Annotated in this window: 44 protein-coding genes, 1 tRNA gene and 1 riboswitch (1 of these 46 running past the window's edge); of the genes, 20 read left to right on the top strand and 25 right to left on the bottom strand. The window is 53.1% G+C overall.

Annotated elements, in window-relative coordinates:
* Together G494_RS23230 and G494_RS0112220 are read right to left on the bottom strand one after the other, a co-directional pair.
* Nucleotides 1-435, bottom strand: the beginning of a protein-coding gene (locus G494_RS23230) for a phosphate/phosphite/phosphonate ABC transporter substrate-binding protein (protein WP_051305649.1). Its footprint begins 474 nt before the window's first position; only the first 435 of its 909 coding nucleotides appear in the window; it begins with the start codon at nucleotides 433-435; its stop codon lies beyond the left edge, outside the window.
* Between the two features lie 332 nt (nucleotides 436-767).
* Complete coding sequence (locus tag G494_RS0112220) at nucleotides 768-2,519, bottom strand: SLC13 family permease (protein ID WP_084456761.1); 1,752 nt, start codon at nucleotides 2,517-2,519, stop codon at nucleotides 768-770.
* Nucleotides 2,520-3,391: 872 nt separating this feature from the next.
* On the opposite strand from G494_RS0112220, the gene G494_RS26185 reads away from it, so the two are divergent.
* From G494_RS26185 to mce, 3 genes are all read left to right on the top strand, one after another.
* Nucleotides 3,392-3,838, top strand: a complete 447-nt coding sequence (locus tag G494_RS26185) for a Fur family transcriptional regulator (RefSeq protein ID WP_084456759.1) — start codon at nucleotides 3,392-3,394, stop codon at nucleotides 3,836-3,838.
* A gap of 384 nt (nucleotides 3,839-4,222) precedes the next feature.
* A complete protein-coding gene (gene katG / locus G494_RS0112205) occupies nucleotides 4,223-6,397 on the top strand; it encodes a catalase/peroxidase HPI (protein ID WP_028584768.1) in 2,175 nt (724 codons plus the stop codon).
* A gap of 143 nt (nucleotides 6,398-6,540) precedes the next feature.
* The gene (gene mce / locus G494_RS0112200; protein WP_028584767.1) at nucleotides 6,541-6,945 is read left to right on the top strand and encodes a methylmalonyl-CoA epimerase; all 405 of its coding nucleotides are present in this window, start codon (nucleotides 6,541-6,543) and stop codon (nucleotides 6,943-6,945) included.
* A gap of 182 nt (nucleotides 6,946-7,127) precedes the next feature.
* On the opposite strand, the gene G494_RS0112190 is transcribed toward mce, so the two are convergent.
* Complete coding sequence (locus G494_RS0112190) at nucleotides 7,128-8,357, bottom strand: FprA family A-type flavoprotein (RefSeq protein ID WP_028584766.1); 1,230 nt, start codon at nucleotides 8,355-8,357, stop codon at nucleotides 7,128-7,130.
* A gap of 1,144 nt (nucleotides 8,358-9,501) precedes the next feature.
* Between G494_RS0112190 and G494_RS0112170 the strand changes: the two genes are divergently transcribed.
* Nucleotides 9,502-9,576 (top strand) — tRNA-Gly (locus G494_RS0112170).
* 75 nt (nucleotides 9,577-9,651) lie between these two features.
* Here G494_RS0112170 and G494_RS0112165 read toward each other — a convergent pair.
* On the bottom strand, nucleotides 9,652-11,583 hold the full coding sequence (locus tag G494_RS0112165) for a sensor domain-containing diguanylate cyclase (protein WP_161629984.1): 1,932 nt from the start codon (nucleotides 11,581-11,583) through the stop codon (nucleotides 9,652-9,654).
* Nucleotides 11,584-12,288: 705 nt separating this feature from the next.
* Between G494_RS0112165 and G494_RS0112160 the strand changes: the two genes are divergently transcribed.
* From G494_RS0112160 to dctP (G494_RS0112130), 7 genes are all read left to right on the top strand, one after another.
* Entirely contained in the window at nucleotides 12,289-13,410 is a 1,122-nt protein-coding gene (locus G494_RS0112160; protein ID WP_161629983.1) for an NAD(P)/FAD-dependent oxidoreductase, read from the top strand.
* Nucleotides 13,403-13,702 (top strand): 2Fe-2S iron-sulfur cluster-binding protein, encoded by a 300-nt coding sequence (locus G494_RS0112155; RefSeq protein WP_028584763.1) that lies wholly within the window; start codon nucleotides 13,403-13,405, stop codon nucleotides 13,700-13,702. The genes G494_RS0112160 and G494_RS0112155 overlap by 8 nt, the downstream gene beginning before the upstream one ends.
* Nucleotides 13,695-15,122, top strand: coding sequence for an FAD-dependent oxidoreductase (locus G494_RS0112150; RefSeq protein ID WP_028584762.1), 1,428 nt, complete (start codon nucleotides 13,695-13,697; stop codon nucleotides 15,120-15,122). The genes G494_RS0112155 and G494_RS0112150 overlap by 8 nt, the downstream gene beginning before the upstream one ends.
* Nucleotides 15,123-15,140: 18 nt before the next feature.
* On the top strand, nucleotides 15,141-15,494 hold the full coding sequence (locus tag G494_RS0112145) for a RidA family protein (protein WP_028584761.1): 354 nt from the start codon (nucleotides 15,141-15,143) through the stop codon (nucleotides 15,492-15,494).
* Between the two features lie 87 nt (nucleotides 15,495-15,581).
* Entirely contained in the window at nucleotides 15,582-16,064 is a 483-nt protein-coding gene (locus G494_RS0112140; protein ID WP_028584760.1) for a TRAP transporter small permease, read from the top strand.
* An 8-nt stretch (nucleotides 16,065-16,072) separates the two neighbouring features.
* Nucleotides 16,073-17,371, top strand: coding sequence for a TRAP transporter large permease (locus tag G494_RS0112135; protein ID WP_028584759.1), 1,299 nt, complete (start codon nucleotides 16,073-16,075; stop codon nucleotides 17,369-17,371).
* Nucleotides 17,372-17,397: 26 nt separating this feature from the next.
* The gene (gene dctP / locus G494_RS0112130; protein WP_028584758.1) at nucleotides 17,398-18,396 is read left to right on the top strand and encodes a TRAP transporter substrate-binding protein DctP; all 999 of its coding nucleotides are present in this window, start codon (nucleotides 17,398-17,400) and stop codon (nucleotides 18,394-18,396) included.
* Between the two features lie 73 nt (nucleotides 18,397-18,469).
* On the opposite strand, the gene G494_RS0112125 is transcribed toward dctP (G494_RS0112130), so the two are convergent.
* The 14 genes from G494_RS0112125 to G494_RS0112060 all read right to left on the bottom strand — a co-directional run bounded on the left by G494_RS0112125 (nucleotide 18,470) and on the right by G494_RS0112060 (nucleotide 37,882).
* Entirely contained in the window at nucleotides 18,470-20,377 is a 1,908-nt protein-coding gene (locus G494_RS0112125; RefSeq protein WP_051305648.1) for a sigma-54-dependent Fis family transcriptional regulator, read from the bottom strand.
* Nucleotides 20,378-20,708: 331 nt separating this feature from the next.
* Entirely contained in the window at nucleotides 20,709-21,758 is a 1,050-nt protein-coding gene (locus tag G494_RS0112120) for a hypothetical protein (protein ID WP_028584756.1), read from the bottom strand.
* Nucleotides 21,759-22,227: 469 nt separating this feature from the next.
* The gene (locus tag G494_RS0112115; protein ID WP_035246368.1) at nucleotides 22,228-24,285 is read right to left on the bottom strand and encodes a CHASE4 domain-containing protein; all 2,058 of its coding nucleotides are present in this window, start codon (nucleotides 24,283-24,285) and stop codon (nucleotides 22,228-22,230) included.
* Between the two features lie 767 nt (nucleotides 24,286-25,052).
* Nucleotides 25,053-25,745 carry a PEP-CTERM sorting domain-containing protein gene (locus G494_RS0112110; protein ID WP_028584754.1) on the bottom strand — a complete coding sequence of 231 codons (693 nt, stop codon included), beginning with the start codon at nucleotides 25,743-25,745 and terminating at the stop codon, nucleotides 25,053-25,055.
* Nucleotides 25,746-26,152: 407 nt separating this feature from the next.
* Nucleotides 26,153-27,772 carry a sigma 54-interacting transcriptional regulator gene (locus G494_RS23225; RefSeq protein WP_051305647.1) on the bottom strand — a complete coding sequence of 540 codons (1,620 nt, stop codon included), beginning with the start codon at nucleotides 27,770-27,772 and terminating at the stop codon, nucleotides 26,153-26,155.
* Nucleotides 27,773-28,036: 264 nt separating this feature from the next.
* The gene (locus tag G494_RS0112100; protein WP_028584753.1) at nucleotides 28,037-29,287 is read right to left on the bottom strand and encodes an ABC transporter substrate-binding protein; all 1,251 of its coding nucleotides are present in this window, start codon (nucleotides 29,285-29,287) and stop codon (nucleotides 28,037-28,039) included.
* A 258-nt stretch (nucleotides 29,288-29,545) separates the two neighbouring features.
* Entirely contained in the window at nucleotides 29,546-30,847 is a 1,302-nt protein-coding gene (locus G494_RS0112095) for a TRAP transporter large permease (RefSeq protein ID WP_028584752.1), read from the bottom strand.
* 10 nt (nucleotides 30,848-30,857) lie between these two features.
* Nucleotides 30,858-31,322, bottom strand: a complete 465-nt coding sequence (locus tag G494_RS0112090; RefSeq protein ID WP_028584751.1) for a TRAP transporter small permease — start codon at nucleotides 31,320-31,322, stop codon at nucleotides 30,858-30,860.
* A 194-nt stretch (nucleotides 31,323-31,516) separates the two neighbouring features.
* Nucleotides 31,517-32,545, bottom strand: coding sequence for a TRAP transporter substrate-binding protein DctP (gene dctP / locus G494_RS0112085; protein WP_028584750.1), 1,029 nt, complete (start codon nucleotides 32,543-32,545; stop codon nucleotides 31,517-31,519).
* Between the two features lie 94 nt (nucleotides 32,546-32,639).
* Nucleotides 32,640-33,755 (bottom strand): alanine dehydrogenase, encoded by a 1,116-nt coding sequence (gene ald / locus G494_RS0112080; protein ID WP_028584749.1) that lies wholly within the window; start codon nucleotides 33,753-33,755, stop codon nucleotides 32,640-32,642.
* A 554-nt stretch (nucleotides 33,756-34,309) separates the two neighbouring features.
* A complete protein-coding gene (locus G494_RS0112075) occupies nucleotides 34,310-34,795 on the bottom strand; it encodes a hypothetical protein (RefSeq protein WP_208597672.1) in 486 nt (161 codons plus the stop codon).
* Between the two features lie 516 nt (nucleotides 34,796-35,311).
* Nucleotides 35,312-35,692, bottom strand: a complete 381-nt coding sequence (locus G494_RS0112070) for a response regulator (protein ID WP_028584747.1) — start codon at nucleotides 35,690-35,692, stop codon at nucleotides 35,312-35,314.
* Between the two features lie 440 nt (nucleotides 35,693-36,132).
* Nucleotides 36,133-36,834 (bottom strand): PEP-CTERM sorting domain-containing protein, encoded by a 702-nt coding sequence (locus tag G494_RS0112065; protein ID WP_028584746.1) that lies wholly within the window; start codon nucleotides 36,832-36,834, stop codon nucleotides 36,133-36,135.
* 448 nt (nucleotides 36,835-37,282) lie between these two features.
* Nucleotides 37,283-37,882, bottom strand: a complete 600-nt coding sequence (locus G494_RS0112060) for a PEP-CTERM sorting domain-containing protein (RefSeq protein ID WP_028584745.1) — start codon at nucleotides 37,880-37,882, stop codon at nucleotides 37,283-37,285.
* Between the two features lie 636 nt (nucleotides 37,883-38,518).
* On the opposite strand from G494_RS0112060, the gene G494_RS26835 reads away from it, so the two are divergent.
* The 3 genes from G494_RS26835 to G494_RS0112040 all read left to right on the top strand — a co-directional run bounded on the left by G494_RS26835 (nucleotide 38,519) and on the right by G494_RS0112040 (nucleotide 41,343).
* Nucleotides 38,519-38,665: a hypothetical protein gene (locus G494_RS26835; RefSeq protein ID WP_153305864.1), complete on the top strand. Its 147-nt coding sequence runs from the start codon at nucleotides 38,519-38,521 to the stop codon at nucleotides 38,663-38,665.
* 89 nt (nucleotides 38,666-38,754) lie between these two features.
* The gene (locus tag G494_RS25515) at nucleotides 38,755-39,324 is read left to right on the top strand and encodes an HD domain-containing protein (protein WP_051305646.1); all 570 of its coding nucleotides are present in this window, start codon (nucleotides 38,755-38,757) and stop codon (nucleotides 39,322-39,324) included.
* A 795-nt stretch (nucleotides 39,325-40,119) separates the two neighbouring features.
* Entirely contained in the window at nucleotides 40,120-41,343 is a 1,224-nt protein-coding gene (locus tag G494_RS0112040; protein ID WP_028584743.1) for an MFS transporter, read from the top strand.
* Between the two features lie 42 nt (nucleotides 41,344-41,385).
* On the opposite strand, the gene G494_RS0112035 is transcribed toward G494_RS0112040, so the two are convergent.
* Together G494_RS0112035 and G494_RS25510 are read right to left on the bottom strand one after the other, a co-directional pair.
* The gene (locus tag G494_RS0112035; protein WP_028584742.1) at nucleotides 41,386-42,492 is read right to left on the bottom strand and encodes a transporter substrate-binding domain-containing protein; all 1,107 of its coding nucleotides are present in this window, start codon (nucleotides 42,490-42,492) and stop codon (nucleotides 41,386-41,388) included.
* Nucleotides 42,493-43,274: 782 nt separating this feature from the next.
* Nucleotides 43,275-45,872: a PAS domain-containing hybrid sensor histidine kinase/response regulator gene (locus tag G494_RS25510; RefSeq protein ID WP_051305645.1), complete on the bottom strand. Its 2,598-nt coding sequence runs from the start codon at nucleotides 45,870-45,872 to the stop codon at nucleotides 43,275-43,277.
* 409 nt (nucleotides 45,873-46,281) lie between these two features.
* On the opposite strand from G494_RS25510, the gene G494_RS27925 reads away from it, so the two are divergent.
* Both G494_RS27925 and G494_RS0112015 read left to right on the top strand, forming a co-directional pair.
* A complete protein-coding gene (locus tag G494_RS27925) occupies nucleotides 46,282-46,404 on the top strand; it encodes a hypothetical protein (protein WP_269746580.1) in 123 nt (40 codons plus the stop codon).
* Nucleotides 46,405-47,091: 687 nt separating this feature from the next.
* Nucleotides 47,092-47,277, top strand: a riboswitch (cobalamin riboswitch).
* A 173-nt stretch (nucleotides 47,278-47,450) separates the two neighbouring features.
* Nucleotides 47,451-48,701: an OprD family outer membrane porin gene (locus G494_RS0112015; RefSeq protein ID WP_028584739.1), complete on the top strand. Its 1,251-nt coding sequence runs from the start codon at nucleotides 47,451-47,453 to the stop codon at nucleotides 48,699-48,701.
* A gap of 178 nt (nucleotides 48,702-48,879) precedes the next feature.
* Here the strand turns inward: G494_RS0112015 and G494_RS26180 are convergent, their stop codons facing one another.
* Nucleotides 48,880-49,581, bottom strand: a complete 702-nt coding sequence (locus tag G494_RS26180; RefSeq protein ID WP_084456747.1) for a transposase — start codon at nucleotides 49,579-49,581, stop codon at nucleotides 48,880-48,882.
* Nucleotides 49,582-49,833: 252 nt separating this feature from the next.
* Nucleotides 49,834-51,267, bottom strand: coding sequence for a sodium:proton antiporter NhaD (nhaD, locus tag G494_RS0112010; RefSeq protein WP_208597671.1), 1,434 nt, complete (start codon nucleotides 51,265-51,267; stop codon nucleotides 49,834-49,836).
* A gap of 554 nt (nucleotides 51,268-51,821) precedes the next feature.
* On the opposite strand from nhaD, the gene nhaR reads away from it, so the two are divergent.
* Nucleotides 51,822-52,730, top strand: coding sequence for a transcriptional activator NhaR (gene nhaR, locus G494_RS0112005; protein ID WP_028584737.1), 909 nt, complete (start codon nucleotides 51,822-51,824; stop codon nucleotides 52,728-52,730).
* 810 nt (nucleotides 52,731-53,540) lie between these two features.
* Here the strand turns inward: nhaR and G494_RS23210 are convergent.
* The 3 genes from G494_RS23210 to G494_RS0111985 all read right to left on the bottom strand — a co-directional run bounded on the left by G494_RS23210 (nucleotide 53,541) and on the right by G494_RS0111985 (nucleotide 55,141).
* Nucleotides 53,541-53,954 carry a DUF7557 family protein gene (locus G494_RS23210; RefSeq protein WP_051305644.1) on the bottom strand — a complete coding sequence of 138 codons (414 nt, stop codon included), beginning with the start codon at nucleotides 53,952-53,954 and terminating at the stop codon, nucleotides 53,541-53,543.
* A gap of 300 nt (nucleotides 53,955-54,254) precedes the next feature.
* Entirely contained in the window at nucleotides 54,255-54,635 is a 381-nt protein-coding gene (locus G494_RS26175; protein WP_084456743.1) for a 3'-5' exonuclease, read from the bottom strand.
* On the bottom strand, nucleotides 54,578-55,141 hold the full coding sequence (locus G494_RS0111985; RefSeq protein ID WP_028584736.1) for a recombinase family protein: 564 nt from the start codon (nucleotides 55,139-55,141) through the stop codon (nucleotides 54,578-54,580). The genes G494_RS26175 and G494_RS0111985 overlap by 58 nt, the downstream gene beginning before the upstream one ends.
* Nucleotides 55,142-55,587: 446 nt before the next feature.
* Between G494_RS0111985 and G494_RS0111980 the strand changes: the two genes are divergently transcribed.
* The 3 genes from G494_RS0111980 (at nucleotide 55,588) to G494_RS0111970 (ending at nucleotide 57,411) form a co-directional block, all read left to right on the top strand.
* Nucleotides 55,588-56,253 carry a hypothetical protein gene (locus G494_RS0111980; RefSeq protein ID WP_028584735.1) on the top strand — a complete coding sequence of 222 codons (666 nt, stop codon included), beginning with the start codon at nucleotides 55,588-55,590 and terminating at the stop codon, nucleotides 56,251-56,253.
* 17 nt (nucleotides 56,254-56,270) lie between these two features.
* Complete coding sequence (locus G494_RS0111975) at nucleotides 56,271-56,819, top strand: hypothetical protein (protein WP_028584734.1); 549 nt, start codon at nucleotides 56,271-56,273, stop codon at nucleotides 56,817-56,819.
* Between the two features lie 295 nt (nucleotides 56,820-57,114).
* A complete protein-coding gene (locus tag G494_RS0111970) occupies nucleotides 57,115-57,411 on the top strand; it encodes a hypothetical protein (RefSeq protein WP_028584733.1) in 297 nt (98 codons plus the stop codon).
* The last annotated feature ends 260 nt before the right edge of the window (nucleotides 57,412-57,671 follow it).

Raw genomic sequence — 57,671 nt, 5'->3', positions numbered from 1 at the left:
CAGGTCTGCCGGTTCCTGGATCAGACTCTCTTTGTGGACAAAGATGATAGAGTGATAGCTGGGCACCCCTCTGCGCCAGCCCCTGGCAACAGGAATGGCCTTGGCCCGTTCCTGAAAATAAACTGCAGAAAAGGGCGTTTCCGTGACCAGATCCACCCTGCCCTGACGCAGCCAGGAAACCATGGTCTGATTATCCGGGGCCACCATGACATCGCCCCGGACAATGCCCTGATCCGTAAGCCGAGAGGCCAGGTAGACGGCCAGGGGCTTGAGCCTGGGGTAGACCTTTTTGGGATTATCCCCCACCTTGGCAAGAATGAAGGTCTTCTGCCGCCCAGGATCTCCTTCAAGGCCGGCACCAGCCCAGGAGGCAGCGACAAGGAGGATAACCATAAGGGTGACTACCTGGAAAGCCGCCTGGAATCCATTGAACATACCCCTCCCTCCTGTTGCTGTTATTACTGCAGGCTCAAGTTGTCCGAGCTCTTTTCAGGGTGACCTTCAAGCCAGCTGACACCCATCTCAGCAAAAGATCGACATCCTCCGCCCCCTGGCAGCTGTTTACCCCAGGGGATCAAGCTCTTCTGCCATGATAGCACCGCACTTCATGGGATTCAAGAAATTGCCCTGGCCTTAGCTTGCGCCATCTTGCTCCCCGCCAAACTGGGGCGGAAAACAAAAAAGCCTGCACAGCTCCGGGAAAGAGGAGTGCAGGCGATGAGAACTGCTGCCGAGTTGAACCGAGAGCTCCCTGATAGAGAATGCCCTCAGTTCACCCCGACTAGGGCCCACTGGGGAATCACATCGATCTGGATACCAAAGGCCGGCATCAGGACCAGATAGGTGAGAACAACGGTGACCACAACCCCCATTAGATTAAGGCCAAAACCGCTGCGGACCATCTGGGGGATGGTCACATATCCCGAGCCAAAGACAATAGCGTTGGGGGGGGTGGCCACCGGCAACATGAAGGCGCAGGAGGCGGCAATGGCGGCCGGCACGATCAAGAGCAACGGACTCTGGCCCAGACCCAGGGCAACGGCCGAGAGGATGGGCATCACCATGGCCGAGGTGGCGGTGTTGGAGGTCAGTTCGGTCAGAAAGATGATCAGGGTGGCAACGGCAATGATGAGGACCAGAATGGGTGCCGCCTCGAGCAGGCCGACCTGACGCCCTATCCAGCTGGCCAGGTTGGTTACCTTGAAACCGCCTGCCATGGAGAGCCCGCCGCCAAAGAGAATCAGGACCCCCCAGGGCATCTTGGAGGCCCAGTTCCAGTTCATCACAAACTCATTCTTCTTCCAGTTGATGGGGATGACAAAGAGCAGCAGGGCACCGATCATGGCGATGGTGGCATCGGTGACCAGTTTGGGATCCATAAAGAGAGAGCCGCCCAGGGGCTTGCGGAAGATCCAGCCCAGGGCCGTCAGCAGGAAGACCAGGGCGGTCCAGCGCTCACCGCTGCCCATGGGACCCATTTTTTTCAGCTCTGCGTCGATCAGCGCCCGTCCTCCGGGCACCCTCTTCAAGGCCATGGGATTGGCGACCCGGGTCAGCCACAGCCAGCAGAGCGGCAGCATCACCGCTACCAGGGGCACCCCGACCATCATCCACTTGGCAAAGGTGATCTCATATGCGTAGGTCTTGTTAAGGTAGCCGGCCAGGACCGTATTGGGGGGCGTCCCGATCAGGGTGGCAATCCCGCCGATGGAGGCGGCATAGGCAATACCGAGCATCAGGTTGAGGCCAAAGGCAAACCGTTCCTTACTGAAATCAATGGTCTTATCCAGGCCCTCCTTCTTGCCTTCGGCGATCACATGCTGGATAATGGCCAGCCCTATGGGCATCATCATCACCGTGGTTGCGGTGTTGGAGACAAAGGCGGAGAGTACGGCAGTGGCGATCATGAAGCCGAAGATCAAGCGGCCGGGCGAAAAGCCGACGATCCGGACGATGTTCATGGCGATCCGGCGATGCAGGTTCCAGCGCTGCATGGCCAGGGCGATGATAAAGCCGCCCATGAACAGGAAGATCAGGTGACTGGCATAGGGGGCTGCCGCCTGCTTGGTCCCCATGATCCCGAGCAGGGGAAAGAGGGCGACGGGCAGCAGGCTGGTGGCAGGGATCGGAATCCCCTCGGTCATCCACCAGGTCGCCATGAGCAGGGCCACGGCAGCCATCCTCTGGGCCGCAGCTTCCATCCCTGCCGGCGGCGGCGCCACCAACATCAGCACAAAGAGCAGGGGCCCCAGAAAGAGGCCGATCTTCTGGCGGGTGGTATACTCACGGGGCTCTCCCTCCTCAACGCCGCCTGGTCCGCCGCGGAGACGTTTGCCATGCTCGGCAGGGGCCGCCTCGATCTTCTCGGCAAGATCCACCTCCCTTTCCGGAGTGCTTGCCTTGTTGAATACAACGAATTCTTGTGCACAGCGTCGCGCTGCAGATTTTGGCCTGAACACGAACAGCATCTTGGTTTCATCGTGCATCTGCCACAGTCGTTGCAAAACAGTTGTCGTCATAACAAACCTCTCTTCTCTGTATCCCTCGTTCCAACACCGTCAACCCCCCAGAGTAATGAGCGTCGCCCCCCAAAGAACAGCTGAGGACAGCGCTGTTGGCCGAAGTCGACGACTCACCCGGGAGCGCCTCCCTGCCCGGATACTCTGGTCGGTAAGGAACTGCCAAGCAAGCCCTTCAGGCCTGCTGCAGGACGGGACAACGGGCTGTCAATTAATCAATTTTATTAGTATAATTATTTTGAAAAAATTATGAAACAGGCATTTTCAATACCTCCTGAGAGGAGGGGCCACTCCCTACGACCATCTTGCCTTCAAGCCCAGCTGCCCATGGGATAAATTGAGCCGGCCAGCAGGGCTGGCAGGGGAAATATATGTGAGATTTCAGCTGACCTTCCGGCTCGTACAGCAATGGCCAGAACCTCCCAAAAAAAAGTTGCTCTGTCCGGATCTCCCAAGGCATGGGCAGCCATGACATTCCTGCGCAGGCGGCAATACGATCCGGGAGGAACCATGAAGCATCCTTGCCTCTGGATCTTGACGGGCAGAGGCAACAGCAGGCAGCCCACCGGTGTGCGTTGCAAGCTCCACAACCAGCGACCTGCTCAGCCGTGTCTGGGAACAGTACAACAATCATCCAAGACCCGTTATCCGGACCATTGGGGTACAGACCTGGATGCCCGCCTGCGCGGGCATGACGGCAAGAGAATGAATCGATATATCCACCCTGGATTTTGATACCCTCTCCCGGTCGCAGCTCTTCCAGAGATGCCTGACTCAGGGTATTTCCGTATTAATTCGTTGCCCCCCTTGCTCTCTCAGGGATAATAATTATTATCAAATAACTGCTTTCCATATTCCAGCCACGCATTCCTATGAACGATAATAAATCCTCTGAAAACCGGCTTAAACAGATGGTAGAACGCCTCAAGGAGAGTGAGCATCGCATTACTCCGCAAAGGTATGCTGTCCTCAGGGTTCTTTGCCGCAGCAGAGAGCATCCATCTGCAGAAACTATCTTTAATCTACTCGCGCCTGAATACCCGACCATGAGCTTGGCCACTGTTTACAAGACCTTAAACTTACTAAAAAAAAGAGGAGAAGTTCTTGAGTTGGAATTCAGTGAACTGGGTAATCGATACGATGGGAACAAGCCTTACCCTCATCCCCATGTTATCTGTACGGGATGCGGAACGATCATTGACCCATCCATGCTTGATCTGGAAGAGATAACGAGTAAAATGATGGCAGAGACTGGTTTCAGGATTACAAGTCATCGCCTTGATTTCTACGGGATTTGTCCTGCTTGCCAGGAGAAGTAGTTTTTTTAACGCCTTTATGAAGAACAGTTGTCCACAAACACAAGGTGTCATTTTAGGGTGTCTTGAATAATGAGATTTTTCGATCAAGATCAAGGCATGCGAGAAAAATTACCACAGGCATATAATCGATATTCCGAGGATATTTTTTAGTGCATAACGCAGAGATTGGAAGAAAAAGCCATTATTCAAGGTAGCCTTTATAGAGACGAAGAGGCAAAAGCCAGCTGTTAGACGAATTCAGGAGGGTAAAAAGGAACCTGTCGACCGCATACAGAGTGATGGGTATGGAGCAGTTACCATCACAGATGGCATTATCCGGTATACCAGATGTTACATTCATGGCTGTACAATGAATAATTTCAGACAACAACAGGGGGTAACATTATGAGTGGTGAAAGCAAGTGTCCGGTAACGGGCAGAACAGCTAAATCGGTAGCAGGCAACAGATCTCATCGGGATTGGTGGCCGAATCAGTTACGGCTTGATATTCTGCGCCAGCATTCTTCCAAGTCCAATCCGATGGGAAAGGATTTCGACTACGCTCAAGAGTTTCAGAGTCTGGACCTTGATGCAGTGAAGAAGGACCTCCACGGGTTGATGACAGATTCACAAGAGTGGTGGCCGGCCGATTACGGTCACTACGGGGGGCTCTTCATCCGGATGGCGTGGCATAGCGCCGGCACCTATCGCACCGCAGACGGCCGTGGCGGGGGAGGGACAGGCAACCAACGCTTTGCCCCTGTCAACAGTTGGCCCGACAACGTTAACCTGGACAAGGCACGACGGCTGCTTTGGCCGATCAAGCAGAAGTACGGCCAAAAAATTTCCTGGGCCGACCTGATGATTCTCGCCGGCAACGTCGCGCTGGAATCGATGGGATTCAAGACCTTCGGCTTTGGCGGGGGGCGTGAGGACATCTGGGAGCCGGAGAAAGACATCTACTGGGGAGCTGAGGAGACCTGGCTGGGTGACGAACGCTATTCGGGCGACCGGGAGTTGGAGAATCCGCTTGCCGCCGTTCAGATGGGTCTGATCTACGTGAACCCGGAAGGCCCCAACGGCAACCCGGATCCCGTCGCCTCCGGCCTTGATGTTCGCGAGACCTTCGCACGCATGGCCATGAACGACGAAGAGACCGTCGCCCTCGTCGCAGGCGGGCACACCTTCGGCAAGTGCCATGGCGCAGGCGATGCAGCGCTTGTCGGTCCTGAGCCTGAGGCCGCCGGCATCGAGGAACAGGGACTCGGCTGGAGGAGCAGCTTCGGCAGCGGCAAGGGCGGAGATACGATCGGCAGCGGTATCGAGGGCGCCTGGAAGCCGAATCCGACCAAATGGGACATGGGCTATCTGAAGGTGCTGTTCAAATATGAGTGGGAGTTGGTCAAGAGCCCGGCCGGCGCGCATCAGTGGCTGGCAAAGGATGTGGCCGAAGAGGACATGGTGGTTGACGCCCACGACCCCTCGAAGAAGCACCGGCCGATGATGACCACGGCAGACCTCTCCCTTCGCTTCGACCCCATCTACGAGCCGATCGCGCGGCGTTACCTGCAGAACCCGGAGGAGTTCGCAGACGCCTTTGCCCGGGCGTGGTTCAAGCTGACCCACCGTGACATGGGACCTCGCGCCCGCTATCTGGGACCCGAAGTTCCTGCCGAAGAGCTCAGCTGGCAAGACCCGATCCCTGCGCTCGATCATGAACTGATCGATGAGAGTGTGATTGCCACCCTGAAGGAGAAGATCCTGGCTTCCGGCCTGTCTGTCGCCGAGCTGGTTTCAACCGCCTGGATGTCGGCTTCCACTTTTCGCGGCTCCGACATGCGCGGCGGCGCGAACGGGGCCCGCATTCGCCTGGCGCCACAGAAGGATTGGCAAGTCAACCAGCCGGATCAACTTGCCAAGGTGCTGAAGACCCTCGAGGCTATTCAAGGCGAGTTCAACAAGAAGGTCTCCCTGGCTGACCTCATCGTACTGGCAGGTTGTGCAGGGGTTGAGAAGGCGGCAAAGAACGCCGGTCAGGAGGTGAGGGTTCCCTTCACGCCTGGCCGCATGGATGCCACCCAGGAGCAGACCGATGTTGCGTCCTTCTCCGTTCTGGAGCCCGAGGCAGATGGTTTCCGAAACTATCTTAAAACCAAATACACGGTATCGGCTGAAGAGATGCTCGTTGATCGGGCCCAGTTGCTTACCCTGACTGCTCCGGAGATGACGGTTCTCGTTGGCGGCATGCGGGTCCTGAACACCAACTTCGGCCAAACAGGGCACGGCGTCTTCACTGACCGTTCCGAGGCACTGAGCAATGACTTCTTTGTCAACCTGCTCGACATGGGCACGGCCTGGAAGGCGAGCTCTGCAGACCAAGACATCTTTGAAGGCAGCGATCGAAGGACAGGTCAGCCGCGCTGGACCGCCACCCGGGTTGACCTTATCTTCGGCTCAAACTCCGAGCTGCGTGCCTTGGCAGAAGTCTATGCCACCGCAGAGTCCCAGGAAAAGTTTGTCAATGACTTCGTGGCGGCCTGGGACAAGGTGATGAACCTGGATCGCTTCCCCCTCTCCTGATCGATTGGCCAATGGCCAAGGGGTACAGGGTCTCCTGAACCGCATCCAGGAGAGAGCGGAATCCTTTTGGCCGGAATAGTAAGCAAATGAACCTGCGGGGCAGCACGGCTGCTCCGCAGGAAATTTCCCGCAGCGAGGCGAACATGAAGATATTGAAAATAAACCATTTAGGTATTGCTGTACAAAGTATTGAACAAGGGAGAAAATTTTGGAGCGACGTTCTCGGCCTGGAGTTTGCAGGCGCAGAAACCGTTGAAGAACAAAAGGTTACAACAGCATTTTTTCCTGTAGGAGAAAGTGAAGTCGAGCTCCTGGAGTCAACCGCAGCTGATGGACCGGTGGCCAAGTTTATTGAAAAAAAAGGAGAAGGGTTCCAACATGTCGCCTTCCAGGTTGAAAATATCGCTGAGGCTTTGGAGGAGTTAAAGGAAAAAGGGATAAAGCTTATCGATGAAACACCTCGAATCGGTGCAGGGGGAGCAAAGATTGCCTTTCTCCACCCAAAGGCTACCGGCGGCATACTCGTTGAACTGTGTGAACGCGGTTAGCAGCTCTGCACAGGGGCCGAATCGTACTCCATTGCCTGCTTGGCCGCCCTGAGCCAGGAGCAGCCCCTCCCCACTTTTTTCAGGGCTGGCGCGGGGTACAATTTTCCCACAGGTCGGACAGTCACCGCCAAGAGCATTGTTCCTGGCGGTGAACTTTGACCCCTTCGCACCCTAGCGCCGGCTTATTGGCCGCAAAACTCCTTAACCTGTTGGGCCAGTTTCCTGCCCTCCTCTTCCATCTTCAGCAGATCATCATCCGTGGGACAGCCCTGAAACTCCAGACTCTCCCTGATATCCCAGCCGGCCTTGGCAGTTCTGGTCCTGAAATCTTTTTCCGCCCCACCAACCCAGCCGTAGGATCCTACCCGTAATACCTTCTTGTTCCTCACCTTCTTAACCATGAGGTCCTCAATGGCCTGGGCCATGGGGGGAAACATCTTATACTCGTAGGTCGGCATGGCAAAGACCAGGCCCGTAGCCTTCCAGGCGGCGGCAAGGATATGGCCCAGGTCATCCTGGGGAACCCTGAAGATGCTGAGCTCAAGGCCTTCGGACTTTATCCCCCTGACAAGAGGGGCTATGGATTTCTCGGTATTGCCGTACATGGAACCCCAGAGCAGACAGATTTCGGGCTCGGCAGGACCTTTGGCATAGGAGGCATACCGCTTATAGTGATTAATGATTGCAGCGGGATTCCTGCGCCAGACAATGCCATGGGAAGGGGCAATAACCTCAATGTCAAGGGCCTTGAGCTTTGCAATGGCCTTTTCCACAAAAGGGGAAAAGGTCGCCACGATATTGGCGTAATAGCGCAGGGCCTCTTTTTCATAAAAGGCAGCCCGCTCATCGGACAACTGGTCATCAAAGACATACTCCTCTACAGCCCCATAGGAACCAAAGGCATCGCAGGGAAAGAGGGTTTTTTCCGGCTCGAGATAGGTGGCCATGGTCTCTGGCCAATGCACATTGGGGATGAGATAAAAGCGCAGGATCATCCCCTTGCCGAGATCCAGGCTCTCTCCATCCCCGACCACATCGACCCTGTCCATGGGGATGGAGCTGAAATGCTCTAACAGGGGCACCGCCTTTTGAGAACAGAGAAACCTGCAGCGTCTGTTTTTGGCGGCAAACTCGCGCAGCATCCCCGAGTGATCCGGCTCCATATGGTTGACGATCACATAATCCAGCTCTTCCAGGGTGGTTCCGGTCTGCTCCAGCTGCTGTTCCAGAGAACTGGTCAGCGAATGCAGATCCTGGGTCATATCGATGAGGGCGGATTTTTCCCCCCGTACCAGGTAGCTGTTGATACTCACCCCATTGGGCACCGCCCAGAGCCCTTCAAAGAGATAGCCCTGTTCCTCAATATTGACCTTGAGCTGAAAGACCCGTTTGCTCATTTTTGTACAGTTCATTCCATCTCCCTTAGATCTAATCGAAACTCTATACTTTTAAAGAAACAGGATCATCAGGCCCATGCCATCTCCCGGATGACTGAGACATCAGCCATCGAGCGTAAAGATCCCAGACAGCCCAGGCATGCGTAATAGGGAGCATCGGCTTGCAAACGATCTCTTCTGATCAACCTTTCTCCACAGTAGCGCCCCTGGGCAAAAACAGCGCACCCCATTGACAAGTCACAGGAAAAAAGACAATCATCATAGACGGATACACCTGATCGCCAGTCTACTCCACGCTCCAGAAAACAACAAGCAGGGAGTTGCCGCCAGCCACCCTCTTTTCACCTTCAGGCTCAAAAATGAGGCCACTCCCTTCCGGCTCGTCCCCCATGATGAAGATTCTGGTCCCTGATCTCCTGGCTGATTTTGAAAACATTCATTATGGACAGATCAACCCATTCTTTTGCCGTCATGCCAGCTCCTTACCCCCGTGGACGCGCCTTTTCCGTCATGCCCGCGCAGGCGGGCATCCAGGTTAAGGGTGCTCCATGCTTCCTCCAAGAGTGGCATTACGCCTGCGCGGGAATGACAGCCCAAAGGGTACCTTGAAAAATGAGACTTTTCGATCAAGGTCAAGGCGCGCGATACATTTCACCTCAGGCATACATCTGATATTCCGAGGATACAATTTTAAGTGCAAGGCCGAGATTGGAAGGAAAAGCAATTTTTCAAGGTAGCCAAAAATGATTGAAGGCAACTGGACCTGAAAGAGCGACCCCAAAGAGGCCGGAGGTAGACAAAGGAGGGGGGGGGTAGAGGGGGATGAACTATCGCCATCCTGCTTGAAAGAAGCGGGAGCTTGCCGCCAGGGTTGGCCAGCGAGCAGCTGATTGTCCAGGACCAGGAGTGTGACCTCGAAGAGGCCGTAAAAACCGGCTAAGAGCTGCAGGGAACCTGCTTTTTTTCATGGTAGAAAAAATAACGCACCTCATTTTCCCGAGAATCCTTGAACCAAAAAACGGCATAAACCAGCACCATGCGAGACAGCCACCATCTTCCCTCTGCTAAGAGTGACCCTGCGACACCAGAGGGGGGCATGATTATTAATTGACACAGGCCCGAAGAGAAGGTACATTCCCGCCGTCTACTGAATTGCTGAGCGGGAATAACTCAGTGGTAGAGTGTAACCTTGCCAAGGTTGAAGTCGCGAGTTCGAATCTCGTTTCCCGCTCCAATAATTCTGCTGCAAGCAGCGTGACCGTAGAGTCATGAGCTGATCAGATCCAAATAGACATTCCTTACGCCGGTTTCACCCGGTCCGCCTCCCTCCGGTATCCAAGGTTCTTGCCACCACCCTGTTCCGTCCGCTTTCTTTCGCCTCATACAGCGCCTCGTCAGCCAGCCGGTAGACCAGATCCACGCTCACGCTCTCGTCCGGCAGCACCGAAAGAAGCCCCAGGGAGACGGTAATCACCTCGGAAACACTGGACCAGCGGTGTTCGATCCCCTTCTCGACCATGGCCAGCCGAATGGAGTCAACAAACTTCTGTGCCTCCCAGGGATCGACTTCGGTGAAGAGTATCCCGAACTCCTCTCCTCCAAGACGAAAACAGGCATCACTTCCCCTGGACACCTTAGCAGCAATGATGGCGGCGACCTCCTGTAAGACGCTGTCGCCTTTCTGGTGACCGTAATGGTCGTTATACTGCTTGAAATAATCCACATCAAGCATGGCAAAGGCGAGATACCTCCCACTCCGCCTGGCCCGGTTGAGCTCTTTTTCAATCACCACATTGAAGAATCGTCGATTGTAGAGCCCGGTCATGACATCGGTAATGGAGAGTTGCTCAATCCGTTTCTTGTCCGTGATATCCTGATAGATGGCAGAATAGCCGCTCAGTTCCCCATCCTCATCCCGTTGCGGCAGGATCAGGGTATCTGCCCAGTAACAATTCCCGTTCAGCCTGGAGTACTGCACCTCACCGCTCCAGGCCTCACTATCCTGAACGCTCGCCCAGATGTCATCATAGTAGGCGCCGGGGAGATCCTGGCTGCGGAGTCGATCAGAGTGCATCCCTGTGAGCTGCTCTCTGGAGACGCCCAGGGAACGGGCAAAGGCGGTGCTGCCCTCCTTGAATCGCCCCTCCAGGTCAAGGGTGGCAATGGCAACATTGTTGTCGATGATGCCCATGGATTCACTCAAGGCCCTGTTCTGCTCGGCAATCTTCCGGTGCAACTTCACCGGCCCCCTGGAGATGATAAGAGCAAGGGGGATGGAGAGCAGCAGGATGATAGTGACGATCAGCAGAGCCGCCCGCTGGCGTTCCTCCTGCAGACTCTGGACAGCATCATCCCGGGCGTGGAGCAACAGCAGCCCCTCATCCTTCTTCAATAAAGCCTTTAGGGAACCGACAAAGAGCGTGCCGTAAGCTTTGAGCCGGGTGGTCTGCTCATCAAAGAGAATCTGCTGTGCCTGCTCGGGATAGTGGCTGTACACCGAAAAACCGGTTTCCAGGTAACGTGACCAGGAAAAGTTGTCCTGATGGGCCTTCAGATAGTAGCCCTCCCTATCTATCAGACAGATATCAAAGAGAGAATTTTGACTGAACTTCTGCAGAAACTCCTTAACGTGGACATTGATGATCACAATCCCCTGAAACTGCTGCCCCAGATAGAGCGGAGAGGCCAGCCGCAGCACCGGTTTATAGGGGACCTCGATCTTTTTATTCTCTATATTGAGATCAAGCCTTGAGTACCAGTAGCCATAGGGTTGGGTCTGGGAGGATTCAATAAAATAATAGCGGTGGCCTTTATCCTGCAGTCGATCCTCGGGGATGATCTCTGCCGAGATGCTGCCCCTGTCCCGGTCAACCCTGACAACTTCCCTCCCCTCTCTGTCAAGGTAACGCACCTGCATCAACTCCTCATGGGAGAGGGCGATCCCCTGAAAGAACCGGCAAACGTTATGGTACCCCTGGGGACTGGGGGCTTTCAGGTAGTCAAGCAGCAGACCGTTATCCCGGAGCGCCGAGACGATATCCTCCAGGCCGCGGGTGTAACTTTCCAAATCTGTCAACTTGTTCTGGAACACCGCTTCCGCCTGCTGGCCAAGCTTTTTCTCGATCGAGACCAGCTCGAGACGGTAGTTCACCACAGAGGTACAAAAGGCGATCAACAGACCAAAGAGAATAAAAAGGCCTATATAATAGTACTGTTTTGTTTCCCGCGCTTTCGTTGCCATCTGCTCCATCCACACTGAGGGGGGGTTGTTGCTTTCGGATGTATTGACCGTCCCGCTCAGTATAGCAGATCTATCCAGTCCGGGCAGAGGCTTTACCCCCATAGTGGCCAAGAAAACTGGATTCATTGAACAGGAAGAACTCCTCTGCCTCCACGCCCGAGGTATTCCATGCCCACCAACCAGGGACGCCCCCTCCTCTCAGCCAAAAGGCCTGAAGAGATGTATCATCCTGCGACATGTATCGCAGTGAGACCCTTCCCGCCATCTCCCATCGACCGGGGCTTGGCCAAGGTTCAAGGCAAAGCCGTCTCTTTTTGAGACAGTTCCTGTAACAGACGAGCCAAGGTGGTGATCATTTTAGGACCAGGCAGCCGAAAAAAACACAACTGATCAACTCTTTCCCAGCTCAACTCCTCCCCGGAAGCCCAAGCTTTTACCCCTACCATTTCAAGCGGTTAACAGGCAAGCACACCCAGGCCAGCCCACCGGTCCCTGCCCCGACCTCGACAGTGGCACAAAATTAGCAAAGGGCTGGCAGCGTACGCTGGACAGCACCTCGCTCAAGCTGAGCTACACCCAGGCAAGAGGTGCAACCCGGCTCAAGAGCAGCCTGAAAGAAATGCCGCTTCCTGCCAGCAGGACAGGTTGTTCCAACGTACTGAAATGTAAACCGTGTTTGGGCCTATCTATAGTGGAGGAATTGCTTTGAGTGAAGCAGATGTAATAGTGATCGGTGGGGGAGTTACAGGTGCGGCAGTGGGGCTTGGCTTGCTGGAAGAGGGAGCCGAGCGTGTCGTCATCTTTGATGAGCAACTCCCTTCGCAGCGTTTGTCGCGCGGCAACTTCGGTCTTACCTGGTTTATGTGCAAAGGGGCGAACAATCCCATCTATGCACAGTGGTGTCGGATGGCAACCAAGGCCTGGCCTGCCTTTGCAGCCCAGCTCATGGAGGAGACCGGCTACGATATCGAGCTTGAGTGGACCGGCGGCGCGGTCCACGCTTTCGGAGAGGAGCAGTTCCGTCAGTATGCGGCCTCGGTTGAGGCGATAACCCGATCCTGCCGGGAGGTCGGCCTGGACTACCCGGTCCGGATGTTGAACCGGGAGGAGTTTGCAGCACTCATTCCAGAGATGCCCTTGGGCGAGGAGGTCTCCGGAGCCATGTATACGGCTGAACAGGGCCACATCAACCCACTGCTGCTCCTGGCCGCGCTGCGCTCAGCCTTTCAAAAGAGGGGAGGCACCTACAAAGGGGCCCACAGCGTCTCAGCGATTAGCCCCAAGGACGACGGCTCCATAGCCGTTGCCACCAGCAGGGGAACCTATCACTGCAAGAAGCTGGTCGTCGCTGCAGGCCATGGCTCACCTCGCCTCTTGACCCCCCTGGGACAGAAACTGCCCATCTATCCCCAGCGCGGTCAGCTGATGGTTTCAGAGCGGTACCAGCGGGTGCTCAAGGTGCCGGTGCTCTGTACCCGGCAGACACCTGACGGCACCTTCCTGATCGGCCTGTCCACAGAGGATGCCGCCCTCAGCAGCGAGGTCACCATCGATGCCATGAAAAACCAGGCTGCTAACGCCATCCGCCTCTTCCCTCTGTTGAAAAAACTCAACTGGACACGCTCCTGGGGGGCGATCAGGGTGATGACCCCGGACGGGGCCCCCATTTACACCAGGCTGGACCGTTTTGAAAACATTACGGTTCTGGCCCTGCACAGCGCGGTGTCCCTTACTCCCTTACACGTAAAGATGATAGCTCCCTGGATCCTTGGTACCAACGAGGCTCCTCAAATATCACATTTCAGCAACAAACGATTCAATGTTTAAACAAGTTGATACCCAAGATCTGGAGACCGTTGAAGTCGTCGTCGACGGTGAACCGCGCAAGCTACAGGCAGGAATAAGCGTAATGGCGGCACTCCTCGCCGATGGCGAGCTGAACTCACGCCTCTCCCCCACCTCTGGCAAGCCCTGTGGGCCTCACTGCCTGATGGGGGTCTGTTTTGAGTGCCTGATGGAGATTGACGGCATCCAGCGGCAGGCCTGCACCACGGAAATCGAAAAGGAGATGGTCATCAACCGTCACCTGTCCGAAACAGGAGAGAACAGCCATGAGTAAGTGCTACGATGTCGTCATAATCGGTGCTGGCCCTGCAGGGATAAACGCAGGGGCAACTCTTGCCGAGATGGGTCTGCAGGTCGTACTCCTTGATGAACAGCAGTCCCTGGGCGGTCAGATATATCGCAATATCAGCCATGCCTCTGCCGAGCTGCTCGCCGACATGGGAGCAGAGTACCAGCGTGGCCGCGAACTTGTTGCCAGGTTTGAGCAAAGCGGCGCCGGCCATGAGCCCGGGGCCACGGTCTGGCATGTTGAAGCCGACGGCCACGTCTATTACTCCAAAGAAGGGACCTCCCACCAGCTTAAGGCCAACTACGTGCTGGTGGCAACAGGGGCCATGGAGCGACCGGTCCCCTTCCCGGGCTGGAACCTCCCGGGGGTCATGGGAGCGGGAGCGGTCAACAATCTCGCCAAAGAGGCCGGCCTGGTGCCGGACTGCGAGGTGGCCCTGGTTGGCAGCGGCCCCCTCCTCCTCCTGGAGGCGAGCCTGCTCATCAAGAAGGGGGTACGGATCAGCACCATCCTTGAGACCACCCCGAAACTCCCCCCATTGACGGCTGTGGCCAAGCTGCCGCCCGCCTTAAAACGAATGGACTTCCTCACAAAGGGCCTGAAGATGGTCAGCGAGATCAAGAGGTCAGGGGCGGAGCATTACAAGGGCGTCACCAAGATCAAGGCCCTGGGAAAGGAGCGGGTCGAAACGGTGGAGGCCTACAGTGATTCTGAACAGCTTCATTTTCCCGCAGGGCTCCTGCTCACCCACTTCGGGGTCATCCCCAATACCCATATCTTCAGATTGATCGGCTGCCACCTGGAGTGGAACCAGGAACAGCGCTACTGGTTCCCCAAAGCCGACCAATGGGGCCGCACCAACTTTGAAAAGATCTTTGCTGCCGGCGATGGGGCAGGGGTCAGAGGCGCCCTGGCCGCAGAGTACCGGGGAGAGCTGGCAGCACTTGAACTCGCCCGTTGCCTGGGAGTCATCCCGACCTACGAGCGTGACCTCCTTGCCCGCCCGATCAGGGAGGCAATTCTCCACGACCACCATCCCAGGCCCTTTGTCGACGCAGTCTATGCCCCGCTATTTTCCAAGGAAACCCTGGACAAGGACACCGTGCTCTGCCGCTGCGAGCAGGTAAGGGTCCAGGATGTCCGCAAGGCCGTCCAGGAGGGGGTGCGGGATGTAAACGAAGTAAAGATAGTGACCCGCTGCGGCATGGGCCCCTGCCAGGGGCGGATGTGCGGACCTGCCCTGGCCGAAGTCATGGCAGCCGAGCTCAGCGCTCCACCCGAGCGGATGGGGACCTTGACCGTCCGACCTCCGCTCAAGCCCATTCCTCTGGAGGAGGTTGCAACCATGGAGTTGGAGGGCTCGGCAGCACAGCCGGCAGACTTGTTTAAAAACCAAAGCAAATAGATCTTCAGGAGTTGAGCAATGAGCGATATCATCAGGCAGGAAACCAGTGAACGAATGAGTAAAATTGTCAGCCATAACGATATAGTCTACCTCTGTGGACAGGTTGGGGACAATGCTGACCAGGGGATCGGGCCACAGACGGAAAACATGCTGGCAAAGGTGGATGCCCTCTTGGCAGAGGCCGGAAGCGATCGGGCACACATCCTCTCGGCAACCCTCTACATCAGGGACATGAAGGATTTTGCCGGCATGAACAAGGTCTGGGACAGCTGGGTACCCGAGGGGGCCGCACCTGCCCGTGCCTGTGTCGAGGCCCGCATGGCCCGGCCCGATCTGCTGGTTGAGATCTCTGTGATTGCAGCCAAGAAGTAGGGTGTTGATTCAACCCCTGAAACCAGTCCAGGAAGAAGGGAACAACAGAGATGAGCAGCAACAGACAAGGGAGAGAAGGAGCAGCCGATGGAACGATTCTTTAAATATACGCTCACCATCCTGATCAGCACGGTGGCAGCGATGGAGTTCTACCAGGTGGTGATGCGCTACATCCTGGAGATTCCGGTTATGGGGCTGGAGGAGATGTTGGTCTATCCCACCATCTGGCTCTACTTCCTCGGCAGCGTCAACGCCTCCCGGGAGGATACCCAGATCAAGGCCAATGTACTGGATGTGTTTTTGAAGACAGAACGATCACGACTGATCGTCCGGGTGATTGCAGACCTGATGTCGGTGATTGTTGCCGCCTGGCTGACCTTCTGGGCCTACGACTACTTCAGATATGCCCTGCGCGTCTGGAAGGAGAGCCCTACCCTGTATATCCCTACCTTCTACGGGGAATGCGCACTCTTTGTCGGCCTGAGCCTGATGACCTTCTATGCGGCCTGGTATCTCGTTAAAAACATCCTGAAGCTCAGGAGAGCACTGGGCGTACAACAAGGAGCATAACCATGGATATCGTTACCATCTCACTGCTGTCTCTGGGGGTCCTTGTCGTGATGCTCAGCTTTGGCATGGCCCTGCCCTACTGTTTTGGCGGGGCCCTGATGAGTATGTGCCTCTTTGGCGAGGCGACCATGAAGGGGACCATGGTCTGGGGATTCACCCAGCTCTCCAACCCGGTACTGCTCTGTATCCCCCTCTTTGTCTTTGCCGGCACGATCATGAGCGAGAGCGGCATTGCCGCCAGCCTGCTGCGCTTTGTCAACATTTTCGTGGGCAGAGTACGGGGAGGCCTGGGGGTGGTGGCTGCGGTCAGTTGTGCCATCATCGGGGCAATCTCCGGCAGCGGCCTGACAGGCGTTGCCGCAACCGGCCCGCTGCTGATTCCTGAAATGGCTGAAAAGGGCTACCCCCGGGGCTATGCCACCGCCCTGGTGGCCAACTCCTCAATCCTGGGACTGCTGATCCCGCCCAGCGTCACCATGATCATCTATGGCTGGGTAACCGACACCTCCATCCTGGCCTGCTTCCTTGCCACCCTGGGTCCGGGGTTGCTGATCACCCTGCTCTTTTCGGTGGTGAACATGGTGATGGCCAGAAAGTTCCCCCTGGTGCTTGACCCGCCCCAGAGCGTCGCAGCAAGCGTCAAGGAGGGGATGAGCCGTACCTCGCGCGCCATCCCGGCCCTGGTCATGCCGCTGATCATCCTCGGCGGCATCTATGGCGGTATCATGACCCCGACAGAGGCGGCTGCCGTTGCCGTTATCTACGCGCTGCCCGTGGGCTTCCTCATCTATAAGGGGCTGACCCCGCAATCCTTTTTAAAAGCTGCAAAGAACTCGGCCACGGCAGTGGGCGCCATCATGGTGATGATCGTCTTCAGCCTGATGCTCAGCCAGATCTTTGTGATGGAGGATGTGCCCCAGGCCCTGGTCGAGGGGGTGTTCAACATCACCCAGAATAGGGTCCTGTTGCTGATCCTGATCAACTTGCTGCTCTTCTTTGTGGGTATGATCGTCAACGACGTGACCGCTATTATCCTGATCGCACCCCTGCTGTTGCCGCTGATGGAGGCCATCGGGGTGAGTCCGGTGCAGTTTGCGGCCATCATGGGGGTCAACACCGCCATGGGCGGGGTCACCCCGCCCTATGCCAGCATTCTCTACCTGGGGATGCGCATAGGTAAAGTCGAGTTTTCCGAGGTAATAAAACCTGCCATGATTCTGATCATCTGCGGGTATGTTCCGGTGGTTTTTCTAACGTCTCTCTGGCCGAGCCTGTCGTTATTCTTCCCCGGTTTGTTTGGATACTAATCCTCTAAAGAGAAAAGGAGCGAAAGATGAAGATGCAATGGAAGTTAAGCCTCACCGTACTGCTGGCCTGCAGCCTCTGTTGCCTGGGCGCGGTTCAGGCGAAGACCTTGAAGATTTCCCATGTCCGCCCCCAGGATACGGCCATTGATAAGGACCTCCGCTGGTTCTCCGAGACCCTGAAGAGCACCTCAGACGGCAAGCTCAAGGCCAAGATCTATCCTGCCAGCGCCCTGGGTGACTACACGGTTGTCCAGGAGCGTGTCGGCCTCGGCGCAGTGGACATGGCCTGCCAGCCCCCTGCCTCGGCTGCTGACAAGCGCTTCCAGGTGGTCTATTTTCCCTATATGGTCAATGGCTGGGACCAGGCACGAAGAAACTATTCCAACGGAGCGCCGCTGCGCAAGGTCGTGGCCGACCTCTATCAGGAGCAGGGGATTCATCTGCTGGCCGCCTGGCCCGTCTACTTCGGCGGAATCGCCCTGAACCGTGAGCCCCTGTCCCCGGGTGACCCTGCGGCAGCCAAAGGCATCAAGCTGCGGGTACCGCCGATGAAGACCTTCCAGATGCTGGCAGACAACACCGGCTACCTGGGCACCCCTATTCCCTTCTCCGATGCCTTCACCGCCGTCCAGACCGGGGTGGTCGACGGGGTGATCGGCTCCGGCGCAGAAGGCTACTACTCCTCCTTCAGGGATGTGACCAAATACTATATCCCCTCAAACACCCACTTTGAAGTCTGGTACCTGATCATCAACAAGGAGTATTTTGACGGACTGTCCGAGGAGAAGAAGGGGCAGTTAGAGCAGGTCGCAGGCCAGTTTGAAGAGCGACGCTGGGCAGCTGCCGAGGCGGATCAGGCTGCCAACGAGAAACGGCTGGCCGATTACGGGGCAACCATCGTCCCTCTCAAGGAAGCCGAGATTGCGGCCATTGCAGCGACCATCCACAAGACGGTCTGGCCTGAGGTGCTGCAGGATGTCGGTGCAGAGTGGGGCAAGGGCGTCCTCGATTCCATAGTCCAGTAGCCGGTATAAACCACCCGGGAGCCCCCCTCCCGGGTGAACCAAAGAAGCGCAAGGCCTCGGGCCGGGAACAGGGCTAGCTGCTCCGGACGGCTGTGATCCGATACGCTTTCACCTTTCGATAGAGGGTGGCCCTGGAGATCCCAAGCCCCTTCGCTGTCCGGGCCATATTATGCTGATTCTCCTCAAGGGCTTGGGCGATCGCGTTTTTTTCCATCTCTTTCAGGGTCCCTGGTACTACGCTGCGAACAGGCCTTGTCCGCGGCTCAAGGCCCAGGTGATGGGACCCTATTACCCTGCCGCCGCAGAGGTGGAGGGCACGCTGGATGGTATTTTCAAGCTCCCTGACATTGCCGGGCCAATCATACTCAACCAGTGTATCCAGGGCAGGTCCACTGAGCCGGCTGCCGCTCCCGTATCGATTGATAAAATGATGGGCCAGGGCCTCGATGTCGGCGGCGCCCCTCTGGCTGAGGGTGGGGAGGTTGATCTGGATAATATTCAGCCGGTAATAGAGGTCGTTTCGAAAACGCTTGAGCTCGATCCTTTCGGCAAGATCGACATGGGTGGCGGCAATGATACGCGCATCGGTACGGATCAGCTTTCGTGCCCCGATCCGCTGGACCTCTCCGGTCTGCAAGACCCTCAACAGTTTCACCTGCATATCATGGGGCATGTCACCAATTTCATCGAGGAGAATCGTGCCGCCGTCTGCCAGTTCAAACTTGCCGGGACGTCCTGATCTGGAGGCACCGGTGAAGGCCCCGTCCACATAGCCAAACAACTCACTTTCCAGCAGTTCACCGGGGATGGCCCCGCAGTTGATGGGAACAAAGGCCTGTTGCGCCCGACGGCCCCCCTTATGGATCGCCTGGGCAAACAGTTCCTTGCCAGTGCCGGTTTCCCCGCGGAGAAGCACGGTTGAGGATGATCGGGAGGCCAGCTTGGCCAGCTGCACCGCCTCTGCAAATACCTCTGAACTCCCTATCAAGCGCTCAAAGGTAAAGAATGGCTCCGCACCCGAGATCTTGTCTGCGAGTTTTCTGATGGAGTTCAACTCTTCAAAAACCATGACCGCCCCCAGCAGGGTCTCATCCCGGGGAGAGACCACTGGCTGGGCCGTATAATAGACGTGGATATCATTTGCCAGGTCAGCTTCCCTGTTCTTCCAGGCTTGCGGATTATCCTGCATCTCCTGCAGGTCAAGATCAAGGTCGTTCAAGACAGATACAGGCCGGCCTTCCAGATCCTGGTTTCTCAGGATCTCTTTTCCCTGGCGGTTGACCTTCCTGATCTGCAGCTCCCTGTCCAGGGTCATCAGTCCGGTGCCGGTCGCCTCGATGACATTATCCAAAAAACCGATATAGAGCGACATCTCCCGGTTTCTGCGGAGAAGGCGCATGTGTTTCTCGATGGAGCGGGCCATCATGGTGATCATGATCAGGGTATGGGGGTGGGTCTTGGCGCTTTCCCCTGAAACCACCAGCACCCCTTCCAGGACCCCCTGGTGTCCGAATATGGGTGCTGCTGAGCTGGTAAAGCCGTGGGCCTTCTTGCAGAAATGATCCTTGTCGTTGAGCTGGAGGGACGATTGCATCCGAAGGCATAGACTGATCGCGGTGGTGCCGACATCCTCTTCGGTCCAGCGATAGCCGGGGCTACAGTTTCTCTCGGCACAAATCATCTTGATCTCATCGCTTCCCTCCTGGTGGAGGATGTACCCCTCCCCATCTGCGAAGGCGACCATGAACTCCTCAGGGGAGAGCAACTCGTAGAACTCCTGAAAGTGGGCCGTGATGACCTCCAACAGGTCCTGACACTCCTCTTTCCTTGCCTCCAGTTCGGGGGGAGCGAGTTTGAGCTGATGCTGATTCCTGCTGGTGGGGGAGATGCCGAACGCCCTTGATCTCCGGTGGGAGTCGACGACCTGCTGACGAATCTGCTCTATGCCGGGCAGGTCAGCCGCAATGGTATCGGGATCCATACAGTCACGCTTGGCGAGAGTTTCTTTGGGCTACCTTGAAAAATTCCGTTCTCTTCCAATCCATGCGTTATGGTGAACATTGTAGCCTCGGAATATCGACCATATACCTGCGCTAAAAATGCCCCACACCTTGGATCTTGATCGAAACGTCTGCTCTTTCAAAGTACCCTTTAGTGGAGTTTAAGGGGCATCCAGGACGACGGTGGCCCTGATTGTAACAGAGCTCCGGTCGAGCGCAAGGAGTATGTAGCTGCGCCCGGGTGAAATCTGAGGGGCAGCTGCCATGCCCCGGCTCCTCGGGGGCGAAAATCCCTTTCCCGGACAGAGACGCCTAGACGACCAGATCGAGTTGCTGCAGGCTCCCTGCCCCTCCCTCCTCGTGGAGAAATATGCCGCTGGAGCGCAGCTGCCCCTGGAGTTGATTGGACTCTGTGGTGATGGAGAAGGGGCTGGCGATGTTCCCCAGGTAGAGGGCGCCGATCCCCTTTTGCCCCAGGGCAAAGAGTTGATCCTGCCCCTGGGCGTCCTTGGTCCAGATACGCAGCCGCGAAAAGATGGCATCACCCTCGTCGATCCAGCCGTTGGCGTCAGCATCATGGGCGGAGAGTTCAGCAAAGCCGTCCCCGCTGACCGCCCCGAAAAGTTCTGTGCCATCGTTGATTTCTCCGTCGCCATTGCTGTCCAGGGCAAGAAATCCGGAGCGCGGTCCGACAAAGCTGATCTGATCCTTCATCCCGTCGGCATCGATGTCAAAGGAGAACTTGCTCTGGGTCAACTCGGCGGCTTCACCGGAGAAGTTGACAACCAGAGGATCCTTGAGGGCATCGCCCATGGCCACAGAGCGTTCCTGCTCCGTATAAAACTCTCTGCTCATATTCAGGCTGAGCTCAACCTCCAGTTCTCTGCCATCTGCTGTCTGGATGATCCCCTGGGCTGCGAACTCAAGCTGCTCAGCCTCATGGTAGGAACTGTACTCGTGATAGATAAGCCCCCAACCTGCCGCCGGGTTCTCTGCTCCAGGGGCAAACGCTGCCTCGGCTTCCTGCTGTTGGCCATGGATCTCTGCGAGATCTCCGAGATGGGGAAGGCGGATCTTCTTGCCAAAGAGTTTTTCAAACAGGGCCTTCAATATCCGGACATTGAGATCTTCGATGGGGGTAAGCTCTGCAGGGGCCTGTTCAACCTTCACCTGCCTGAGCTCCGCAGAGAGCTCCTGCTGGGATAAGGATACGGCATCCCCGCTAAAGAGCGTCTTGGGAGCGGTGCCCCCTGCCTCCTCCCTGGCCTCATCCGTCCAGACCGTCAACGACTGGTGATGGCTGTATTTTTCCACCAGGTTATGGTTACTCTGCAGGGAAATGGAAGAATCAGCGATAATCATGGGACACCCTCCGTGGAATCAGCTGAGCGAATTGAAGGGGAGCCGCATACCCTTCCCTGGATACACACCACTCCCTTATCGTTGATCGGCAGAAGCAAGAAAAAGCTTTAGGCCAAAAAACAGGGAGCTGTATAAGAAGAGACCAGCTTGAAGGGCCGTACAAGGGGAACCGCGCAGCGGCCGGAAAACAGACGGCGGGGGCAGACCAGGCCAAGGGCTTGATCCAAAAGGATTATATCGTTAAAAAGCAGATTTTTGGACCTGAAACCCTGTTATGGGCTGTCAGTACCGATCGACCAAGCGGCTCTACCGAAAAAAAATCCACTGCCCTCCAGCACACCTTGGCCCATCGACGCAGAATCTCCCACCTCCTCTGCGCGCCGGGATCCAGAGACCAGGACAACCAAAAAAAAACTGACAGAGCGGGGAGATCCCCTGCAGCGGATGCCTGGGAAGATCGGGATAGCGCCTATCCTTGCACGCCTAACGCCAGGATGGGTAGAAGTACCCTGAAACGACTCCCCTGATCAGGCACACTCTCCACGCTGACGAGGCCACCATAAGATTTCATGGCACCCAGTACAAGGGGAAGCCCCAGGCCTCGACCGGTAAACTTGGTCGAGAAAAAGGGATCAAAGATCTTATCGATATCGTTTTCCTCTATGCCCCTTCCTGTGTCGCTCACTTCCAGACAGGCATAGTCCGTTGACTGGGAGGGGAGTTTGAATTCAGCGGGGAAGTAATGGCTGCCGGAGACCTCGTCCGAAGAAAGGGTTCCGACAGCCACCGAAATCACACCGGAGCGGTCCCCCAGGGCCTCACAGGCATTGGTGACCAGATTTTCCACAAGTAAACAGATCTGGCTGGAGTTAGCCTGTACCACCGGATCTGGGGCAGACAGGGCAAGATCAAGGGTTACCTGCTCCGGCAGCTCGCCCCGCAGATCAGAGAGACACTGACCGCAGACATCGCCAAGCTTGAGAGGCTCCCTCTCTGCATCCGTCTGTCCCAGGTAGGCCAGCATGAGTTGACCGATCTCCGAGGCGCGCTTGGCTGCAGCCATGGCTTCAGCCAAGGTGGTGGCTGAAGCGAGGGAAGGCGGGAGGATGTCTCTTGTCAGTTCCAGGTTGCCCATGACCACACAGAGAAGATTGTTGTAGTGATGGGCGACTGCCGCAGCCATCCGCCCCAGACTCTCTACCTTCAGGGCCTGGCGAAGCTGACGTTCAAGACGGATTCTGTTCTTTTCCGCCTCCTTACGCTCTGTGATGTCATGTATGATGGAGTAGAGAAGCACCTCTCCGTTTATTACCATGGGATCACTGTAGACCTCCACGTCAGCGATGCTGCCGTCGGCCTTCCGATGTTTAAAAACAAACCTCTTGCAGTTTCCTGAACCGGCCAGCTCCAGCGCTGCGCTGAGCTTATCTCCGGCCAGGGTGTTGATATCGGAGATACACATCGTCTTCAACGCTTCAAGACTCCAGCCATAGTATCTGCAGGCGGCAGGATTGGCATCGACAATAGAGCCTGTGTCCGGGTCAATCAGCAACATCACGGTATGTTTATTGGCAAAAAGTGTCCGATAGCGCTCTTCACTGTCTCGCAGAGACTCTTTTGAAATCTTCATTCTGACCCTGTAAATAAGCAAACAGACCAGGAGGACAGAGGAGACCAGAAAGAGACTGATGTTGAGCAGGCGAGCAACGCTCTTGCCAATGGTTAAAATCTCCCCGCGGGCCTTACTGCGAAGCAGCAACAGCGGCTGGTTGGCGATGTCGGGATAGATCTGGTACTGAAAACCCTGCCGAAACGCTTGTCGCAACCTGGTGGACGATGAAGATAACCGGCTAAACAGAACCTGTTCTGCCGGAGATAGGCGGCCACCATCGGCCATGAAGAAATCACACTCCACCTGCACTCTTTTTGCAAGAGCTGCCAGGCTTGCCGGCGTGAAAAAGCGCCCCATGATCAGGACACCACGGGAGGGCCCCCGGCCCTTTGAATCGAGGATGTGATGCGCCGAGAGGATGATCAGCCCATGGTTGGTAGACAGTAGCCCGGCAACAGCTTTTTTCTCCTTGAGCAGCGGTTCCAAGAGGGCGAATACCGGAGGCACACTTCCGGAAAAGATATCCAACCCAAGCTGCTTTTTCACACCAGGGTGATAATTTCCCAGGAGGAGGCGCCGGCCGCTCCTGTCAAAGATGGCAAGCAGATCCACCTTGCTATCCCGGGAGAGAGTCGCTGGGACAGGATAGTTTGATTGAACATAGTCAGGGTTCTGATCCTGGGCAAAGGCATAGGTATCGTCCCAGTTTGCCCAGTCGATAGCCACTGTTCCCAGGTTAGCAATTTCGCCATCAAGAGCTGATCTGACCCGACCGGCATCCTCAAGAGCCTGCTTCTCTTCCAGGCGAAGAAAGGCGGGCTGAATAATATACCCATTGATCCCCCAAAGGAGCAGGACGACCACGATCAAGCCCAGGGAGAGCAGAGCCACTCCTGAGGCAATTATTGGCTGCATATTCTTCTGCATAGGCTCACACGTAGAACAGCGGATATGGAGGCTGAGGTACCATGTCCGGCCTTACTCCGCGCTGACGGTTCCTCTCCTTGCTCTATCAGGGAGAAAAAAGGCGAGCCCAGAGTCAGCCGGAAGGCGGGCCCGTGCCTGTCACAGGCGATGCCCTTACTTTATACAAAACCAATGGCTACTCCCGCCTCTCTTCTCGTTTCAAGGAGAGTTCAGCCAGAACGTACCAAAACCCTTTCACCAGACCTCATACCTTTATCCTAGGCTATCGATATGAAATCTCCAAATGTAATCCCCTGCTGACAGGTAAAGGACACGTCCAGCGAAGAAGGACTACAGCCCCCTCTGAATCCCAGAGATATCATCCCGTTTTCCTATCCAGAAACGACATACCTTGCGACGGAAGCAGTCTCTTTTCCTGAGGGGATCTTGAATAATGATCCAGGATCAAGGGAAGAGAGAACTTTCCAGCATGCATCCAACTGATATATTAAGATAATTTCAAGAACAACACCGAGTCGGGGCAAAAGAGCAGGTATTCAAGAGGCCCTTAAGACCGAGAAAGAACCAGGGGCAACCTTGACCGCTGCCGGACGCAAGCAGGGTGAAAGAGGCAGGGCCAAAACATCAGCCTGAAGCTCTCGGTCATGGGAAAGGCAGGTGCTGGCAAGGGGGTGCAGAGCCCGGCGGGAAAGACGCGGGAACAAAAAAACAGGGCCCTAGAGGACCCTGCCAAAGAGAATTACGGTATTATGAAGTTATTTAGACTTAGACCTTCTGGATAGGGAGGCAAGTCCGGCAAGCCCTGCCCCTAAGAGGAGCATGGTGCGGGGTTCGGGTACGGGTCTCTGCTCATCGTTGGCGCTACGGGTAAGCACTCTAATCCAGTCACCCGGCTCTGTCACGGTCATGGAGACAGTCAGGACATTGCTCAAAAAGCTGTAGCCATCTCCCCCCTCAAAGCCACGATATCTGAACGAGGGAACCTGCCCGGCCGGAGTACCGAAGGCACCGGTATAGTCTGTGCCGAATGCACCCAGCTGCCAGGTGGAGGAAGCCTCATAGACTCCCCATGTATCCGACATAACACCAAGTATCTCCCCGTCAAAGGTCCACTCAACATCATTGTGGGTGACCCTCTCCCTGCTGGGTGAATTAAGAAAGATCATGTGGCTGGCAACAAGGGTCCCGGCAGCAACGACACCGCCATCGACGAGATAATCCATTACTGTGCGCACGCCCTGGGCTTCGTCAAAGCCCTGCATGGCGTTATTCTCTTCCCCACCATAACTTGCATCGTCAAGAACATTATCCGGTGCAGAGATGATTTGGGCCGCATTTCCTTTAGAGCTCAGAGGCCCGCTTACCCCTATTAATCCAGCCTGAGCTACAGCAAGAGTGAATAGGATGGACCCAACAGCCCCTACAGAAACAAGCTTTAGTCTCTTCATAAGCAACCCCCTGTCTCAGGTTTCTTGGCAAAAGACGTAAAACGCTCAACTTGGCTGTTACAATAAACTATGCAAATTACGACCCAACCAAAAAATTACAAAATATTGCATAATAACAAATCACTAGCACAGGAGCTCCATTGGTCACCCTGCATTTTCCAGAAAAAGCAACACCTCCATTCCAACATTCCGGAATTTCGGACAACAGCTGTCACAGGAGATCATGAAGAAGGGGGAGCAGCCTGGTGTCAGGATCAATTCCTGAAAAACTGCAAGGGGGGATCTGCTTTTAGCTACCTCACTCTTTTCTGGGTAGTGGCTACTATCAGGGGGAAGGAGGGGGGGGGCGTTGAAAAGGCTCTTCAACCTTGCAGGGGGATTTCAGTACATCCTGAACAGCTGAGCCTTTATGCTCTCGGCTTATTCTTGCTCCACTGGTTCTTGTTGCTGCCACCGTGGAGTTGGTATTTCTTAATTTTTTTAAGAAGCCCGGTGTGTGAGACCCCAAGCTGTCGGGCAGCCTCACGAATACTGGGGGTTGCATTGAGGGTATCGAGTAAAATCGCCACCTCATAGGAACCCACCTGTTCTTTCAGCGAATTGTTGTTGCCGCTAATGCCGGGGACTGACTCAGGACAACCTGGATCTGCAGCCTCATGGCTGAGAAGGATCGCATCCACCGCGATGTCCTCGCCGTCGCTGAGAACGGCGGCTCGCTCGATCACATTTTTCAATTCCCGGACATTGCCGGGCCAAGAGTGGTTGTAGAGTTTGGCCATGGCCCCCTTGTTAATGGTCTGATCTGCCTTGGACAACTTGCGGTTGAACTGGTGAAGAAAATCGGTTGCCAGGGGAGGGATGTCCATCAGCCGTTCCCGCAAGGGTGGTATCAGAATGTTGAATACATTGATGCGGTAAAAGAGATCCTCACGAAACTTGTTCTGCTGCGTCATCTCCCAAAGATTCTTGTTGGTGGCCGTGATCACCCGGGCATTCACCGGAATCTCCTGAACACCGCCGATACGCCGGATAAAGCCCTCCTGGAGTACCCTGAGTATTTTGGCCTGTGTTCCCGGGGGCATGTCGCCGATCTCATCGAGAAAGATGGTACCATCGCCGGCAGCCTCAAACAGGCCCGGCTTCCCCTTTGCCCTCGCTCCGGTGAAGGCGCCGTCAACGTGACCGAAAAGTTCGCTTTCAATGAGCGCTTCCGGCAGGGCAGCACAGTTAATGGGAATAAACGGCCCGGTTCTGCCGCTTTCATAATGCAGGGCCTTGGCAAAGAGTTCCTTGCCTGTACCGCTTTCGCCGGTGATGGAAACAATGGCACCGGTATTGGCAATCTTCCTGGCAAAGGTAATAAGGTTTTTAATAGCCGGACTCTGGCCGATAAAATCGTCAAAGGTGAGCGCCAGCGGGGTTGAGACGGCATCGACCATCTTCCTGACCTCTCTGATATCCTTCATCAGGAGGACGGCACCGACCAGATTGCCCTGTGAGTCGTTAATCAGTTTGGCGGATCCGTAGAATTCGACTCTGCCGGTATCTGTAACGATCATCTTTCTCCTGCTGATCGGGATCTTTTTCTCGATGCATTCCAGCAGGATGGAGTCCTTGGGACTCAGTTCACTGATGTGGTGGCCAATGATCTCGTCGTAGACCTGCCCCAGGATTTGACAGGCGACCGCGTTGATGGTGTTGATGACGCCTTTTGCATCGATGGAGATGATGCCCTCGCTCATGCCGTCAAAGAGGGTCCGAAACCACTTTTGCCGTATTTCCCGGGGCAACAACCCCACGACTCTCTCGCTCTTGATCCCGGGAAGGCTTGCAAACAGACGCCGCAGTGATTCCAGTTCAAGGGTCTGGGGTCGCTCTATCTCAAGAGAGACTTGAGCAAAGCTCCCTTTTTGCTCCACCTCCATGGCTATGATATTCAGCCCCTGCCGGGCCATCAGGCCGGCTATATCAAAAACGATGCCAACGCGATCATCAAAAAGAAGCTTAAATTTGGGGTTTTCGGTCACGAGTCCCACCTGGTTATGTTCTGGCAGTGCGCTCCTTCCGGGCAGGCCCGAAAACTCCCGGTGCCTCTGTCTGCTGGATTGTATGTCCCTTGAGGGTACCTTGAAATAGATATTTCGATCACCCCCCCTGCCATCACCATGATACCTCTTCTCCCTGCTGTTGGCAAAAGCTGGAGAAGAACCAGGCCCCCCCGGGCCCCGTTCATCCGGGGCCCGGGCCCTACCTTCGCCCCGGGCAAGGGAGGCCAGGCAGGGCCAGCAGGGCTACTCCTCCGGAATCTGCGATTCGATCCGGAAGGTGACTATTTTTCCATTTTCTATCTTCCACACCTCGATCGGGGTTACCACGTCGCCGTTGCTGTCAAAATCAACATTACCGGAGGCGCCTTCGTAGTTAATGGCTTTCCCCATATCAAGAAGCCTGAAGGCTGTTTCGAATTCACCCGGACCGACAAAAATACCCGGAGGATTGGCCACCTCCCGCAACTGATCCCTGATACTCTGCGAGCTCAGTTCCTGTCCCTTTGCCTGAACAGCGTAGGAGGCCAGCCCCACCAGGGCGGCGGCATCGTAGGCGTTTGCAATAAACGGACTTGCAGGGAAATCGGCATACTTTACGGTATAAAAGGCCTTAAACTTTTCAAAGCCGGAGCCGGAGCCGCCTCCCGGTGCCGTCCCCATCATACCTTCCAGCTTGTCCGCCCCTACTTCCTGGATCAGTTTTTCGGATTTGGTGCCGTCGCTAAAGAGGAAATTCTTACCGTGGAAGACCTCTATGCCTTCCTTGATATAGATCTTGGCATGTTCCGGATAACTGAAGGCGCAGAGCACATCAAACTTGCCTGCAAGCATGGGTTTGGAGCCGTACTTTCGAGAAAAGGCACTGCGAAGTTCACTGACATAGGACGAGGCCACCTCCTCACCGTGGGGGACCATGGTGGCCAGGCCGCCGCGTTTCTCAAAGGAGTGCTGGAACTGTCTGGCCAGTCCCTGGCCGTAGGGGTTGTCCACATAGAGAATGGAGGCGGTGGAGTAGAGGCCGGCCGCCAATTTGCCGAGGACCACGCCCTGGAGCTTGTCCGACGGACAGGTACGGAAGAGCAGATCTTTTCCCTGGTCATCCTGCAGCGTTGATATATAGGGAGCGGTGGCTCCGGGTGAGATCATCAGGATCCCATGGGGAATGGTAACCGACTCCGCCACCGGGACGACGACCCCGCTGGATGATGATCCCAGGATTGCCAGGACCTTATCCTCTTCAACGAGCCGGAGAGCCGCCTTTTTGGCGGCCTCGGCAGAGGACTGACTGTCTCCATGCACCAGAGAGATGGTCCAGCCGGCCCTGTTCAGCTGTTCGGCCGCCAGCTCAGCTGCATTCTGGTGTCTCTCCCCCCAGTCCTGAAGGGCACCGCTGTGATCAAAAAGTGTTCCGACCTTAACATCCTGAGCAAAGCTGTTGCCTGCTACGGATAGGGCAAAGATACAGCCGCAAAAGGTGATACCGAGTCTCTTCATCTGTCTTCTCCTTGGACATGCTCATTTTTACCGCTGCCGTGGAGGCGGCAATCTGCCCGGGGCACCGGCAAAATATAATCTGATTACCACTCAAACTCCGCCAGAGCAGAAACAGCAGCTATCGAGGCGATGCAAGGGGACTGCTTGAGATTCACCCAAAGGGGTAAAAAAAGCAGTCTCCTCGGCTCGAGGCAGAAAGATGTACCCTCTCTCGCCCGTCTTCCCTGCGCCTCTGACTCCCCAGTGATCCCAATCCCCTTATTTTACATAACCGAACAGGGTCGGCAGAAAGAGCGACAAGCCCGGCCAGTAGGTCACCAAGAGGACAACCGGCAGCATCCCCAGGTACATCAGGATCAGGGCGGGTTTGAGGTAATGTTCGATCTGACAGCGGCCGATCCTGCCTGCAAGGTAGAGAATGGGCGCGGTCGGCGGAGTCACATTCCCCAGCCCCAGGTTGACACCCAGGATTGCGGCAAAGTGGAGCGGGTGGATGCCGATTTTTTCCATGACCGGAAAGAGCAGGGCTGCGGCAATGACCGTTCCGCTGATGTCATCCATCACCATGCCGATGCCCAGCAGAAAGAGATTGACCATGAGCAGAAGCACATATTTATTTGGGGAAACGGTCATGATCCAGGTGGCCATCTCCTGGGGCAGCTGCTCCATGGTCATGATCCGGGTGTTGATCATCACAAAGAAGAACATCAGGATAAGCACGCCGGTGGTGGTGGCTCCCGAGACGATGGAGCGTCCCAAATCCCTGAGACTCAGGCTCTTATAGACGAACATGCTCACCGGAATAACATAGAACACCGAGATACAGGCCATCTCGGTCGGGGTGGCGATGCCCCCGTAGATGCCACCCAGGATGAGGACAGGCAGCAGCAGGGCCAGACTGGCCCGACCTGTGGCCTGGCGAACCTCGGTCAACTGGTCTCTAAGGTCCAGCTTGGGCATGGTCTTGATCGGCATCTTGCGGACCATGAAGTAGTTGAAGATGCAAAAGATGGTGATGACCAGGATCCCGGGGCCGATGGTTGCCAACCAGCAACCGGGAATGGACTGGTAGGTGACCAGGGCGAACAGGATCATGGGGACGCTGGGCGGGATCAGCTGACCCAGGATCGAGGAGCAGGCAACCAGGGCGGTACAGTAACCGCGTGAATAACCGTTTTCCTCCATCCTGGGGATCATGATGGTGCCGATGGCGGCAACGGCAGAGGAGCAGGAACCGCCGATGGAACCGAACATGGCGCAGGCGACCACGGTCACGGCCCCCAGGCCGCCGCGGACCCGACCGGCGAACGAGTTGACAAAATCAATCAAACGTTCGGCCAGACCGCCGGTACTCATCAGGGTACCGACCAGGATGAAAAAGGGGATGGTCAGCAAGACCACCGACTTGACCTGGTAAAAGGCCGTGGGAATGAGCAGGCGAGAGCTGATGTCGAAGCTGGTGGACAGGTAAATGGCCATCGCACCAAAGGCCATGGCCACGGGTACGCCTAAGACCATCAGTACGATGAGGATGCCAAGACCAATTGCAAGGGTAACCATGGGAGACTCCTTAATTCGTTGCAGAGGGTGGGTGAAAGGCTTCCAGGAGGTGATCAACCGCTTCCCGCAGGAAGTAGATGACCATGAGTACCGCCCCTATGAGGATGGAAACCTGAAAGATGACGGTCGGGAGCTGGAGGGTGGGGGTGACTTCATGTTTCAGCAAGCTCCACTTCACGTAGCCATAACTCCAGGTAACCATGTAGCCGGCGATTACGGCGCCGATGAGCGTGGTCAGAGCCCGAATGCAGCACAACGCCTTCCTGTTCTTAATAAAAAGATGGACCATCTCGGCCTTGATCTGGGTCTTGTTGAGACTGCCGTAGGCCGCCCCCATCATGTACATCCAGACGGCGATGTGACCGGTCAGTTCGTCCAGACCAGAAATGGCGATCTCAAAGACATAGCGTGCGATGACCTGCAGCAGCATGCTGCAGGATGCCAACACCGTGACCAGGATGATGATGACGGACATCGACCTCCGTATCACCGTGTCGCTCTGTTGTATTACTTGTGTAATTGCTGACATGCATTCACCCCTTTTTGGTTCTCACTCAACGGCTGCCCCTGGTATCAGATGCGATCAAATGAACCGCTGAACCGTTTTCCTCTGCACCTGGAGCAGATGCCGGGGGCCCGGCATCTGCTTTGTCCCTGCTGTTACCAGGACTACTCTGTCTTGACGCCGACTTCTTTACGGATCTTGTCCATCCACTCCTTGCCGACCAGTTCATCCAGCTCTGTCCAGCATTCCCGGCAGGAGTCGCGGGCAGTCATCAGTTTATCCGGGGTATCGCTCAGGTCGACAACGGTCAGACCATGCTCCTCAAGCTTCTTGAGGTACTCCTGGTCTTCCTGCTCTGCCCCCTCCATCCTCTTGGCAACCTCTTCACTGACAATCTTCTGGATCAGTTCCTGGTCAGCCGCATCGAGTTTGTTCCAGCGATCCATATTAATGGTGTAGCCCCAGACCTCGACATAATCGCGATAGTAGACAAAGTACTTATTCAGATCCCTGCAGCAGCTGTAGGTCTGGAACGGACCACCGCCGGCCTGGCCGTCAACCACGCCGGTGCTGATCGCGGTGGGAACTTCGCTGTAGGGAATCAGGCTGGGAGTGAAGCCAAGTTTTTTCAGATAACACTCAAATGCTGCAATGGGCGGGGTGCGGACCTTGATCCCCTTGGCCTCTGTCGGGGAGGTGGCCGGCTGGGCGCTGAGGCTGATGCCGGCAAACCCCTGGATCCAGGTGCCAAGCCAGTGCATGTTGATGTCTTTTGCCCAGGAGCGGAACATCTCGTCCATGAAACCGCCCGGACCAAAGACCTCTTTTGCCTGCTTGTAGTCGGTGACGATATAGGGGGCAAAGGTGACATTCCAGCGGGGATCATAGGTGGCTGACATCGGGCTCAGCATCATGTCGATGTCGCCGCGATTCACCATCTCGTTGAGCTCGTTCCAGTCGCCAAGTTCAGGTCCGTAGACCTTAAAGGTGATTCTTCCGTCGGTCTGCTTCTTGACCTCATCGGCAATGCGATGAATGGAATCCATATGAGCACTGGGCGACGGATAGAGGGTCTGGGCGATCTTCAACCTATGCTTCTTCTTGCCGGCCATGGTATCGGTGACCATGGCTGAACTCAGAAAAGCCATTGAAACAGCCAGGACAAGGCCTATCAGTAAGGACTTCCTCTTCATAACGATTCTCCTGTTACGATTGGTTGGTTGATGGCGCAGGATTACGCCTGTATAATCCTCCGGCACACCGAAGCGGCCGGGGCTTGCTCTGTTTTCAGCCCAGGAAGGTATCAATATCAACGCATTCCAGGTCAAAGGCCTCGGCCACGCCCCTGTAGGTCACCTTACCCTTGACCACATTGGCACCCAGCTTGATCTCCCTGTTGTCCAGCATGGCCTGTTGCCAACCCTTGTTGGCAATTTCGACGGCATAGGGCAGGGTGGCGTTGGTCAGGGCACGGGTGGAGGTGCGGGCGACGGCACCGGGCATGTTGGCCACACAGTAGTGAATAACCCCATCCACCACAAAGCAGGGGTCATCATGGGTGGTGGGCCTGGAGGTCTCGAAGCAGCCGCCCTGATCGATGGCGACGTCCACGATCACCGAGCCATCCTTCATCTCCTTGAGCATGTCGCGGGTGAGCAGCTTGGGTGCCTTGGCACCAGCCACCAGCACCGCTCCGATCACCACATCAGCCTCCTTGACCAGCCTGCGCAGGGTCATCTCATCGGACATGACCGGGAAACAGTTGGCAGGCATGATGTCATCCAGGTAGGCCAAGCGCTCCAGGTTCTTGTCCAGGATGTAGACCTTGGCGCCAAGGCCACAGGCCATCTTGGCGGCATTGACGCCCACCACGCCCCCGCCGATGACCACCACGGTGGCAGGCTCTACACCGGTGACGCCGCCGAGGAGGATACCACGGCCGCCCTGGGGCATCTCGATGTACTTGGCTGCCTCCTGGGCAGCCATCCGACCGGCAACCTCACTCATGGGCACCAGCAGGGGCAGTGAACCGTTATCCTTCTCTATGGTCTCGTAGGCGATGGCGATGGACTTGGATGCGATAAGGGCCCTGGTCTGGGGTTCATCGGCGGCCAGATGGAGGTAGGTGAAGACGATCTGATCTTCACGGATCAGATCGTATTCGGAGGGCTGGGGCTCCTTGACGTGCATCACCATCTCAGACTGGGCAAAGATCTCTGCAGGGGTGTCGACGATGGTGGCTCCTGCGGCCTGGTACTCGCTGTCAGGGTATCCGGCACCGGCACCGGCAGCCTTCTCCACCAGTACCTTGTGGCCGTTGCGGATCATGGTAACAACCCCGGCAGGGGTCATGCTGACGCGCCTTTCAGCTACTTTGATTTCTTTGAGTATGCCTACGATCATGATAGTTCCTCACTGCTGATGGATAATCTTCTGGGAAGCTACGGGCCCTCCCCTGGGGGGCGGACAGTTGCGAGAGAGTTTGCAAGAAGTTGGCCAATAAGCATCTGGTTACTTTTTTCAAGGCCCTGGGGAGACCAAATGATACGCCCCGGCCCCCACCTGAACAATATCCACAACTGTAACAGGCAGTTAGCAGGACAACCCTTTGACCAAAGGTATGACAAGGAAATGGTATGCCAGGAGTGAAAGGGGGACAACAGAGCGAGAAAAACGATCGAGTGGTAACAAAAGTTAACGGAGAGCCCTGCAAAAGCGCTGAACCTTCTGGGAATAAAGCAAGACCCATCATGGAACCTTTTGTTTCCATTGGAAACTAAAAGGCAGCGACCATGGTAACTACCCTCTCCAGCAGGAGTGGAGAGCAGCTTGAGACAGTGGCTGAAACGGCCAAGGCAAGGGCTGCATCGGCTCAATAAAAGGCCTTTACGGGTGTTGTGGACAGCCCCGAGTGGCCGCCCAAAGGCTAAAAGGACCGTTGACCAGGTCCAACGCCTTTACCACATATCTGCAGAAGAGAAGCCGGTGTCATATGCAATCAGGCCCTCAATCCACTCCTGCCTGCTCTCTTTTACCTCCTCCAGCATGTCAAGATAATGATCAGGGTCCAAGCGCCCCTCTCTCTCCAGAAAGGCATAAAACTTTTTCAGGCTTGCTATATTCTCTTTAATAGAATTGACAGAGGCCCACATGGCCTTACGGATAAACCAGTAGCCAAAAAAGTAATTCAGCTTCCTGACCCCTTCTTCAGGTTGTTGCAGCTCCTCATAAAGCAGAAACTCATTGATATAGAAATCAATATTGTAAAGATGTTTCTTTACCGTTTTTTGAGACAAGCGGCTTGCCTCCAGGTAGGCCCTGAACGCTGTCAACAGCTCCTGATTTTGAGCCTTGATCTTTGCACATTCTTTTTCGTAGGTCTCGTAATCCATGGCTATCCTTATGGGTATGGGTGGCCAGCAGTTGGCTCTTCCCTGTTTCATCTGAATTGCAGCAAACCTTGTCGAGCTGAAGCCGGCAGTAACGGCTTGAGGGGCCCATCGGCACCTCCCAAGCCCTGAGCAGCGCCCCCCCCCAGAGCCAGAACCTGAACCTGAACCTGAAGGTGAAGGTGAAGGTGAGGTTCAACTTCTTCCTCTCTAAAATATTCAGAGAGTTTTTTGGGATCGTTGAACAGGCGCCTTTACACCCCGACCGTGCTGTACAGGAGGTTACCTGTTAAGCCCTTTTGGGGGATTCGGATAGAACCAACCAATCCGCTGACCGGGCTCCCCAAAGTCAGCAACAGCCAACTCCCTCGAGAGAATCGGAATGGCCCTGAAAAGGTGAAAACTGGAGAAAGGTGTTCCAACAGGGATAACAGCCATATTTACAGGCCAGGTTCTTTTATCTCAGCCGGTGGGCCTGATTGGAACCGACTTCATCGACATCCAAGACGGACTTCAAACGCCTGGTGCAGCTTTGTGACAGGGAGATCATCGTTTGCAACTTTACAGCTTTCAACTCCATTCCAGGATGGACTTTATTTTAAGCGCAACATCTTCTTTCAAAAAAGGTTTCTTTATGTAATCGGTTGCTCCCGCTTCCATGGCGGCTTTAAAGCTCTCATTACCTTTTTCGGAAGTCAGCATAATGAACGGCAGATCTTTGTAGCCTTCAGATTGCCTGATTGACTTAAGCAGATCAAAGCCACTGCATATCGGCATATTCCAATCCGAAATCACCAAATCGACCTTGACCTGAAGCAGCATATCGATTGCCTCTTTTCCATTGGCGACACTGATCACATTGTGGTAGCCGACTGATTTCAGCGCATCAGCAAGCATAGAGCGGATCACCTTAGAGTCGTCAACGATGAGTATATTCAATTCTGAAGACATTTGTACCTCCCGATTGAGCGGAAGAAATCGTATTGATTCAACATATGGATGTAATTGTATCAGCTTAAGCTGTCTCGTTCAAAAAAAAACCACTCGCCGCATCTATATTTCTCCAGCTCGAAGAAAAGGCCTGTTGATAAGCAGCGGTTGACCGAGGGGCAGAAAAGACCGTTGGTATAATCTTGGCATCAGCACTGGGTGGAGCAAACGCCTGGCCCAAAACAAAGCCTAGCTCTTGTGAGGAATACAATCACTCGGGAAATTCCACCTCGACAGGTGCGATCTTTGGCCGCCGGCAAACGACACCCGAGAGGAGGCGACCAAGCGTGTACGCCCAAAAAAGGCCTGCAATCCCCATGACTGAGGGCTACAGGCCTTAGTAATTAGCGCAGATCCCGAAGCAGGAGGCGTACGCTTTTCAGCTTAGCAATAACTTCGCCCTATTTTCTCCGTCTCCGCATCAGCCCTGCAAGGCCGGCGATGCCGGTGGCAAAGAGCAGGGTGGTGCTGGGCTCGGGAACGGGTGCAGTCGCCTTATCCACGGCAATGGTGTCGATATCGATGTTACCGAAACTTCGTATGGCCACGCCTCCATCAAAGCCATCTGTAAAGGTATGGGAAAGAGAGTTGAGCAGGGTGGTGCCATCACTGCCATAGAGATTCCCGGTGGCGGTATTTCCTGCCCCAAGCACGACCTCGGCAAGATACCAAGAACCGATCTCAAAAGATTGGCCTGAGATATTCAACTCTCTGTAGCCATAGCCAAGATTTTCTTGAAAACGAATATCTCCTGAATTTTTTGCCGCCACAAAGGAATCGGTACCAAAGGCATCGGAATCGAAGCCTAGATAGAATCTGCCACTACTACTATTCATTCTAAACCAGGCAGAAACGCTGTCCCCCTCAGCCAGTTGCCCTGCCTCCCCGGTATACCATGCCCAACCGGAATTGCTTACCCCATAGCCGCCGTCATGGGCAGCAGCGGGGTTTACCGAACCGAAATCTCTCGGCCCGGTCCTCGTCCAGCTGGCCCCATAACTTCCGGATTCAAAATCTTCAATCACGATGGCATCAGCGTAGCTAAATGAGGCAACTGAGAGCAGAACACCCGAGAGTACTGCGGCCTTGACACACTTCATCATCTCATTCTCCTTTCTATTTTTGTAAAGATGGCAAGCCAACCTGTAACAACCTCTTCCGCCTAGAGGTCCAACGGTTGTGCCAGAAAGCGCCTGGCACCCGGAAAATCCTCTCATTCCCAGGCCAGCTCACACCGACAACAGACCCTTTCATTATGGACAAGGCCTGCTGCAAAGTCAAAAAGAAAGACCTGTTAATACATTGAAATTACGGAAAAGACGACCAGCTGCCAGCCACCATCACAAACACCCTCTCCCCGCAGAACCATACGCCGCCACAATAACCAAAACTCACAGCCACCCCGCAGGCTGCTCTCTGCAACTGATCTTGACCTCCTCGTGCATCGAGCAGGCCCCGGTGCCCGGATCCGGGCGGTGCAAAAAAAAAGACCGCCTCCCAAGGGAAGGCGATCTCAATGGCTACAGATCTGACGATAGAGGGTTCTGACAATTAGCGCTTACGCCAACGCACCACTCCGGCAAAACCGACCACTCCTACGCCGAAGAGCAGGGTGGTCCCTGGCTCAGGCACCGGGGTCCCCCCCCCATTGCTGAAGGTGGCGACAAAACGATGATCCAGCCCCCCATAGGAAACCAGATCACCAAGGGCCGCTCCGTGACCGAAAAAGGAGTTCCCTCCGCTGTAGACATCAGCCCCGATGAAATGGGCGGTGGATCCACTAAAGCCCCTGTAATCAACCAGCGCATAAACCGTGCTCTGAGGGGCCAGGGCCCTATCCACATCAATCAGATTCAGCCCGCTCTCCACCTCAAAGGAAGAGGAGAAGAGGACATTCCCCCCAACCAGGGCGTCGGTCAGGTAAAAATCAAAGACCTGACCAACAGATGCTGTATCGTAATAAAAGCCGATATCTTCCAAGAAGCTTTCGCCAGCATCAACGGTGAGCGATTGACCACTGCTCGTCCAGCCATTATTGATCACCCCAGCCCAGTCAGCACTCGTGTCTATGCTGAGGGCAGATACCTGGGGCACCACCAACAGCAGGGTCACAAGCTGAACAAATACAGCAATCCTCCCAATTCTTTTCATTACTCTCTCCTTTTCTTGAATAGAGGGTATCTTGAAGACTAAAATCTACGTTCAACTGCAAGGCCTGCGACACCTTCACCACCGGCACAGAGTCAATCTCCGGGGATCCAGTTCTACAGCACAGGTCGAGACTGGCCCAAAGGGAAGTATTCAAGATCTCCTAGTGTTACACCCTCCACTCAAACAGCAAGTTGTATGCCGATGTCATTTTTCCTCCAAAAAAATAGCCCAAGCCCTTAGGATCAGAGCAAGAAACAGCTGGTCACCGGTTGACACCACCGGACTGTCTCCCCTGGCAGACTAGGCAAAATATCTTTTAAAATTAAATCATTACAAACAAGAGCACTTTAAAGATCGAACCAACTGTCCAGCCGTGCCCAGCCAGGTCTCGGCCGTTGCCAGCCACCCCCAGCCACAGGACAGCATCCGACTGTACCCAGCCCCTGTTCCTCTTTAGAAATACCAATTTGTAATCCAAAACCAAACCAATGAAATCAAAGGAAATGACAGAGCCCCGGCATGGTGCTCGACATTTAATAAACAGGATAAACAGGAAATAAAAATAGCAGCTCAAGCGGGAAAAGGTACGAGCTGGCGGCGAAATGCCTCTTTGGCTTCAACCAGGAAGGAAAGACAATGATCTTGGGTGATTTATCGGGTAAAGGGCTTAGCTTTTTGGAAGGGAAGGTTCTCGGCCCCTTCTCCAACGGCGCAGAACTCAAGGGGTACCATATTAATCCCGGTGGTGATGGCGGCAGCACTCCAGGGGAAAGCGGCAAATAACCGAACAAGGAGCAACTCCGGGAGGACTGCGCTCCCCCGAAAGCCCCCCTCCCCCCAAAAAACAGGCCGAAGCTGAGAGGAAAAGCCCCATGCTGTTCTCATCACATCTTATCATCAAGGCTCGTGAAATCGCCGAGCGGGAGCATGCCGGGCAACTGCGCAAGGCCCCCTTGGGAGAGCAGGGGGAACCCTTCATCAACCACCCGCTCACGGTTGCAGGGATCCTGGCCGATGCCGACTGCGACGAGACCTTGATTGCGGCGGCGCTCCTCCACGATGTGCTCGAGGACACCGAGATGGACGCCGTCTCCCTGCTGGAAGAGATCACTCACCAGCGGGTGGTGGAGTTGGTACTGGGGGTGACGGAGAGAGAGAGCGGCCAGGGCTGGGAGGCACGCAATCAGGCCTATTACCAGCGGATGTTGACCGCCGAGGCAGAGGTCTTGACCCTGAGTACAGCAGACAAGGCCCACAACCTTGAAGCCATGCTCTACTGGCTGGACAGGGGCTATGGGGTGGAGCAGTTGCTCAGCCGTGGCTACTCGACACAGTTGGCAAAGTACCTCCGCCTGGAGGCGGTATACCAGGGCAGGGTCGTCCAACCGGTATACGATCGCTTTCGGGCGGCCCTGGATACCTTCAAGGCGATGCCACCCTGAAGGCATCCTTAGAATTTACGTTTTCTTCTGAGCCGAGCCTTATCGAAAAAGAGACAAAAAGGATCCCTCGGAATAGTATCCCAAGGAATCTATCCGGCTCTCCCAAGGTATGAGCAGCCCCCCTCCATTCATTTTCAGGCCATCATTCCCGCGCAGGCGGGAATCCAGCCCTGAAACAGTCCTTAACCAATCCTGAACCAATCCTGAAACAGCCCTGAAGCAGCGAGACGCCACCTACCCTGACACCGGCGGCCCGGACCCCCCCTGAAAGACCGACTGTTACCGCAAGGGCAGAGCAGCTTTCGCAGCCGTCATTCCCGCGCAGGCGGGAATCCAGTCCTGAAACAGCCCTTAAACAATCCTGAAACAGCCCTGAACCAGAGAGACGCCACCTATCCTGACACCGGCGGCCCGGATACCCCCCTGAAAGACCGACTGTTACCGCAAGGGCAGAGCAGCTTTTGCAGCCGTCATTCCCGCGCAGGCGGGAATCCAGTCCTGAAACAGCCCTGAACCAGATAGACGCCACCTACCCTGACACCGGCGACCCGGATCCCCCCCTGAAAGACCGGCTGTTACCGCAAGGGCAGAGCAGCTTTCGCAGCCGTCATTCCCGCGCAGGCGGGAATCCAGCCCTGAACCAGTCCTGAAGCAGAGAGACAACCTTGAGCAGGTAATCAGAAAAAGAATTGATTCTCTCTGCCGAACATGCAAGAGTGGCCTTTTTCCGATCTCCTTCCCGGTCCACCACACGCTGTGCTGCGAGATTCAACCTGCTCGCCCAAGACCTTGACCATGACCCGATACCACTCCAACATAAAAAAGCTCTACCTCTTCTCCTTTCTCAAGATGAGCCTCTTCCCCATGGCCATCATTACCCTCTTCTGGAAGGATCACATCGGCCTGAGCCTGACCCAAATCCTGGTGCTCCAGGGGATCTATTCCGTTGCCATGGCGATCATGGAGTACCCCTCAGGTTACCTCAGCGACAGGATAGGCTATCGTGCCGCGCTCAATCTCGCCTCCCTTCTGGGCATCATCGGCTGGGGGCTCTATACCTTTGCCGATTCCTTTAACCATGTCCTGGTTGCGGAGATTATCCTTGGAATCTCCTTTTCCTTTATCAGCGGCTCCGATAGCGCCCTGCTCTACGAGAGCTTGAAAGGCGGAAGTGAAGAGCAGTACTATGCCCGTCATGAGGGACGAATAAACGGCTTCAGCCAGACTGGTGAGGCCTGCGGCGCGCTCTTTGCCGGCCTGTTCTACGCAGCAGCCCCCCTGCTTCCCTTTTTCATCCAGGTATTCGTCTGGGGCCTGGCCTTGATACTGAGCAGGAGCCTGATCGAGCCGGAGAGGGATATCAAGCCCGCGGTGCATCATCTTCGCGAAGCCAGGCAGACGACCCGCTATGCCCTGCTGGAAAACCGCCGCCTTCGCTACACGATTATCCTCAACATCATCTTAGGACTGGTTTCCTTTTACCCGGTCTGGCTTATCCAGCCCTATATGCAGGACAGCGGGGTGCCGGTCGAGTGGTTCGGCCCGGTCTGGGCGGTGGCCAACCTGAGCGTGGCCCTGTTTGCCCTGGCGAGTTATCGCAGCCACATGAAACTGGGGGACAGGCGCATGATCGTGCTCTTTCTGCTCCTGACGCTTGCCGGTTACCTGGGACTCGGCCTTGCCGGCGGGCTCTGGGGCTTTCTGTTCTACTACCTGCTGACCAGCATGCGCGGCCTGCGCGCTCCCATGATGCTCAACCATGCCCAGCAGGAGATCCCCTCCGCCCATCGCGCCGGCATCCTCTCGCTCCAGTCGCTGCTCTTCAGACTCGGCTTTGTCTGTACCGGCCCGCTGGTGGGCATGCTTGCCGACCGGTTCGGGGTGCAGCAGACCTTTCTCTACCTCTGCTACGCATTTGGGCTGGTGCTGCCGCCTGTTGCCTGGCTGTTCCTCAGGCAGCTCACCGCGGCAAGGCCCGCCGGCTCAGCCGGGTCAGCCGGCGAAACGCCCCCTGCCTGAGCCATCCCCCTTGCCCGCTGCAGCCACCTTGAAGATGGTCCCTCATTCGCTGCCGATGTATTTGGCAACCTCCCTTTCCCAGCCAGGATCATCACGTGCGGCCAAGAGGGCCTGGTTTAACTTCTCGATCCCCGGGGAATCGTCCTGGAGGGCAAAGCCGTAATTCTGCTTTTCAAAGACAAAGGGAAGGACCGACAGCAAGGCATATTTGCCCTCGGCCTGGGCCTTTCTGATCTTATATCGCAACACGGCGTTATCACCGACGATTGCGCTCACCCTGCCCTCGTCCAAGGCCTGGAGAAGCGCCTTCCTGTCTTTAAAGGTGTGGGCCGTGATGCCGTGCCCCTGCAGATACGCAAGGGATGTTGAGGCCTGCAGCACCCCGACCTCGGCCGCGCCAAGATCCTGGGGCCCGCTGATCTCGGAGTGCAGTTGGTTCAGGGTAAAGGCACTGGCCAGCAGGGCGGTAATACTTGCAATCAAGACCGTGCTGCCAACGGCCAGAAAACCTGCCAGTATACGCCCAGCCAGGGTCTTAAACTCATAATAACGGATAGGACCCGTTGTCGCGAAGAGCAGGCCAACCAGAAAGGCCTCCTTGGCCTTGCCACTCTTGGTTTTCATCGAATAGAGCTTGTCGTTGACCTTATGCTCCAGAAGAAACAGGATCCCTCCGATCAGGATGGCCACCCCGACAATAATGCCAAGAGCGACAAGTAACTTCTTATTATAGAGGGTCCCCTTGATGGTTTGCAGCAGGCCCCGCTGTTTGACGGCAATGGCCAGATGGGTCTCATAAAAGGAATGGGAAAAATCGACGAGCTTCTCCCGCTCCTTGGTGATGGAAAGACAGGACACTGCGACGTCGGCCTCACCCTCTGCAACGGCACGGATCATCCCGGAAAGGCCATATTCGGAGACGGAGTAGTCAAGGCCCAGCTGGTCGGTGATATGATCGAGCAGGAACATGCTTAAGCCGCCATAGCTGCCGCCCTGCTTGATCACAAAGGGAGGACAGGACCTGGCAGCCACCCGCACCACCCGCCGATCCTCGGCCTGAACATGAAGCGGCACAAGCAGCAGCAACAGATGGGAGAAAATACAGAACGCCAACACCGAGACCCTTGCCCTACGCCTTTGACCAAGCATGGCAGTACCTCTGTTCGAGAAGAGAAGACGAATTACCTCGATTCAACCTTCTGCAATTATAGCAATTTCTCTCGCGATCTCCAAACAGGCCAAGCTATTTTTTCAACAAAGGACCCGCCTACTCCCCCACAGGGACCTGAGGCGGCAGAAGCTATTCGAAATCCCGGAAGCCATGACAGCTTGCTCCGAAGGCGGCCATCCGGGGGCACACCGACCGCACCTCCCTTCCCCGGCCAGCACTACCGGGCAGCCAGCTTGCCCCGACTGCACCTCTCTTCCTCGACATCATGGCCGGTCACCCCGGCATCCAGGGGTACCCCGAGCGCAGCTCCACACCTCGACGTCATGCCCGCGCAGGCGGGCATCCAGGCCTTTACGGTAATGGTTCATACCACACCTTCTACTGGAGGCTCATTTCTTCTCTGCGTCGCATTTTCCAAAATTACGCCACCTTTTGACCTGTTTTTCTCTTGCTCTGATGTCCCATGGCAACGCCTTCTGCTCGAGTGTTTTCATGACCCCAGACACGCCTTCGCAGATCGTTGGTTACACCAGTGCAGAATGCCCCATCCCGTTGCTCGCCAGGATCCAGACCCAATGGTGCTTCATGGTTCCGCGAAAACTGGATTCCCGCCCGTGCGGGAAGGACAGTCAAAAAATGGATGGCTGAGAGAAGAGAGAGATGGCTCTGTTTGAGGGCCCCCGCAACTGATGCGAGGGAGATTCGGATAGACCCAAAAAACAACCGCTTTAAGTGCAGCGCATGGGTACGAACTGCTACGTCACGAATTCGGGTATGGGTTCTTTATCCACCTGGTAAGTTCCGAGTATAGGCGTTCTAAAGTAAAAGGCTTGGCAATAAGCGCATCCATACCAGCCTCAAGTGCACAAATACGCTCTGCATCCATTGCTGCTCCCGTCATTGCAATGATTGGCACTCTTTCTTTATCGCTCTCACTTTCTCTTATTTTTCTCGTCGCATCAAGTCCATTCATAACGGGCATCTGAACATCCATAAGCACGAGATCAATCTGTGAATCTGAGGCAACAACCTCAACAGCCTCCTTCCCGTTATTTGCAACTAGTATTGAACATTGGGTTAGCTCAAGTAACTCCTGAGCTACCTGCTGGTTAATCTTGTCATCTTCAACCAAGAGAATCCGCACACCCCTGAAGTCTGGCACGCCGCTTTTTTTGTTGACTACTTCCAAGTCATTCGCACCTGAACCTTCTCCGAAAAGGAGAGTAAAAATAAAGGTAGAACCTTCATCAACGTTAGGCTCTACCCATATATTCCCCCCCATCAATCCAACAAGATGCCTGGTGATCGACAATCCAAGCCCGGTTCCGCCAAACTCCCTAGTTGTAGAGGTATCAGCCTGATTGAAAGCTCCAAAAATATTTTCAGATTGCTCTTGAGTTATTCCGATACCCGTATCCGAAACAGTGACTTGCAGCTTAACTTTTCCATCACCTCTTTCAAGAGATTGGACAGCGACAGAGACCGAGCCTTTTTCTGTAAACTTAACAGCATTGCCAACAAGGTTAGTAAGTACCTGTCTAAAGCGTAAAGGGTCACCGATGAGATGAGATGGAGTGCCAGCAGAAACGTTAACCTTTAAATCCAACCCCTTACCTAAAGCAGACAGATGAAAGACATCCATCACCTGCCTGACAGTATCACTGAGATCAAATTGAATGTTGTCAATTTCGAGCATACCTGCTTCAATTTTTGAGAAATCAAGAATATCATTAATGATCCCTAACAGGGATTCGGCAGAACTATTTATCTTCTCTACGTAGTCATGTTGCTTTGGATTAAGATTTGTTTGGAGTGCAAGACGTGACAACCCTAAAAGCGCATTCATAGGTGTACGAATTTCATGAGACATATTCGCCAAGAAGTTACCTTTTGCTATGTTCGCGGCTTCCGCTTCCACCTTAGCCGACTCAAGCTGGCGAGTTCGTTGAAAAACCAATCTTTCAAGATGTTCTCTGTGCTGTTCCAATTCTTTTTCCGACTTCTCCCTCTCCATAATAATTCCAGCGAGTCGAGCTGCCGACGACAAATCATTGGATTCCGCTTCATTTGGGCGTGCAGGATAATTGTAATACATGCCAAAAGCACCCAAGACCTCACCCTTTGAATTTTTAATAGGTTCAGACCAGCAACAGCGCATACCATGGGGAAGAGCCACGTGTTTGATTTTTTCCCATTTAGGATCTGTATCAATATCCTCAACCACTACCCGTATTCCATGATAGGTGGATGTTCCGCATGAACCAACATTGGGACCATTTTCCAGTCCGTTTACTGCGTCACAATACTCTTTTGGCATGCTGGGGGCTCCCGCATGCATAAGTTTATTCCCCTCAAGGATCAGCATGGAACAACGCATTCCCGGATGGCGAGATTCATATAAATGCGCGATAGCGTCATAGATTTTGTCCTTAGGCTCTCGCAGGGCAATCATCTTGAGGATGCCTGAAGTATCCAGAATAAATTGCTCGGACTTCTTCCTCTCGGTAATGTCCGCATGAGTTCCAATCAACCGAACAGGTTTACCATCAACTTTACTCCGAACAAGAAAACCTCGGGACAGGACCATGATGTCATGACCACACTTATGACGCATAGTCACTTCAGCTTCATAGGAATCAGCATGCCCCTCGATGTAGTCACGAGCCATCCCCAACACTTTCTCCTTTTCATCAGGATGAACAAGAGTCACAAATGTATCCAAAACACAATCAAGCTCTTCTTCTCCATAGCCAAGCATACTTTTCCAACGTGGAGAATAATACACTTCATCGGTTTCAAGATTCCAGTCCCACAACCCATCATTGGCAGCCTGCATGGCTGCGGCAAAACGCTGTTCACTTTTTTCCAGCTCGACAGTGCGTGATCCAACCTGCATCTCCAAGCCTTCAAGGCCCTGTTTCAAAGCGTATTCCGCTTCTTTTTGCACAGTAATATTTGTTGAGACGATCATGATGCACTCAACTTCACGCTTATCGTTTTTCACCGGCACAAGTGTCGAAAGGTAGTGCTGCTCATTGCCTTCAAGGTCATTCACGACACCTTCTTGAGTAACAACTTCTCCATACATTTTGGCTTTCACCAGACTGTTACCCATGTTGACCCTGAATAATTCAGGATAAAAACAAAAAGGGTAAGGTTTCCCGTAGTACTCTGAGATATCTTTGATGTTGAGATCTTTTACCCCAACAGCACTCATGTATTTGAGATTAAAATCAAGATCCACAATTTTCGTACATACTGGCGAGGCTTCAAGCAGCTCCAGGACACTTCCGCTCGATTGAAGTAATTGCTCAATTTCTACAACGAATTGGTCTTCAGATTTCTTGCTGTATTCCATATCCCCCTCATTATGCGATACTGTGCGGTAAGCCCTGAGTTTACATAAACCTTATAGCCAATATTTTATCTTTTCCAAAGGAAGTAAAAGGTAAGCAAATCTCTCTCAGATCATGATCGAGAATAATCGCTTTGAAAGATGATAAAAATCGAGATCTTTTCTCAACCTCCCTGAAGCGACTGCAGAGTAAGTATTAATTTACCATCCACACGATTTATACCGTCCACACATTTCGCCAAAGACGCATACCAGTTTCACTCAACAACCGGCATTATCCGCGCCATTCCATACCCGCCAGTACTACCGGCAGCACTCCCCCCCTTTGAGCAAACATGCCCACCCAGACAGAAGTTCAGAAACGATTAAAAAGCTACCTGGCAGCCGAAAAAAACATCCTGGCCGATAACCAGTGTACCAAATCGGCCAGCAGAAGTTCACCAAGGCCAATCTGATGCGCATCCAAGCTCAGATCCGCAAGCTGCTGCAGATGATTACTCGCTCCGGGGAAGCGGGCTTCGGCTTTTTCACTTGAAACGTCGAAGAGCCCTCTTTTCCCCGGCCTCACGCCCCCGAAACCGAGCAGCCAGGTTGCCCCGACTATACCTCTCTTCCCCGACACCATGCCCGGTCAACCAGGCATCCAGAAATGCTCCGCACCTCACACCTCGACGTCATGCCCGCGCAGGCGGGCATCCAGGCCCTTACAGTAACGGCCCATATCATACGTTCTACTGGAGGCTCATTTCTTTCCTGCGTCGCATTTTCCAAATTTACGCCACCTTTTGACCTGTTTTCTCTTGCTCTGATGTCCCATGGTAACGCCTTCTGCTTGAATGTTGTACCGTTCCCGGCCCCCCTCAGCAGGTCCCTACTCCACCACACCAATGTAAAACTCCCCATCCCCTTTGCCCGCCAAAAGCTAGCCCCAAGAGCGCTTCCTGCTTTCTCCAAGACCGGATCCCGCCAACTTGTCAATAACAGCCAAAAAGTACATGATTGAGCGCCCCCGCTGCCCATGGCTTGGCTGATCCGGATAGCCCCGATTTTTTCCCCCGGACCCTGGACCTTGATGCACCGCAGGCGCCTCTCGCTTTGGTAAAAGGATCGTTGGCCCCTGTTTCCCTTGGCAGCCAAGGCTCTCAAACCGTTATCTGTTCACCGTTTCGTTTTTTGGGTTAAAAAAAAACATTGGCGTTGACTTCTCTTCAATTTATTGCTTAGACAACGGCTGTTCTTAGGTACTCTTAACTGAGTTTAATAGGGAATCCGGTAAAAATCCGGAACGGGCCCGCCGCTGTGACCGGGGACGACTTTTGCATTTTAGCCACTGACTTCCAGGAGTTGGGAAGGCGCAAAAGGAGGACGAGCCGGGAGTCAGAAGACCTGTCTGAGAATATTCTGGATGTGCCGACAAAGATGCACAGCGGGAAAAGAGCACCCTCGTGGACAAGGGGCATGTGCTTGTGGAATATTCGTGGAAAAACAGGGACTCCTCGGATCTATTATTGAATAGGTTCGGGGATTTTTTTGCTTTTTCAAGCACATCTCCAACCTGAAACTTCTTAAAGGAGGTGTGAAATGAAAAAGACAACAATTTCGTTAGTAACCGCCAGCATACTGATAGGCAGCATGGCCCCCGCGCAAGCAACCGAGGAGGCGACATCCTTCACGGAAATGTTTACAAAAGGTACGCCAAGTGGCCAGATTCGTCTTGGCTATATCTGGCTCGATCCGGAGGAAGATGGCGCAAAATCAACCTATGACCTGGCACTCGGTGGCCAGTTAAAATTTGAAACTGCTGCCCTTCACGGCCTCTCCCTTGGAGCAGCATTTTATACATCACACAGTATCATTCAGCCGGATGATGAAAATTTTAACGATGAACTGTCTTCACCAGCTCAACACTATGATCTCCTTGCAGAGGCGTACATCAATGGAGGCTGGGAGGATTTTAATATCCGGGTGGGCCGCCAACTTATAGATACCCCGTTTGCCGACAGTGATGATATCCGCATGACACCGCATACCTTTGAAGCAGCGGTTGCCGACTATGCATACAATGATTTTTCAGTGACAGGCGGCTATCTTTCGACCTGGCAGGGAGTGGATGCCGGTTATCACAACGATGCAGATTTTGACGATATGGTTGCCGGTTCCGATGGCACCTGGATGCTGGGCGGCAGTTACGGCAGCGATCTATTTGAGGCCGGGCTCTGGTTCTACAGTGTTACCGATGTAGTCGATGTTTTCTATGCGGATATCGTCGCACCGATCACCTTGGGCGAAGATATCACCCTGACTCTTGGCCTGCAGGCTGTCGTCCAGAGCGATAACACCAACCTCCAAACCTCTGGGGAAATCGGTTCCAGAGTCGAAGGAAATCTGTACGGGGCGATGGCTGAACTCTCCGTGATTGGGATCACAGCCGGAATTGCATATGATCATGCATCGGTGGATGAGGGCGAGGCACTGTTCGGCGGTTGGGGCGGAGGACCATTTTTTACCAACATCGATACGCTGGTTGCCAATGAGTTTGCAGCGGGTCAGGATGCCGACTCCTATACCCTGTCACTGGGGTACGACTTCAGTGATATTGGCGTAGAAGGCTTAAGCCTTGGATACACATTTGGTCACTACGAAGGCGGCACTGACCCGATGGACAACACGGCGGACGCAGAAGTGGATGAGCATAACCTCTACGTTGAATACGAGATAACCGAGGCTTGGTCCGTTGACGCCGTCTACGTCGTAAGCGATGATAAAGAAAATGACGCAGCAACTGAATGGGATTATAATCGTGCTCAGGTGCGGGTGAATTTTACCTTCTAACATCCCCGGCAACGGAAAGAAACGGGGCAAAGGGAAATTTTCCAGAAAGACTCGCCCCCTTTTCCCACTCTATTTTCCCACTCTAAGGTGTGTCCAGAAAAGGTTAACCGATGGCAGACAAGCGGTCGGTTAACCTTATTCCCGAAGTAAATAGTAAGTAAATAGGGTCAGAGTAAAATTACATTTCTTTTTTCCGCCACCCAAGCGGCCGTCCCCTTTTCTTTGCCCTTACCCTCCTACCGGTTACCTTCTCCATCTCTTCTTTAAATCGATCATTCCCGATAGCCAGCCCTTTGTTGGTATTCACTCGTATTTCTGTTAACAACGGTTCTTCTACCTCTTGGGCAAACAGAGCACGATAGGTATTCCGGCGCTCCACAGGGTCGATACCCAATCCAAGGTATTCAGGGTGCGGTGTACACAGATCAGAAGCAACACCGAGTCCATTAACAGGATAACTTGACCAACGATATTCGCCTGGATCCATAACCATCCCAGCCCTGACCGGATTAAGCTCTATATACCTGTATACTTCCAGCAGGTAACGATCCTGCTGAACCAAACAAGATTTAAACCGCCCTTCCCATAGCGTCCCGCTTCGCTGATATTCAAAATTAAAATAACGAACATATCGGCGCCCCAATGCCTGCATCATCAGGCTAACTGAACCTGCCTGACGAGGAGTACATAATAGGTGCACATGATTGGACATCATAACCCAGGAATGAACATCCACCTTGTATTTGCCTGAGTACTCTTTGAGCCAACCAACATAGGCGCTAAAGTCTTCTTCTGAGGCAAAACAGATCTGGCGATTATTCCCTCGCTGTATCAGGTGAATCGGTACATCTACCGGAGAAATTCTGGGTAATCTGGCCATGGCTTCTATATAGGAGTGGTGATAAGTGTGAACATCGACTTCGCATTCCTGAGATCGTACCGATACGGGTTAATTTTACTCTGACCCCAATTATTTACAAGGCCAAAAAACTGGATGGGGATATGTGGTGGCCGCCATCGACGACCGGCCTCACCGGACAGGAGGACATTTGAAACCTGGCCGTCCTCCTGCCCGACAATTTATTATGACAATCCAGAGCATGGGCTCCATGCTCAACATGTCACGTTTCAACTACATCAATGAGCCGTTTACAAGAAAATGAGTATAGATACTCGCCACATACCCCAGGGCAATTACCGGAGACCACTTGAGGTGGCCGAAAAAGGTGTACTTCCCTCTCGCCTGTCCCATGAGGGCCACGCCTGCTGCAGAACCAATGGAAAGCATGCTTCCCCCAACCCCAGCTGTCAGGGTGACAAGTAACCACTGGCCATGAGACATATCAGGCATCATGGTCAGCACGGCAAACATGACCGGAATATTATCAACGATCGCGGAGAGGCAACCAACCATGACATTGGCGGTTGTCGCCCCCCAGTCCAGGTACATCACCTTTGACACGAGTCCCAGATAGCCCATGAAACCGAGACCGCCAACGCAGAGAATAATACCATAGAAGAAGAGCAGGGTATCCCACTCGGCCCGTGCAACCTTAGTGAAAACATCAAATGGAACGACCTGTCCGATCCGTTCCTCTGCCTTCTTCGGGTCATAGGTCAGGTTGTTTTTGACATGGGTCTTGTTAAGGTAGTAACCGAATAATTTCAATAGGGACAAGCCTGCCATCATGCCGACCACCGGGGGAAGGTGCAGGAAGTTATGAAAGCTTACCGCAGTGGCGATGGTCCAGAGAAAAAGTCCGACAATCACGAACGCACCACGCTTCAACTTTAAATCTTCCACACCTGATTCCGGTTTTTTATCTGGTATGGCAAAGCTCATGATAGCGGCCGGCACCAGCCAGTTGACCACAGCAGGCACAAACAAGACTAAAAAACCCTGGAACTGAATAATTCCTTTTTGCCATACCATCAGGGTGGTAATGTCGCCAAAAGGACTAAAGGCACCACCTGCATTAGCGGCGACAACAATATTGATACAGGCCAAGCCGACAAACTTCTTGTCCTCTTTACCGATAGCCATCACCACCGCACACATAAGCAGGGCAGTGGTGAGATTGTCTGCAACGGGAGAGATAAAAAAGGACAGAAGGCCTGTAATCCAAAACAGCTTTCTGAAAGAGTAGCCGGCATTGACCAACTTTACCCTGAGCACCTCAAACACTTGCCGCTCATCCATGGCATTGATGAAGGTCATGGCAACCAACAGAAAGAGAAACAGCTCAGCATATTCAAGGATATTATGGCGAATAGCGGCCTCTGCGACATGGTCAATCCCGTTCATCGCATATATCAAACCGATTATGCCCCAGATGATACCGGCAGCCAGCAGAACCGGCTTGGATTTTCGCATATGGCTAACCTCTTCGAGCATGACCAAGGCGTATGCCACGACAAAGATTATCAATGCAACATAACCTCCCCAATGCTGGGTAAGGTTCAAAGTTTTCTGGATCACGCCCGGATCAGCCGCAAAGACGGTTCCGCCAAACCCCAAAAAAGCAACAAGGGCTGTGGTAATGCAAAAGATGCTCAATCTACACATTGCAGATCTCCTGATTATTTTCATGATAAGATTAATACCTAAGTCAATTTTTCAAATGCCTTGATGCTACCTGCACCGACGCCACCTACATCTCCGCAGCCACGAACCACACGGTTACAGACACCTTTTTTGGAAAAAGACCTCCCAGCTAAAAACACAGCGAATTTTACTGAAGCCCTTTTACTGCAGTTCATTTCCCAGACGGTCTACAGCTAAGCAAGGAGTAATCTCCAAACAATATGGCCTTCTTGATTTCCACCAGGAAGGTTCTATAGATCCAGCTCTACATATTACGGCTGACCGTTCTAGCTGCAGGGGAAAGACTGTGTCTCAGGACAGAAAAACATTGATAAAGATTTCAAGAGCCTGGACAGTTGCACCAAACCGACTCAGGGTAAATAGTGCCCGCCAAACAAGCAGAGATCGAAAGATCGAATCTAAAGCAAAAAAAGAGTATGGTCAAACAGATAAATTCTCCACAACGCTTCGATTAAATCGATGTAAACAGTCTTGCGCAGCCCCCTACGAAATCAACCATCAGAGATTATAACATTATGGAATGGCTCAACTATCACCATCTGTTTTACTTCTGGACTGTAATGCAGGAAGGAAGCATCACCGCAGCCAGCAGGAAGCTCACCCTGGCCCAGTCAACTGTTAGCGCACAACTATCCAGCTTTGAAAAAAATTTAGGAGCAAAACTTTTCAAGCGTGTGGGCCGAAATCTTGAGCCTACAGACATGGGGCATTTGGTTTTTCGCTATGCAGATGAAATTTTTTCACTGGGCAGGGAAATGATGGACTCTATCCGAGGGCGGCCGGTGGCGGGTCCTTTATCCCTGAAAGTTGGCGTGGTCGACGTGGTTCCGAAACTTGTGGCGCGAAAGCTTCTTGAACCGGCCGGTAAATTGGCTGAGCAGGTACGATTAATTTGTCACGAGGGTAAAGATAAGGAGCTGCTTGCCGAATTGGCTATGCATAATCTCGATGTAGTCTTGACCGATACTCCGCTTCGCTCGAGTTTAAGTATCAAGGCATACAATCACCTTCTGGGTGAATGTGGCGTTTCTTTTTTTGGGGTAGAGCAGCTCGCCAAACCACTCCGAAAAAATTTCCCGAACTCCCTTGACCAATCGCCGATGCTGCTACCGATGGCCATGAGTTCATTGCGAGGGATGCTCGACCAGTGGTTTGAAAGAATTGACGTTCACCCGATAGTAGCTGGTGAGTTTGATGACAATGCCCTGCTGAAAGTTTTTGGACAAGCGGGTGAAGGAATATTCATGGCACCAACAGTTATAGAAAAAGAAGTTGAACAGCAGTATCAAGTTGAGGTTATCGGGCGTACAAATAAAATCAGGGAAAAATTTTATGCTATTTCGGTGGAACGAATTATCAGGCATCCTGCGGTAGCGGCTATTTCGGAGGCTGCCCAGCAAAATCTCTTTTTTGATTACAAATGAAAACAGATTCGTCTGCATTGTTTACCTTTCCTAAGAAGCGGTGCACTTTGGAATCTAACCCACCTGGCATGACCGTTTTGAGATGGCCAGGCAGAGCCTTCCCAAAGGATTGAAGTAGAGCCGCCCCAACAGGGAGCCTTTCCCCGTCCCGCCGGTGAACCGCCTCCCGATGGTCTACGGCCCCATCACCATACCAGAGTGCCTCAACAGCACTTCTCTTCCTCGCCGCCTATGGCTTCAGCGGAGACCGGTTTATTCGGTGGCTCTTTTCCCTGGCAGCCACACCCCGACGACCAGGATGATACCACCAAGCAAGACAGAGATCTTGACGGACTCGCCTAAAAAAAACCACGACAGGAGTACAGCAAAAAACGGACCAGGTCGATGAACACTCCTGATCAAGCGGCGCCAATATCTTTAATCGCCTGATAGTAGAGGAGAACACCTAAACACCAATGGCTGAATCAAATATGCCAAGATAAATGGAGACCAACCACTCCTGGGGGGGCACCCAGGAGATAGCTGCCAACGGCTGGAGCCGGAGGGAAATCAGGCAGAGCAGCAAGGCGCCGGCAAGGGAAGAGGCGGAGACGGTTTACAGTGGTGAAAGCTGCTCCATGACCTTTTTTCCGATAATGGAATAAGGAGTCCAGCTGAGAACACAGCCCAGGATGGCCATCACCCTGCACCAGAAAAGAACCAACCAGGGAGCAGATACGGTTTAATTTTACTCTGACCCCAATTATTCTAAAGACTGTCCAAGCACAATTTTCACTGAAATTATTTCATGTGTTTCCATAACATTTCCTTCTAATTGAAGTCGTTTCGATCTGTGGTGATTTCAGCCTTAACAATACCTTTCTTCTGCCAATCCCGTAAGTAGCCAGACCGTAAGTTACCGTTAACACTAGACTGGTCACTGAAATTCAGTGCATTCCACTCTTTGATCTCTTTTGAACCGTCAAACTTATGCAACAGAAGATAAGCAACTTTTTTCTGTAACAGCTGTTGCTTAAAACTCTCTTCATCGGATGGATAATAAATAATGTCCAAATTTAAAGGCATCTCTTTCATTGGCTTCGTTAATGCCGTGTTTTCAAGACCCCTCTGCTCTTCGTAGAAAGTCACCAACCGTTCAATTACACCTTCAGGGGTCTCAAAACCTTCCGCATGAGCACCAAGACGCTGATACAAGTTAGCCGAAATTTTGATTGTTTGATTCATTTGCCACTGCCTCCGTTTTGGGATCAATTAATTACCACTTGATACATTTGTATCAAATGTATCAAGTGGAGTCAATTGCTTTTTTGATCCCAGGGAAATGACAAACAGCAATCACACTTATCACGAATAAAATAATTGGACGCTAAGCAAGGTAGAGATTGGCACATCCAAGGTTTGCTTTTCTCAACTTGGACGAGAAAGAATACTTCCCTTATCAGATATCCAATTTTTTGCTGGCAAAGCAATTTAAGATTCAAGCCAAGGCTGCACAAGCTGACCTAGCCACAACCGTACTTTGCATCAAATGCCACAGGTCTGCTCCAGCATCCGTGCATCAAACTTGGCATTGTAGGCAAAAACATACCGACCAGCCAACAGGGAACAAACCTCCTGGTAGACATCGTGCCAGTCTGGAGCATCGGCAACCATAGCATCATCGATCCCGTGTAGAGCGGTTACTGTGGCGGGAATAGGAACGCTTGGTTTGATCAGGGTATTGATCAGTGTCTCACCCTCGCAGTTCACGACCGCCAGCTCTACAATTTCAGCGTTCTCATCCAGGCCAGTGGTCTCGGTATCTAAGAAAAGCGGATCCTTTCGCAGCCATCCCCGGCATAAAGCATTTACTTCATGTTCAGGTAGCGATAGAAGGTTGGCCTGCTGATGGAGAGTAGCTTGCATATTTCCCCCACACTGTGCTGTTTAGATTCGTGCATCTTTTTTAGGGTCTTGGTTTGGGCATCACTCAATTTATTGCGGCGCCCACCAAGCCTGCCCCTTGCCCTGGCTGCTTCCAGCCCGGCCATGGTACGCTCACGGATTAAGTTTTTCTCAAACTCAGCCAATGCGCCGAAGATCTGAAAAATCAGTTTACCGCCGCTGGTAGTTGTATCAAAACCTTCCTGAAGGGAGGCAAACCCGATGCCCCGTTCCTCCAGGTCTTCTACCACCTCGATCAGGTGTTTCAGGCTCCTGCCCAATCGATCAAGCCGCCACACAATTAAAGCATCACCAGGGCGCAGGTACTCAAGAGCCTCCTGCAGGCCAGGCCGATCAGCCCTGCCCCCAGAAACCTTATCTGAATATATCTTTTCGCAGCCAGCCTTCTCCAGGGCGTCAAGCTGCAGCTCCTGGTTCTGTTCCAGGGTGGATACACGGGCGTAACCAATTTTCGTATTTCTATTCAACCTTGCTTCGTAGTTGAGGGATCCTGACCAACCAACGGGGTATCCAGGTCAGGTTAGGCTACATTTTGTAAAACAACTCATCTTTATATAATTTTACTTTACTTAGTTTCTTTGTACAAGTTTCTTTACACACTAGACCATAAAAAACCGGGCAACAGTGAAGCTTGCCCGGTGTGTAAAGAAAACGGTGGTTTTTGAAACAGTTACTATTCTACTCTCACCTTAACTAATGAATCATATTCAGAACACCGGACCCCACCGAGGGGTAAGCAGATATTAAGTTAGCTTGCTCGTTGTTTAGCGTTAGTTTTACGTAACGGCATACCTTTTCGGGCTTGTAATTAAAAATGTTTTACTTTTACATTTTACGTAAAATGTAAAAAAAATGTTGACGCATGCATGATTACGGCTTATGCTTTTTGTAAATAAAAAAAAAGGGGGCGATTATGGTTAAGCGATTAACGGTTAGTATTCCTGACCAGTTATATGAAAAGGTGCAAAATGCTAAAAAGGGATTTAGCAAAGAGTTCAGTATTTCTAAAATTGTGCAGCGAGCGATTGAGGATAATTTGGAAAATGCTCTCAGGATGACAGCGGTCTATGATGATGGTTTTAGCTTTGCAGAGGAGTATTTGGGAAATTTAAATATTGATGAGCAAGAAAAGCTTAAAAAAATATTCAGAAATTTCCCTAGGCATTATCCGAGAGATTTAACCAGTTTGTTTTCAAAAGGAGGCTTATTAAGCCCTAAAAATCTAAAAAAGCATATTGATCTGTTCCAGTTCTGGAAAAATGTACATGAAAGGTTTGAGCATATAGAAGGGTATGGTGATGAGGATGATTGGAATATCTGGATTGGAAGTCCTGCAGTTCATGATGGAGTAGAGTTTTATCCAGAAAAATATAATACCCATGATGAGCTTTACGGTAATGAAAGCAAACCTAAGGAAGAGATGGATTTGATAATTGAAGGTAATAGGGTGTCCGTTGATCGGAATGAGTTGGAAAAAATAGGTAGAACGCAAGTTGATATAAGATATGACAATATAGTCAATACTTGGCAAAGAGCTATTGTTGAATGTGTCAAAATTTTTAGCAAAAAACAAATATAAACATTTAAGGTATAGTTATGGTTGTTAAAACTGATCGTAATATTTCTGAAGATTTATATAAAAAAATTGAAATTGCAAAATCAGGATTCAGAAAGGGTCAAAGTCTCGACGAAATCATAGAAAAAGCTTTGCACCATGAACTTGGAGACGCATTACTTTACAATTCTATCTGGCAATCTGGTTATGACTTTGGTGTCAGTTATCAAGGACACTTAAATGAAAATGAAAAACATAAATTAGGCAGACTCTTAAAAGTTTTTGAGGCAGATAGGCCTGACGACATAATTAATTTATTAACCCAAAATGATCTAATGTCTTCAGCTAATATCGAAGAACATGAAGCTTTTGCCAATAATTGGATCTTCCCAAAACGATGTTTAGAAAAAACAGATGGGTTTTGGGAAATAGGTGATGATATGTGTGTTGACCATGATGTCGATCAAAATTTTTTACTAATGGCTTTGTCTGTTCAATTTATGGGCAGGCACAACATTAGATATCGTTCGGTAATAGATCTTTGGAGGAAAGGCTTTGTAGATAGCATTCAGGACTCCACAAATTACTAAATGTAAATGGTCTTTATCATGAAAGCAAGCAGACACGCTCAAGCCAGAAGTCAACAGAGAGCAATATCACGAGTAGTGATAGATGCCATAATGGATTATGGCGAAGTGACTAATGCATGCGGTGATGCCTACAAAATAGGCTTTAACTAATAAGGAGCATGATAAAATGATGTGAGATCTCAAAAAGCCATAAAGCTATTTGAGCGAGAAAAAGGAGGAATTTCTCCTGTTTAAGGAGGGCATGTAATCACAATATATAAAAATAAAAAATAGTATATCAACAGGAGTAAACGATATGAATAATATCGAGTTAAACAGGAAGCTTTGTTCGGTAGGCAAAAAAGTTTTTGTGGATAATTATGATTTTTTTGAAAGTTATGCTAATGGTATTATCTCAAAAGAACAATGTATAAATAAATTAATTAGTAAAAAAGTTAGCAATCATAACGGAGCCCATATTAGGTGTAGCAATGCCAAAATTATATTTGAATCTAAGATGGAAAAAGAGGCATTGGGTATTATTTTACAATCTTCAAGAATTAATGAAATAGTATTATTGAAAGCGCAAAACATTTTAAATGAAATGCAGTAATTCCCAAAATTTTCCCAGCTTGTTGAACAACGCCGTGAGCGATCACAGGGTACCCCCCCTTCCCTATTCATTCGTTACCAGGTAACGAATGAATAGGGGGTTATGTTTTATGCTACCCGCAACAGCGGGTGCATCCGGCACTTATGGCATTACTTTACGACTCGGATCCTCTTTTTCCGTGAAGCACGTTTAGCCTGAGCCTTGCTCTCATATTCCTCAAAAAAGGCATCAAACTTAGAATTGTACTTGGCGCAACGTAA

The organism is Desulfogranum mediterraneum DSM 13871, assembly GCF_000429965.1.
Taxonomy (GTDB): domain Bacteria; phylum Desulfobacterota; class Desulfobulbia; order Desulfobulbales; family Desulfobulbaceae; genus Desulfogranum; species Desulfogranum mediterraneum.
Note: the sequence above shows the minus strand (reverse complement) of the source record. Positions and strands in the feature narration are given on the sequence as shown.

Coding starts and splice junctions, on each gene's coding strand:
- G494_RS0112220 (WP_084456761.1), bottom strand. CDS start 2,519: ATGACGACAACTGTTTTGCAACGACTGTGGCAGATGCACGATGAAACC.
- G494_RS26185 (WP_084456759.1), top strand. CDS start 3,392: ATGAACGATAATAAATCCTCTGAAAACCGGCTTAAACAGATGGTAGAA.
- katG (WP_028584768.1), top strand. CDS start 4,223: ATGAGTGGTGAAAGCAAGTGTCCGGTAACGGGCAGAACAGCTAAATCG.
- mce (WP_028584767.1), top strand. CDS start 6,541: ATGAAGATATTGAAAATAAACCATTTAGGTATTGCTGTACAAAGTATT.
- G494_RS0112190 (WP_028584766.1), bottom strand. CDS start 8,357: ATGAACTGTACAAAAATGAGCAAACGGGTCTTTCAGCTCAAGGTCAAT.
- G494_RS0112165 (WP_161629984.1), bottom strand. CDS start 11,583: ATGGCAACGAAAGCGCGGGAAACAAAACAGTACTATTATATAGGCCTT.
- G494_RS0112155 (WP_028584763.1), top strand. CDS start 13,403: ATGTTTAAACAAGTTGATACCCAAGATCTGGAGACCGTTGAAGTCGTC.
- G494_RS0112150 (WP_028584762.1), top strand. CDS start 13,695: ATGAGTAAGTGCTACGATGTCGTCATAATCGGTGCTGGCCCTGCAGGG.
- G494_RS0112145 (WP_028584761.1), top strand. CDS start 15,141: ATGAGCGATATCATCAGGCAGGAAACCAGTGAACGAATGAGTAAAATT.
- G494_RS0112140 (WP_028584760.1), top strand. CDS start 15,582: ATGGAACGATTCTTTAAATATACGCTCACCATCCTGATCAGCACGGTG.
- dctP (WP_028584758.1), top strand. CDS start 17,398: ATGAAGATGCAATGGAAGTTAAGCCTCACCGTACTGCTGGCCTGCAGC.
- G494_RS0112125 (WP_051305648.1), bottom strand. CDS start 20,377: ATGGATCCCGATACCATTGCGGCTGACCTGCCCGGCATAGAGCAGATT.
- G494_RS0112120 (WP_028584756.1), bottom strand. CDS start 21,758: ATGATTATCGCTGATTCTTCCATTTCCCTGCAGAGTAACCATAACCTG.
- G494_RS0112115 (WP_035246368.1), bottom strand. CDS start 24,285: ATGCAGCCAATAATTGCCTCAGGAGTGGCTCTGCTCTCCCTGGGCTTG.
- G494_RS0112110 (WP_028584754.1), bottom strand. CDS start 25,745: ATGAAGAGACTAAAGCTTGTTTCTGTAGGGGCTGTTGGGTCCATCCTA.
- G494_RS0112100 (WP_028584753.1), bottom strand. CDS start 29,287: ATGAAGAGACTCGGTATCACCTTTTGCGGCTGTATCTTTGCCCTATCC.
- G494_RS0112095 (WP_028584752.1), bottom strand. CDS start 30,847: ATGGTTACCCTTGCAATTGGTCTTGGCATCCTCATCGTACTGATGGTC.
- G494_RS0112090 (WP_028584751.1), bottom strand. CDS start 31,322: ATGTCCGTCATCATCATCCTGGTCACGGTGTTGGCATCCTGCAGCATG.
- dctP (WP_028584750.1), bottom strand. CDS start 32,545: ATGAAGAGGAAGTCCTTACTGATAGGCCTTGTCCTGGCTGTTTCAATG.
- ald (WP_028584749.1), bottom strand. CDS start 33,755: ATGATCGTAGGCATACTCAAAGAAATCAAAGTAGCTGAAAGGCGCGTC.
- G494_RS0112075 (WP_208597672.1), bottom strand. CDS start 34,795: ATGAAACAGGGAAGAGCCAACTGCTGGCCACCCATACCCATAAGGATA.
- G494_RS0112070 (WP_028584747.1), bottom strand. CDS start 35,692: ATGTCTTCAGAATTGAATATACTCATCGTTGACGACTCTAAGGTGATC.
- G494_RS0112065 (WP_028584746.1), bottom strand. CDS start 36,834: ATGATGAAGTGTGTCAAGGCCGCAGTACTCTCGGGTGTTCTGCTCTCA.
- G494_RS0112060 (WP_028584745.1), bottom strand. CDS start 37,882: ATGAAAAGAATTGGGAGGATTGCTGTATTTGTTCAGCTTGTGACCCTG.
- G494_RS26835 (WP_153305864.1), top strand. CDS start 38,519: ATGATCTTGGGTGATTTATCGGGTAAAGGGCTTAGCTTTTTGGAAGGG.
- G494_RS25515 (WP_051305646.1), top strand. CDS start 38,755: ATGCTGTTCTCATCACATCTTATCATCAAGGCTCGTGAAATCGCCGAG.
- G494_RS0112040 (WP_028584743.1), top strand. CDS start 40,120: ATGACCCGATACCACTCCAACATAAAAAAGCTCTACCTCTTCTCCTTT.
- G494_RS0112035 (WP_028584742.1), bottom strand. CDS start 42,492: ATGCTTGGTCAAAGGCGTAGGGCAAGGGTCTCGGTGTTGGCGTTCTGT.
- G494_RS25510 (WP_051305645.1), bottom strand. CDS start 45,872: ATGGAATACAGCAAGAAATCTGAAGACCAATTCGTTGTAGAAATTGAG.
- G494_RS0112015 (WP_028584739.1), top strand. CDS start 47,451: ATGAAAAAGACAACAATTTCGTTAGTAACCGCCAGCATACTGATAGGC.
- G494_RS26180 (WP_084456747.1), bottom strand. CDS start 49,581: ATGGCCAGATTACCCAGAATTTCTCCGGTAGATGTACCGATTCACCTG.
- nhaD (WP_208597671.1), bottom strand. CDS start 51,267: ATGTGTAGATTGAGCATCTTTTGCATTACCACAGCCCTTGTTGCTTTT.
- nhaR (WP_028584737.1), top strand. CDS start 51,822: ATGGAATGGCTCAACTATCACCATCTGTTTTACTTCTGGACTGTAATG.
- G494_RS23210 (WP_051305644.1), bottom strand. CDS start 53,954: ATGAATCAAACAATCAAAATTTCGGCTAACTTGTATCAGCGTCTTGGT.
- G494_RS26175 (WP_084456743.1), bottom strand. CDS start 54,635: ATGCAAGCTACTCTCCATCAGCAGGCCAACCTTCTATCGCTACCTGAA.
- G494_RS0111980 (WP_028584735.1), top strand. CDS start 55,588: ATGGTTAAGCGATTAACGGTTAGTATTCCTGACCAGTTATATGAAAAG.
- G494_RS0111975 (WP_028584734.1), top strand. CDS start 56,271: ATGGTTGTTAAAACTGATCGTAATATTTCTGAAGATTTATATAAAAAA.
- G494_RS0111970 (WP_028584733.1), top strand. CDS start 57,115: ATGAATAATATCGAGTTAAACAGGAAGCTTTGTTCGGTAGGCAAAAAA.